This window comes from Sinorhizobium garamanticum (assembly GCF_029892065.1).
Lineage (GTDB): Bacteria > Pseudomonadota > Alphaproteobacteria > Rhizobiales > Rhizobiaceae > Sinorhizobium > Sinorhizobium garamanticum.
Genome location: NZ_CP120373.1, coordinates 1237501 through 1295171, shown reverse-complemented (window position 1 = coordinate 1295171; position 57671 = coordinate 1237501). Strand labels below are relative to the sequence as shown.

Below are 57671 nucleotides of genomic sequence, written 5' to 3'. Positions count from 1 at the left end.
GGCCCTTGCCGATCAGGTGCCAGATCTTGCGATCGTCGTCGACCATGGCGCCAAGCCCTTTATCGCCACGGGAAAGCTGGAGCCGTGGCAGTCGGACATGGCCGCGCTCGCCCATCGCCCGAACGTCCACGTCAAGCTCTCGGGGCTTGTGACCGAGGCGGGCAGCGGCTGGTCAGTCGAGAGGCTCAAGCCCTATGCCGCGCATATCCTCGATGTCTTTGGAACAGATCGGGTGATGTTCGGCAGCGACTGGCCGGTGGTGCTGCTCGACGCGGACTATGGCGCATGGTTTGCTGCGGCACAGGAGCTGACGGCGCATCTCACACCCTCCGAGCGGGAGAATGTCTTTTCGCGCACGGCGGCCCGCTTTTACGGAATTTCCGGCTAAGGATTTGCTTTGCCCGGATGAGGACAGCCTTGCGCAAGGGAACAGGCGCAGCGTTGGGAATCCAGTAACATTTTACTGAGAGAGCTTGTACCGGGGTTGAAAAGGCATAATTGTTGCACCGCACAAGAAACGTGGTAGTCTGCCAGCGATTGCGGACACCAAGACAAACAATCGCAAGCTTGCGTCCGACTGGGAGCGGCGTTGTCATTGATTTGAAACAAGGGGTACGCGTCCCATGTTCTACCAGCTTTACGAATTGAACCACGCCATGATGGCGCCGTGGCGCACCGCCGCGGATGCCTTGCGCCTCGCCTTCAACAATCCGATGAATCCCGTCTCGCACACCTATTTCGGTCGTGCCGCTGCCGCGGGTTTGGAGGTTTTCGAGCGCGCCACACGCCGTTATGGCAAGCCGGAATTCGGCCTTCCCGAAACGATCGTCGACGGCGAGACGGTGCCGGTGCACGAAAAGATCGTCTGGCGCGCGCCTTTCTGCAATCTCATCCACTTTGAGCGCTCCCTTCCCAAGGGAAGAGCGTCGGATCACAAGGTGCTGATGGTTGCTCCGATGTCCGGGCACTACGCCACGCTGCTGCGCGGCACCGTCGAAGCGCTGCTGCCGCATGCCGACGTCTACATCACCGATTGGATCGACGCGCGGATGGTGCCTCTCGCCGAAGGTACGTTCGATCTCGACGACTATATCGACTATGTCGTCCAGATGCTGCACTTCCTCGGGCCCGATACCCATGTGATTGGCGTCTGTCAGCCGGCGGTGCCGGTTTTGGCTGCGGTCTCGCTGATGGAAGCGGCGGAAGATCCGTTGGCGCCGGCCTCGATGACGTTGATGGGCGGGCCGATCGACACCCGCATCAATCCGACGGCCGTCAATCAGCTGGCGAAAGAGCGGTCGATCGAATGGTTCCGCGACAATGTCATCATGGCTGTGCCGTGGCCGCAGCCGGGTTTCATGCGCATGGTCTATCCGGGTTTCCTCCAGCTCTCCGGCTTCATGTCGATGAATCTCGATCGGCACCTGATCGCTCACAAGGAATTCTTCGCGCATCTCGTCAAGAACGACGGTGACGCGGCCGACAAGCACCGCGACTTCTATGACGAATACCTGGCGGTCATGGATCTGACGGCGGAGTTCTACCTCCAGACCGTCCAGGTCGTCTTCATGCAGCATGCCTTGCCGAAGGGCGAGATGACGCATCGCGGGCGGTCCGTTGATCCATCGGCGATTCGAAAGGTGGCGCTGCTGACCGTCGAGGGCGAAAACGACGACATTTCCGGTGTGGGCCAGACGAAGGCCGCGCAGACGATCTGCACCAATGTCCCGGAACATATGCGTCAGCATTACATGCAGCCGGATGTCGGCCACTACGGCGTTTTCAACGGATCGCGTTTCCGCCGCGAGATCGCGCCGCGCATCGTCGCTTTCCAGCGCGAGCATTCGCGTCGTGCACCGCCGGTCAAGCAGCTCATCAAAGGCGGAAAGTCGGCCTGACAGGAAAGGCTTCCGCTTTCGGCAATCGAAGGCGGCGGTTTTGCCTCTGCAGAGTCAAGATCTTGTCCGAATCCGACACCGAAAGTCTTGCAGACGCGGCGGGCCTTTCCCACATCGTTTTCATCGGGTCGCGATTGTCGCGGCCCGCTGATTGCGAGGAATCGTGAAGATGAACCAATCTGCATTGATCCGTCCGGACTGGACGCCCGCGACCATTGCATTGATGGTGCTCGGCTTCGTTGTGTTCTGGCCGCTTGGCCTGGCAATGCTCGCTTATATCCTCTTCGGCGAAAAGCTGAGGGCGTTCAAGAAGGACGCCAACGGCAGTGTGGATCGCATGTGCGCCGGCTTCCGGCGCAACCACCGTCAGCACTGGGCGCATCATCGTACCGGCAACGTCGCTTTTGACGACTGGCGCGAAGCGGAACTTGCCCGCCTTGACGAAGAGCGCCGCAAACTGGACAAAATGCGCGAGGAATTCGACGCCTATGTGCGCGAACTTCGCCGCGCCAAGGATCAGGAAGAGTTCGACCGCTTCATGCGCGAACGCAAGAACGGCGGCCCGTCGCCGTCCACCGGTTCTGAGACCATCTGAGCCGGAAGCACCTATCCGGCGTTTCATGTGAAACGCCGGATATCCATGCCTGTGCTGCGAATGATCCGCGAATCGGATAGAAAGGCGCCATGTTTTCCTCTCTCAAGCGGCGCCGCCACAATGGAACCCCTGCCGATATCACGCGCGACATCGAGGTCGCCGGCAAGCTCCTGCCGCTGACCATCCGCCAGAATGCCCGCGCCACGCGCATGACGCTTCGTATCGAGCCGGGCGGTCGGGCACTGAAACTGACTGTTCCCGAGGGCCTGCCGGAGCGCGAAGTCCACGCGTTCCTGAACCGTCATCAGGGCTGGCTGATGACAAAGCTCGCGCGGTTTTCCGGTGAAAGCGAACTTGCCGAAGGGGGATCTATCCTGATCCGCGGCGTTGCCCACCGCATCGAGCGAACGGGCAGGATCCGCGGCCTAACCGAGACCATAGTGCTCGGCGACGAGAGTGTCTTGCGGGTGAGCGGTGGCGAAGAACATTTGCGCCGACGGGTTGCCGACTTTTTGAAGAAGGAAGCGCGCAACGATCTCGAACGTCTTGTGGCCGTCTATACCGGCAGGATCGGGCGCCGGGCGCGCTCCTTGAGCCTCAAGGACACGCGCAGCCGTTGGGGCTCCTGTTCGGTCGACGGCGACTTGAGCTTTTCCTGGCGGATCGCCATGGCGCCGCCAAAAGTCATCGCCTATCTCGCGGCGCACGAGGTTGCCCATCTTCAGGAGATGAACCACGGCCCGGATTTCTGGGCGCTCTGCGAAAAGCTGTGCCCCGACACCCGCGACGCCAAGCACTGGCTGAAGCGCAACGGCACCATGCTGCATGCCATAGATTTTGGCTAAAGCAATTTCAGGAAAGCCGTTTTGCCTTCCGGCGGGGAGTCAGGTGTGAGATCGGGCCTCAAGCGCCGCCTTGATCTTCTGGTCCGTCTTGTATTGGCTGAGCGCGTAGACCGACCAGATCGCCGCCGGAATCCAACCGATCAGCGTGATCTGCAGAATGAGGCAGATGATGCCCGCAAAGGGCCGACCGATCGTGAAAAACTGGAGCCCCTGCATGTTTCCTTAAATCGTAGCCGATTTAAGGACAAAACATGCAGTAGTTCAAAAAGTGCTACAGCGTCCTTTGCGCGTCTGATGACGCGCGGCGCTGTAGGGCAGAATGAGGGCGATCAGCAGACGCATGGTTCCTTCTCCGTTTGTGGTATAATCCATATGGTGAGAAGCTGGCCGTGCCGCAACGTTGCGCCGGTCGTGCTTGCTGCGTAATTCCTTAAATCGGAATCGACTTAGGGCCAAAATTATGCAGCGAGTTTAAGATGCTGCAGCGTCTTTTGCCCGTCATATTTTGACGCGCGGCGCTGTAGGCGGCGCAACGTTTTGGCTCGACTCGGGCGACATTTCGTGCAAGGTCGCTTCCCATGAAAACTGACGTGAAAATATGCGGGTTGAAGACCGCCGAGGCTGTGGAGCGCGCGGTGGCGCTTGGCGCATCGCACACCGGCTTCATCTTCTTTCCGAAAAGCCCGCGCAATATCGAACCGGACGACGCCGGCCGTCTTGCCGAGCGCATTCGCGGTCGGGCAAAGATCGTGGCGGTGACCGTCGACGCGGACAATGATGAACTCGACGAGATCGTTTCGGCTCTCAAGCCGGATATCTTACAGCTTCACGGTTCGGAAAGCCCAGACAGCGTGCTGACGGTCAAGGCCGTCTACGGCCTTCCTGTCATGAAAGCCCTGTCGATCCGCGAGGCATCCGACCTCGACCGGATCCACCCCTATGTTGGCATTGCGGATCGTTTCCTTTTCGACGCCAAGCCGCCGGCGGGTTCCGAGCTGCCGGGCGGCAATGGTGTTTCGTTCGACTGGCGGCTGCTTGGCGCGCTTGACGGCAGCGTCGATTACATGCTTTCCGGTGGATTGAATGCAAGCAACATCGGCGAAGCCCTTGCGCTGACCGGCGCGCGGGCCATCGACACATCCTCCGGCGTCGAGAGCGCGCCGGGTGTCAAGGATTTGGAGCTCATGGAAGCATTTTTCGATGCCGTTCGCCGGGCGGACGACGAACGCGCACGAGCAAGGAGCAAGACGTGAACGAGGCGCCTAAACTGAACTCCTTCAGAGCCGGACCCGACGAGGAAGGCCGCTTCGGTATCTTTGGTGGTCGTTTCGTCGCCGAAACGTTGATGCCGCTGATCCTCGACCTTCAGGATGAATGGAACAAGGCAAAGACTGATCCGAGCTTCAAGGCCGAGCTGGAGAAGCTTGGGGCGCATTACATCGGCCGCCCGAGCCCGCTCTATTTCGCCGAGCGCCTGACGGCCGAACTCGGCGGCGCAAAGATCTATTTCAAGCGCGAGGAGCTGAACCACACGGGCTCGCACAAGATCAACAATTGCATCGGCCAGATCCTGCTCGCCAAGCGCATGGGCAAGACCCGCATCATCGCTGAAACCGGCGCGGGCCAGCATGGCGTTGCTTCCGCAACCGTCGCTGCCCGCTTCGGCCTGCCGTGCGTGGTCTATATGGGCGCGACCGACGTCGAGCGTCAGGCGCCGAATGTCTTCCGCATGAAGCTCCTCGGTGCCGAGGTGAAGCCGGTGACGGCCGGCCACGGCACCCTCAAGGATGCGATGAACGAGGCGCTGCGCGACTGGGTGACGAACGTCGACAGCACCTATTACCTGATCGGCACCGCCGCCGGTCCGCATCCCTATCCGGAAATGGTCCGCGACTTCCAGTCGGTCATCGGCCAGGAGGCCAAGGAGCAGATTCTCGCGGCGGAGGGCCGGCTTCCCGATCTCGTCATCGCGGCAGTCGGCGGTGGCTCCAACGCAATCGGTATCTTCCATCCGTTCCTCGATGACGAAGGCGTCAAGATTGTCGGCGTTGAGGCGGGCGGCAAGGGTCTTGAAGGCGACGAGCATTGCGCCTCGATCACGGCCGGCTCGCCGGGCGTCTTGCACGGCAACCGCACCTATCTGCTTCAGGACGGCGACGGCCAGATCAAGGAAGGGCATTCCATCTCGGCCGGTCTCGACTACCCGGGCATCGGGCCGGAGCACGCGTGGCTGAACGACGTCGGCCGCGTCGAATATGTCCCGATCATGGACCATGAGGCGCTCGAAGCCTTCCAGACGTTGACGCGGCTCGAAGGCATCATTCCGGCGCTCGAACCGTCGCACGCGTTGGCCGAGGTCATCAAGCGGGCGCCGAAGATGGGCAAGGACGAGATCATCCTGATGAACCTCTCCGGTCGCGGCGACAAGGACATTTTCACGGTCGGCAAAATTCTGGGTATGGGGCAATAACGATCATGACCGCACGCATGGAGAAAAGGTTTGCCGACGTGGCGGTGGAGGGTCGTCCGGTCCTCGTCACCTATTTCATGGGCGGCGACCCGGATTTCGATACGTCGCTCGCGATCATGAAGGCGCTGCCCAAGGCAGGTGCCGACGTGATCGAGCTTGGCATGCCCTTTTCCGACCCGATGGCCGACGGGCCGGCGATCCAGCTCGCGGGGCAACGTTCGTTGAAGGGCGGTCAGACGCTTGCCAAGACGCTTGAACTTGCACGCCTCTTCCGTACCGAGAACCAGCACACGCCCATCGTGCTGATGGGCTACTACAATCCGATCTACGTCTATGGCGTCGATCGGTTCCTGACGGACGCTCTGGAAGCGGGGATCGATGGCCTGATCGTCGTCGACCTGCCCCCGGAGATGGATGACGAGCTCTGCATCCCCGCGCTGAAGAGGGATATCAACTTCATTCGCCTGGCGACGCCGACGACCGATGACCGCCGCTTGCCAAAGGTGCTCGAAAATACGTCGGGTTTCGTATATTACGTCTCGATGACCGGCATCACCGGTTCGGCTCTGCCGGATCCGTCGCTGATTGCGGGCGCCGTTCAGCGGATCAAGTCGCACACTGAGCTACCCGTCTGCGTCGGCTTCGGCGTCAAGACGGCCGAACACGCGCGTGCGATCGGGGCATCAGCCGATGGTGTCGTCGTCGGCACCGCGATCGTCAATCAGATCGCCTCCAGTCTCACGGAAGAGGGACGTGCGACCGACGCGACGGTGCCGGGTGTCGAAGCGCTGGTCAAGGGCCTCTCGGCTGGTGTGCGGGCGGCAAGGCTCGCTGCAGCCGAATAATCGCCCAGATTAACGCGCACAACCCGAAGGAATTCTTCAGGAGTCTACAAGTGAACTGGATCACAAACTACGTTCGGCCGAAGATCAATTCGATGCTGGGCCGCAGGGAAGTTCCGGAAAATCTCTGGATCAAGTGCCCTGAAACCGGTGAGATGGTGTTTCATCGCGATCTCGAAGAGAACAAGTGGGTTATTCCGCAGTCGGGATACCATATGAAGATGCCGGCGAAGGCTCGGCTAAAGGATCTCTTCGACGGCGGGATCTATGACGCGCTGCCGCAGCCGAAGGTCGTGCAGGACCCGCTCAAGTTCCGCGATTCGAAGAAATACACCGATCGCCTGCGCGACAGCCGCGCGAAGACCGAGCTTGAGGATACCATCGTCGCAGGTGTTGGCCTCGTTCAGGGCGTCAAGCTTGTTGCCGTCGTCCACGAGTTCAACTTCATCGGCGGCTCGCTCGGCATGGCCGCAGGCGAGGCGATCGTGAAGGCCTTCGAGAGGGCCATTGCCGAAAAATGCCCGCTCGTCATCTTTCCCGCCTCCGGTGGCGCCCGCATGCAGGAAGGTATCCTGTCGCTGATGCAGCTTCCGCGCACGACCGTAGCGGTAAACATGCTCAAGGAAGCGGGACTTCCCTACATCGTCGTCTTGACCAACCCGACGACGGGTGGCGTGACTGCGTCCTACGCGATGCTGGGTGATATCCACATGGCTGAGCCCGGCGCGGAAATCGGCTTTGCCGGAAAGCGGGTGATCGAACAGACCCTGCGCGAGAAACTGCCGGAAGGCTTCCAGACGTCCGAATACCTGCTGGAGCACGGCATGGTCGACATGGTGGTCAAGCGGCATGACATCCCGGCGACTCTTGCACGTGTGCTGAGGATCCTGACGAAGAAGCCGGTTGAAGCTGCCAAGCGCGAGGGTGAATCGCAAGTGACGGCCGCACCGGTCGCGGCGCGGGCCTAGACGTCGCGCCTGCTCGGTTTCGGTGGACTTGGTGTGGCATCATCCGGGCTGGAACCGCTTCACACTCTACAGCGGGTGCGTTCCGGCGGACGATTTTCGAGGCGATTGACATGACGGCGACGCAGGTCAGCGAAGCGGCACAGGAGATCGAGAAGCTTCTCGCTCTGCATCCAAAGGGGTTCGACCTGTCGCTCGACAGGGTCACCCGGCTTTTGGCGGCACTCGGAAACCCGCAAGAGCGGTTGCCGCCAGTCATCCATGTCGCTGGCACCAACGGCAAAGGCTCCGTCACCGCCTTTTCCCGGGCGATCCTCGAGGCCGCGGGTCTGAGTGTCCACGTCCACACGTCGCCGCATCTCGTGAATTGGCATGAGCGCTATCGCCTCGGGGTGAAGGGCGGCAAGGGCACTTTGGTTGGCGATCGCGTGCTTGCCGATGCGGTGCGGCGCGTGGCGGAAGCCAATGCCGGCCAACACATCACGGTCTTCGAAATCCTGACCGCGGTCACCTTCCTGCTCTTTGCCGAGCACACTGCTGACGTCGCAATCATCGAGGTCGGTCTTGGCGGCCGGTTCGACGCGACCAACGTGATTGCCCGGCCGGCGGTTTCCGTCATCATGCCGATTTCGCTCGATCACCAGTCCTATCTCGGCGATCGGGTGGAACTGATCGCTGCCGAAAAGGCCGGGATCATGAAGCGCGGCTGCCCGGTGGTGATCGGCCATCAGGAGGAAGACGGCGTGCGCGATGTGCTCGTCTCCACCGCCGAGCGCCTTGGTTGCCCGATGTCCGTCTACGGTCAGGATTACATGGCGCATGAGGAGTTTGGCCGGCTCGTCTTCCAGGACGAACGCGGATTGGCGGACCTGCCGCTGCCGCGCCTACCCGGTCGGCACCAATATGCCAACGCCGCCGCGGCGATCCGCGCCGTCAGGGCGGCCGGTTTCGATGTTCCGGAGGCGGCCATCGAGAAGGGGCTGGCCAGCGTCGAATGGCCCGGGCGCCTGCAGCGCCTTGCCGGCGGCAAGCTTTCGCATCACGGTCCGCCGGGTGCCGAGATCTGGGTCGACGGTGGACACAACCCGGGCGCGGGTCAGGTCATCGCCGAGGCGATGGCGAGTTTCGAGGAGCGCGAGCCGCGGCCTCTGTTTCTAATCATCGGCATGATCAACACCAAGGATCCGGTCGGCTATTTCAAGGCCTTTCTCGGTCTTGCGGAGCAGGTCTTTACTGTGCCGATCCACGGGTCTGATTCCAGCCTGGACCCTGTGGCCTTGGCCGAGGATGCCGGCTTCGTCGGTTTCGAGACCACCGCGACCTCGTCCGTCGCGGAAGCGCTCGGGATCATTGCCGAGCTTGTCGACGAGGATCCCGTTCCGCCGCGCATCCTGATCGGCGGATCGCTCTATCTCGTCGGCGAGGTGCTCGCCGAAAACGGCACGCCGCCGCGATAGAGCAATTCCTGGAAAAGTGTGTAACGGTTTTCTGTCCGGAATTACGTGAGCGGTCAGGGTTTGCGCGCGCCATGCGCTCGGCGTCGACGGCAAGAAAAAAGCCCGGCAAGCCGGGCTCTTCAAGTTCTGGGACTTGGGCAGTTCAAGCTGCGGCAGTCGAAATCCAAGAAGTCAACGCGGTCTTCGGGGCGGCGCCAACCTTGATGTCCGCCACTTCGCCGGCCTTGAACATGGCGAGCGTCGGGATCGAGCGTACGCCGTACTGAGCGGCAAGCTCGGGGTTTTCGTCGATGTTGAGCTTGGCAACCTTGACCTTGCCGGCGAGCTCGGTTGCGATTTCCTCAAGGCTCGGCGCGATCATTTTGCACGGACCGCACCATTCCGCCCAGAAATCGACGACGACCGGCTCGGCCGAGTTCAGGACTTCCTGCTGAAAATTGGAGGTATCGACTTTCACAGTGGCCATCTGCTGCTCCTTGCTTTCGGAAATGGCGACCGTACGACCTTGATCGTGCGGTACTTCAAAAATGTTGCCGCGCCTTTGCGGTTTGAACCGGGGCGGCGCGGCATGTCCAGATGTTGTGCCTCATGTGAGGCGTCGCCACCGGATTTTCAATATCGTGTATCTCACTTTGTCGCGAGCTCTTCAAGGCTCCTGTCCAGCATCGCTTCGGGAAGCACCTGGATTGCCGGTCCCTCGGTGTAGATCAGCGCGCAACGGAACCGTCGCCCGGGATAGAGCGGCTTGAGCAGTTCCCGGTAAATGGCAAGCTGCGTCCTGTAGACAGGTGGGACCTCAGCCAGAGACGTTGGCACCTGGCGATTCGTTTTGAAGTCCGCAATCGTCACCGTATCGCCGGAAACGGTCAGCCGATCGACACGGCCCGACACCGCGAACTCACGCCCGCCGAGCACGAGCGTTCCCATGACGGAAACTTCCGCCCGGCTGTGCGCGGTATAGAGCGTATTGAGGTCCGGGTGGTCCAGCACATTCATTACGGCATCGGCAAGCGCCCGACGCTCCGGCTCGGACCAGCGTGGGACTGACCGCAGTAGATAGCGGTCTGCCGCCGCCCGGCGTTCCGCAGGATCGATCGACGGGAGAACCTGCAGCAGCCGATGAAGGATGGCGCCGCGCAGCAGCGACCGATTGGGTGCTGCCTTTTCGGTGAAGAGCGCCGATCCGACGATCGATTCGCTGTCCGGATCATCGATGACAATGTTGGTGCCGGATGGGGTGAGCGGCCGCGGCAGCCGACGCAGCGGCGGCAACGGGGCGGACAGCGTGGCGGGCAGGCCCGGCGTCGTGTGCTCTCCCCCGGCTTGCATGCCATCGGCAATGGTGGCGTCGATATGGGCGTGCGCCTCGCGCCACACGTGGCCCGTCCATTCTTCGCCGCCCGCGCGGAACACCATCGGCGTCCCGCGTCCCTTGATATCCTGCGCCAACGTCCCCTGGACCATGGCGTGCCAGGTATCGGTATTCTCTCTCTGTCCGCGATAGCCGCATATGACGAGCCGGTCTGCGGCGCGGGTCATGCCGACATAGAGGAGGCGCCGGTATTCCTCCTCCGCCAGTGCCTTCAGGCGGGCATTGTCGGCGTTGAGCAGGGAATTCGTTCCAGAGCCGGGCGCCCGCCAGACAGGCACGGTGACGATGGAACCGTCCGGCCGCTGCTTTTCGAAAAGGCGGAGATCAGGAACATGCTGGCTGTTGAAGGCCTTGCCGCCGCCGTCGACGAGGAAGACAACCGGCGCCTCCAGGCCCTTTGCCGCGTGCACGGTCATGACGCGCACTTCGTCACGCTCCTTGTCCTGCTCGCGCTTGACTGTCGGCGCTTCGATCTCGAGCGTCGAGATGAAGGCCTGCAGGCCGGGCAAGCCGGTTCTTTCGTGATCGAGCGCGAACGTCAGGAATTCATCGAGAATGTCGCTGACCTCGCTGCCCAGCCGGGCAAGGAAAGCCGCCCTGCCGCCCAGAACGCCCAGGATGCGGGCGTAGAAATCGTGCGGCAGCATGTGGCGGGCGAGATCCGCATATTGCGAAAGCGTGCGCGCGACCGGGTGGTATCGGCTCGTCTCGTCGACTCCGAGACTCTGCAGGCGTTGCCAGAGGCTCTCGGTTTCCGCCCTTCCCGCCGCAAGTTCGAAAAGATCGCTCTCGCCAAGATTGATGAGCGGGCTTTTCAAGAGCGCGGCGAGAGAAAGGTCGTCGTCCGGCAGCAGCGCAAAGCGGCCGAGCGCCATCAGGTCCTGAATCGCAATGTGACTGGTTAGCACGAGGCGGTCGGCGCCGGCGACCGGGATGTTATTTCTGCGCTTCAAGGCCCGCGTCAACGCATTGACGAAAGCGTCGCGCTTGCGAACGAGGACAATAATGTCGCCCGGCCGCATCGGTCGGCGAACCCCCTTCTCGATGATGGTCTCCTTGCCGATCCAGTCATCGAGAACCGCGGCGATGCGTCGGGCCAGAATGTTGGCCGGCGCGCGCTCGGGCGTCGCATCGAACGCAGCTGTCCACTCTTCTTCGGCGAGCACCGGTTCGGGCGCGATCACGTCCCATACGTCGACCGCGCCGGCATGGCCGATCCGGTTCGAGGCATGGACGATCGCATCTTCCTTCGCGCTGAGTCCCTTGGCGTTCGCTTTGTTGGCAAAGACGGTGTCGACCGCCGAAAGGACGTCGATGGTCGACCGGAAGGAAAGCTGCAGGCGGATCGGGCTGAAGTATTTTCCGCCTGCGCGCACCCGCCGCTCCGTCACGATGCTCTCGCGGGAGAAGCGCTCCGGCCGTGCACCCTGGAACGAATAGATCGATTGCTTCTCGTCGCCGACGGCGAAGATCGTCCGCTCGTCCGCTCTCGCCGTCTCTCCGGCGAAGAAATCGGCGGCAAGCGACTGGATGATCGTCCATTGCGCGGGGCTCGTGTCCTGTGCCTCGTCGACGAGAATGTGGTCGATGCCCTGGTCGAGCTTGTAGTGAACCCACGCACCGACATCGCCGCGCGCGAGAAGCGCGGCCGTGCGATTGATCAGATCCTCGAAATCGAGTTGGCTGCGCGCCTTCTTGATTTCCTCGTAATCGCGGTTGAGCCTTTCGGCGAGGGTGAGAGCGGCACGTGTCGCCTCGTACATCCTGACGACGCTGAGCCGATCCACGCAGGCCACGACATGATCGCGCGCTTGCTCCACCAGGGGTGCGAGGTCAGGCGCCTCGCGCCGCATCGCCGCGTTGAGAAAGGTCGAGCCAGCCCTCGGCTTGCCGCCGCCGTTGAAGAAGAGCCCAACCAGCGTGCGGTAGCGCTCCTCGGGATCGGCGAGCCTTCCAACCGCCTTCAATCCTTCCGCAAACTCTGAGGGCTTGGCGCCGCCCTTGCGTGCTGCCAGGTCGAGATATTGCTCAAGAGCCGCCCCGTTCAGGCCAGCCAGCGGCCAGACCTTCGCCAGCACGCTTTCGGCGGTTTCGCCGGGCGCAATCGTGAGCGATGCGCGCAGATGCGCTTCCAATCCACCCCGCTTCGAGGCGCGATCAAGAAAGGCTTGAATGGGCGTACGGTTGGCGACGATCGTCGCGAGCAATCGTTCAAGACCGGTATCGTCGGCGAGATCGAGAACCGTGGCGAAGGCGCCAGCGAGCTCTGCGTCGTTCGCCGCGGTAGCCGCCAGCAACGCTCGCCGTGCATCCGCGAGCAGGACGGCGGCGGCGCTGTCGTCGAGCACGGAAAAATGCCCGGCGACATTGGCCTCGAGCGGAAACTGATGCAGGAGCGCTTCGCAGAAGGCGTGGATCGTCTGGATCTTCAGGCCACCGGGCGTCTCAAGCGCGGCGGCGAACAACCGCCGCGCCTCTTGAATTTTCACGGCCGATGGCCGGGCGCCTTCGATCGCTTCGATACGCTTCTCAAGCGAGGCGTCGTCAAGCGTCGCCCATTCGGCCAAGCGCTCGAACACCCGGTTCGACATTTCCGAAGCGGCGGCCTTCGTATAGGTGAGGCAGAGAATCGCAGAAGGGCGGCAGCCGGCGAGCAGCAGGCGGATGACGCGCTGGGTCAGGACGTGCGTCTTGCCGGATCCGGCATTGGCGGAAACCCAGGCCGAGCGCACCGGATCGGAGGCAAGCGATTGCCGCTCCGTTGTCCAGTCGAGCCAGGCCCGGGGTGTCGTTTCCCGAGGCCCGAAAGCGTCATCCCTCATCGGCATCATCCTCGCCTTCGGCGGTCGCCCATTCGGCGACCCGCGCCAGATGATCATATTCGCCCCCGTAGTCGCGCTCCTTCTGGACGATCAGGCGCGAGGCGAAACCGTGCCTGCCGCTCATCAGCGCCGCGAGCAGCTTCCTCAGCTCGACAAGCGATTCTTCCGCCAGTTGGTCTGCGGATTTTGTCTCCTTCGATTTGCCACCCTCGTTGTTGACGGCATCGACGCTGAAGCGGGTGCCGGGTTTCAGGCGGACGTAGAGAAGCGCATTCGGCTCGGCGCGTCCCGTCGCGCCGAAGGCGCCGGCCTTGAGTGCGGCGGCCTCGAGCGAAAGCTGCGGATCGAGCAGACTGCGCGCTTCCTTAGGCGAGGGGCTGGAGCCGGTTTTGTAGTCGATGATGTCGATGGTGCCGTCCGGGCGCCGATCAAGGCGATCGGCGATGCCGGTCAGCCGGATATCCGCAAGGCCGATATCCATGGATGCCGGAACCTCGGTGAAAGATTTCGTGATGCTCTTCCGGCGTTCGCGCTCCCATTTAAGGAACGCCCTTCCGACGGCGGCAAAACGTGGGCGCCAGATCGTGTCGATATGCGGGGGAAGCCCTTCCTCGTCGAAAGCCTCGTTGAGCAACCTGGTCATCACCGCTTCCGCTTCGGGCGAGGCTGGATCGAAACCGCCCCTGACGAAGCGATCGACGATTCGATGGTAGAGCGTTCCACGCTCGGCGGCCCCCGGATCACGATTGAAGGGGTCGATCGGCTGCAGCCGCAGGATCCGCCGCGCGTAGACGGCATAGGGATCACGACGAAGGCGAGTCACTTCGCTGAAGGAATATTTGCGTGGCTGCAGTTCGGCGGGCGGCTTTGGTTCCGGTCGCGTGGCGAGCGGCTGGGTTTCGCCTTCATCGAGAATGCGCGCCCAGTGCAGATAGTCCGCACCGTTGGACTTGATGAGTTGCGTCAGTCTTTCGCCGCCGAGTGCCTGCAGGCGCTGCAGCCACCTTGACGCGACAGTTGGTGCCGAACCTTGGCGCATGGAGCGCGACAGAATCAGCCGGCGCGTGCCGCAGGCCATCTGGAAATCGTGCGCGAGCTGGCCGATACGCCGTTCGGGCGGCTCGAGGCCGATTCCGGATTTCATTGTCCGCGACAGGAAGGGGTCGTTTGACGTCTGTCCCGGCCATGTGCCCTCGTTCATGCCGCCGAGCACAACGAGGTCCATGCTTTGCAGGCGCGATTCCAGCGCCCCGAAGATGAATACGCGGGGATGCCGCATCGAACGGGGCTTGACCGCCTCGCTTGCCGCGAGCGCTTCGACGATGTCGCACCATTGCGGCCCGTCGGCGGTCATCTGGCCTTCCGTCTCGATGATGCCCTTGAGAAGCGTTGCCAATGCTTCGCCAGCTTCCGTGGACCAGAGGTCACCAAGGCTGCCGCGCTCGTCGACGCAAACGGCCTCCAATGCGCGGCCCGTTCGCTCCGCCCAGTCGGCAAGGGTGAGCACCTTGGTCCGAGGCTGGCCGTCCGTGTGAAGCACGGACGCGCTCGCCAAGGGTTCGGCGGCCAACGCAACGCGTTCGGCAAGATTCCGCGCGGCGGCTGTATCCTCCTCGTTGAGGCGACTCTGCCACGGGGGCGGATGACGGTCGTGCTTTCGCTTTTCGAGCGCCTGATCGACGAGGGTGACAAGCGCCGAAATGTCGGCATTGCTCGTACCGCCGCGCAACGCCAGGAGTTCCAGCGCATCGGCGGCGCGCCGGACAGACTCGGTTGTCTCGCCGAAGCGGACGAGCGGGTGCTTCAGAAGAGCGACCAGTGGCACGGGATCGCCCGGCCGCAACGCCGCCTCCAGCAACAAACGGACGACGGCGCCGGCGGCTGTGGCGGCGAGCGGCGTGCCGGCGGAATCGTCGGCCTCGATGCCGAAGCGGGCAAGCTCCGCCCCGACGCGGCGCGCCAGGCCGCGATCCGGGGTGATCAAGGCCGCCTGACTTTCATCGCTGTCGGCAAGCGCGAGCCGGAGCGCGATGGCGATGGCCGTTGCCTCTTCCCGCTCATTGGCCGTCTCGATCAGCGCGACGTCCGCGAAGGCCGAGAGGAGCCTTGCCTGATCGAAATCTCCACGCGCCCGGGTCCAGCTGTCAGTCGCCTTTGCCGGAAGCAGGGCGCGCGAGAGAACCATGCTGCGATAGTCGAGCGAACTATCGGCCGGCTCAAGCGTCTGGACATCGCGCCGACCGAGGCCCATGCGTTTCAGCAGGCGGTAGAAGCCGTATTGCGGGTGGCTGCGGCTTGCCGGATCTCTCGTGACGCCGCTCGAAGCATCGCCGACGATCAGCTCCCATTCCGTATCGCTCATCGTCTGATCGAGCCCCGGCAGAACGATGGTGCCGTTCGGCAGCCTGCTCACGGCTGCGATCAGCGCGGCCGTCACCGGGATCGAACCGGTCGAACCGGCGATGATGATCGGCCCGCTCACCTTTCCTGCGGCGATACGCTGTGTCTCCGCCTGCAGAATGGCGTTGCGGTGGCGGGAAGGCGAGGACTGCTTCAGCTCGTCCAGCCGCTCCGGCCAGTAGGTGCGGGCGATCTTGAGGAAGGCAAGCGTCAATTGCCACCAGAGCGCATGTTCGCCGGCGTCGAGTCCATCGAGCGCCTCCCAGTCGAGTTCCTCGGTTTCCACGGCGTCGATCAGATCGGCGAGATTGCGCGCGAGCCAGATGGCATCGGCGGGGCTCGCCGGCGCGATCAGCGGACTTTCGCCATGGATATCGAGAACCGCCTGAGGCAGCTGGTTGCGCCAGGCGAGGATGAGGCGACCGAGCTCGATCAGGCGCGCGGTGCCGGAAAGAGGCGGGGCAAGATCGAGGATCGCGGGCACCTCGGCGTCGAAAAAGCCACTGTCGTCGTCCGTCTCGCCGAGAGCGCGGATCGTCGGCAGGATGGCCGAGCGGCCGCCGAGCAGATCGACGAACTCCGAGCGAAGCACACGCGCGGACCGTCGCGTAGGAACGAAGATCGTCACACCGGCGAGCATCAGCGGATCCGCGGGATCGTACTTGAAACCCGGAACCAGCCCGCCGTCGCAGAGCTTTTGCGCCAACGTTCTGAGGAACGGCAGGCCGGCGGGGATCGTGAAGACGTTCGAGGCGTGGCCGGGCACCCTATCCTCCCGGCTGGAAGCGCCGTACGGCCGCCTCGGCTTCGCCGATCGCTTCCGGTGTGCCGACGGTCATCCAGTGGCCGTCGAGCATCAGCCCGAAGAGGCGTCCCCTGGCGATCGCGCGGTCGAAATAGATGTTGAGATTAAAGGCATCGCTCGGCGCATCGGCGAAGAGGCGCGACTCCATGGCGATCGCGCCGGCATAGACGACGGGATTTTCCATGCCTTCCTCGTAGCGGACGAGCCGGCCGTCCTCAGCGAGCGAAAAATCCTTCTTGCCGTTGTGTCCGGTCGTGTCCTCGAGCCGCACGCAGAGCAGCGCCATGTCCATCTTCTCTGGATCGAAGAAGTGGGCCAGCCTTTGAAGATTGCTCGGCTTTCCGGCCTCTTCGCCGATCCAGAAGAGATCGGCATTCATGACCAGCAACGGTCCGTCGTCGAGCAGCTTCAGTCCCTTGGCGAGTCCGCCACCGGAATTCATCAAGGCGTCGCGTTCATCCGAAATCAGAACATGCGGCGTGTCGCGGCGACGGAGATGCTCTTCCATCTGGTCGGCGAAGTGATGGACGTTCACCGCCGCCTTGGTCACGCCGGCAGCCGCCAGGATGTCCAGCACGTAGTCGATCATCGGCTTGCCGGCGATCTCGACCAGGGGTTTCGGCAGTGTGTCGGTGATTGGCCGGAGGCGGGTGCCCAGTCCGGCGGCAAGCACCATGGCATTGGTGATGGGCATAATTTCCTGTCAGTTGGCTGATTCGCTAGCCAGGATTCCAGCCTTAATGCACCAATTGCGCAAGGGTGTCAGCACCTCATGGCCGAGCGCACGGCTTAGATAGCCGAAGGTGCGCGGCATGTGCTTCATGTAGCCGGGTTTGCCGTCGCGCTGCATCAGCCGCACCCAGATGCCGGCGAGCTTGCAGTTGCGCTGCGCCGACATCAGGTGCCAGTCGCGAAGAAAGTTTGCCTCGTCGAAGGGGCCGGAGGCCTTGCGTTCGGCCAGATAGGCGCCCACCAGCCGGTCGGCCAGATCCTGGTCTATGGTAACGCGCGCATCCTGCGTGAGCGACGCGACATCATAGGCGGTCGGACCGATCATTGCGTCCTGAAAATCGATGATGCCGATGCGGTCGAGCCCTTCACGGTCCGGGCGCCAAAGAATATTCGGCGAGTGGAAATCGCGCAGCAGCAGGTTCTTCTCGGCCGATGCGAGAACGTCGATGAGTTGATCCCAGATGGCGAAGTACTCTTTACGCTCGCTGTCGGAGGCCGCTTCGCCGCGCTTCCATGGCAGGTACCAGTCGATCAACAGGCTCGTCTCGATCTTGATCGCCGTGCGGTCGAAATCGGGAATGCGATGGACGAGGCCGTCTCCAATGGCAATCTCGCGTGTCGGCGGTTCGCCGTGAAGGCGGGCGAGCAGGCGCACGCTTTCTAGATAGCGCTCGGCGATCGGCTTTCCGGCCGCGTCGACAATACCCTCGGAGCCCAGATCCTCGATCAGCAGGATGCCCTTGTCGAGATCGCGGGCATAGATCGCCGGTGCGGCGAAGCCGCGCCCGCGCAGCAGTTCGGAGATCGCGACGAACGGAACGACGTCCTCGGCAAGATGCGCAAGCTGCTGGTAGTATTTTCCGTCCTGGAGTATGGGTCCGGGCTTGTGCCTTGGCGCATCCATCAGAACCTTCGCCGGATCAGCATTGCCGCGGATTCGCTCGTAGGCCCTCACCGAAGCGTCACCGCTCAAATGGCGGCGACGCGCGGCCGCAAGACCGTTTTGAGAGAGGAAACTGCGGATCGCCAGCGAGCGGGAGATCCGCTCGAACGAAGCATCGGGCGCGGAAATGGCAAGCCGGCGCCCTTCGCCTTCGTGCGTGAAGGTGAGCGTGATGCGTTCGGAAGGGAGCGCCTCCTCCGCCTTTTCCGGCCATTCGACGAGGCAGATCCCCTCGGAAAGGGCCTCGTCGAAGCCGAGTTCGTCGAGTTCCGAAGCGTCGGCGAGACGATAGAGATCAAAATGGGCGACGGGGATGCGCAGGTCGTAGTTTTGCACGAGCGTGAAGGTGGGGCTCGGCACTTCGAGCGTCTCGTCGTCGGCGATGGCGCGGAGCAGCGCGCGCGCGAAGGTCGATTTTCCCGCGCCGAGATCGCCTGACAAGGCGACGCAATCGCCGGCCTTCAGCGCCAGCGCCAGGTCTTCGCCCAGCCCGATGGTGGCTGCCTCGTCCTTCAGGAACCGTTGCAGATGCTTCATTATTCGGCCGCGATGATCTTCGGCATTTCGGACGACGGAATGCGGCAGGCGACCTCGGTGCCTTCGCCCTCCTTGCTGCGGATCGAAACGGTGCCGTGATGCAGGCTGACGAAGCTCTCGACGATCGACAGTCCGAGGCCGGCGCCGCCGTGCTGGCCATAGCTTTCGAAGCGGTTGAAGACTGTGTTCAGGACATCCTGCGGAATGCCGGGGCCGGAATCGCTGACGGAGAAGACGAAATCGCTGCCTTCACGCCGGCACTTGAGATCGATGGTGCTGCCATCGGGTGCGAAATTGGCGGCGTTGGTGAGAAGCTTTATGAAAATCTGCTTCAACCGCTGCTGGTCCGCGACCATGCGGCCAAGGTTGTCGGGTGCATCCAGCCGCAAGGTCACACCGCTTTCGACAAGCCTGTCGGCCATCTGATGCGCGACGTCGTCGAGGAAATCGGCGAGGTTCACCTCGGACATGTCAAGCTCGATAATGCCGGCGTCGACGGTGGCCAGGTCGAGGATATCGTTGACGATTGTCAGCAACAGCGACGAGGACGTCGCGATATGGTCGACATATTCCGCCTGGCGCTCGTTGAGCTCGCCGAATGCGGGCGTCTTCAGGAGATCGGCGAAGCCGATGATGTTCGTGAGCGGCGAGCGCAATTCATAGGAGACGTGATGAACGAAATCGTTTTTCAGCGCGTCGGCCTTGCGCAGTGCCTCGTTCTTCTCGGTCAGGGCGCGTTCGACCCTGACGCTGTCGGTGATGTTGACGAAAGTCAGCATCGTCTGGGCGTTCGGAAGCGGGATCACGGCATAATCGAGGATCAGGCCGGTCCGCAATTCCAGAATGCCGCGGCTCGAGGGTCGCTCGTCGTCGAAACTGGTGATGATATGGGCAAACCGCTTCCAGCCATCCGGCTGGTCGTAGGAGGGGAGGCAGGCCTGCTCGATGGCGCGAATGTGCGTGCCGGGCTTGGCCTCCGCCTCGCTGATGCCCCAGATCGCGCGGAATGCCGGGTTGGAAAGCCGCATGCGGCCATCTGGGCCGAACACCGCGACGCCTTCGGCAAGATGGTCGATCGTTTCGCCCTGGACCTGGACGAGCGTGTTGTAACGGGTCTCGAGGTCGACCTTCTCGGTCAGGTTCTCGAAGACCCAGGTAGCGCCGCCCTGCGGCCGCGCGGTGGCGAAGACGCGAAGCGTCTGGCCGTTCGGCAGGTGCCAGAGGTCGGATTGCGTGTCGAGCGCCTGATAGACGGACAGCGCATTGGCCTTCCATTGTTTCCAGTTGAGCTGCTCGGGCAGCTTCCCGCCGGCCCGCAACCGGTCGAGCACCTCGCCATTGTCGGGCTTGCGCTCGAGGAAGCCCATGTCGAGGTTCCAGAGTCGCTGGAACGCCTGATTGTAGAACTGCAGGCGCTGGTTGCCGTCGAAGATCGCCACGGGCGTGGCCAGATGGTCCAGCGTTTCGGCATGGCTTTTCAAGGTCCGAGCAAGCTCTTCGCGCACGGCCTCGATGCCGGAGATGTCGATGGCGATGCCGGCGGAGCCGGCCGGGCTGCGGGCGTCGACGACATCGAAGAAGGTGCGATTGCCTTTCACCACCGTCGAGACTTTGTCGCTGAAGGGCGTTTCAAGGGTTGAAACGGCGCGGATTTTTTCGCGCGCTACAGTCGAAAGCAATTCGCGCCCTTCGGCGACGGCGAGGCTCGCGCTCTGCGTCTCGACCGCCTCGGCATAAGCTTCGTTGACCCATTCCAGCTTGCCGTCCGCGGTGCGTTGCCAGACAGGCAGGTCGATCGCATCGAGCAGCGTGCGGAAGGTCGAAAGCGATGCGTCCAGACGATCGCGTTCCAGTTTCAACTCGGCAAGTTCGGCCCTGAGATTGTTGAGCGCGATGAAGCGCACGAATGCCCGTCCGCCGGAAACGCGGCCCTGGGCTTCCAGGACCTCGTTGCGCTGTGTCTCGAGCACGAGATCGAAGCTTTGCGCCTGCGCGCGCAATGTCTCGATCGCCTTTTCGAGCTGGCTGGCGGACGGCGCCTTGAGCCAGCGTCCGAAGGCGAGAAATGTGCGGTCGTCCTGCGGAGCGCCGGTTTCGACGGGAAGCTGTCCGAGGAACTCGGGACGTTCGGCCAGACCATCCCAGATAACGATGCGTCGGTTCTTGTCGGCGATGAGGGCCTGGAAACGGGAAATCCGCTGGTTTGCATCGGAAAGACCGGATCTCAGTTCGCGGTTCTCGGCCTCGATATTGCCGCGTTGGCGGATGAGCCAGATGGCGGAAATCATGGCGGCGGAAATTACGCCGATCAGGACGGAAAAAGTGACGACCTCGGAGGAGCCGAAAATGGCCTTGGCCACCGGCGTCGATGCCTGCGCCGCTGCGTCGGTCGCCGCGAAGAACACGGTGGTGGCGAGCAGCCGCCGCATCAGTGTGGTGGGTGCCCTAAGGTCCCCGCCGAAAAGCGTCGATCGTTCCGTTCTCATGGCGCCGCTGTCCCCGTTTGTCCGGAAATTGCCGCCGACCTTGCGCCGCCATGCACCGAAACCCCTGGAAGGGGCTCGCGTCAGTTCCGATTGCATCCCCGGTCTGTCTCCGTCTGTTTGCCGCATGTCCGACAAGACATCCCCATCCGCGCCGCTCGAACGTCCGCACTACAGCGCCGCGCGCCTTATTCGGACGCGCATAGGACGCTGTAGCATTTTGAGTTGCTGCATGTTTTCTTCCTTAAACCGGCTACGGTTTAGGGGAACATGCAGTAGCGTCACGAATCAATGACTTAAGCATACTTGTTTGACGAATCGCCGGAAAGTGCGCGGCTCAAAAAAGAGGCCGCGATCTCTTGTCAAGATCGCGGCCACAACATCTTGTGGATTGTCCGGCTAACGATTAGTACCGGTAGTGTTCGGCCTTGAACGGACCCTGCGGCTTCACACCGATGTAGGCGGCCTGTTCTTCCGAAAGCTCGGTCAGCTTGGCGCCGAGCTTTGCGAGATGCAGGCGGGCGACCTTCTCGTCGAGCTGCTTCGGCAGCACGTAGACCTCGTTCTTGTAGTTCTCGCCCTTGCTGAAGAGCTCGATCTGCGCCAGCACCTGGTTGGAGAAGGAGGCCGACATCACGAAGGACGGGTGGCCGGTGGCGTTGCCGAGATTGAGCAGACGGCCTTCCGAAAGCAGGATCATGCGGTTGCCCTTCGGGAACTCGATCATGTCGACCTGCGGCTTGATGTTGGTCCATTTCAGGTTGCGCAGCGCCGAGACCTGGATTTCGTTATCGAAGTGGCCGATGTTGCCGACAATCGCCATATCCTTCATCTCGCGCATGTGGTCCATGCGGATGACATCCTTGTTGCCGGTCGTCGTGATGAAGATGTCGGCGGTCGAAACGACGTCCTCGAGCTGAACCACTTCGTAGCCGTCCATTGCGGCCTGCAGCGCGCAGATCGGATCGACTTCGGTGACCTTCACGCGTGCACCTGCGCCCTTCAGCGAGGCAGCCGAACCCTTGCCGACGTCGCCATAGCCGCAAACGACGGCGACTTTGCCTGCCATCATCACGTCGGTGCCGCGACGGATGCCGTCGACGAGCGATTCCTTGCAGCCGTACTTGTTGTCGAACTTCGACTTCGTGACGCTGTCGTTGACGTTGATCGCCGGGAAGGGAAGCAGGCCCTTGGCCTGGAGCTGATAGAGGCGGTTGACACCGGTGGTCGTTTCTTCGGTAACGCCCTTGATGGCGTCGCGCTGCTTGGTGAACCAGCCGGGGCTTGCGGCGAGGCGCTTCTTGATCTGGGCAAAGAGGATTTCCTCCTCTTCCGAACCCGGGTTCGAAAGCACGTTCTCGCCCGCCTCGGCGCGCGCGCCGAGCAGGATGTACATGGTGGCGTCGCCGCCATCATCGAGAATCATGTTCGAGAAGCCGCCGTCGGCCCACTGGAAGATCTTGTCGGTGTAGGTCCAGTATTCCTCAAGCGTTTCGCCCTTGACGGCAAAGACCGGAACGCCGCTTGCCGCGATGGCGGCAGCCGCGTGGTCCTGGGTGGAGAAGATGTTGCACGACGCCCAGCGAACCTCGGCGCCGAGCGCAACCAGTGTCTCGATCAACACGGCCGTCTGGATGGTCATGTGCAGCGAGCCGGTGATGCGCGCGCCCTTCAGCGGCTTCGATGCGCCGAATTCCTCGCGGCAGGCCATCAGGCCCGGCATTTCCGTTTCGGCGATGGCAATTTCCTTGCGGCCGAAGTCGGCGAGGCCGATATCGGCGACAATATAGTCCTGAGTTGCGGTCATGGAGTTCTCCAGGGCTGATCTTTTCGGCCGCGCCGGCCCCTTGGCCTTCTGGCGGCATGACAATGCCTCCCGCGCAGGATCACGGGGAGAGTGGGCACGGTCTATCAGGAATCAACGGGTAGGGCAACCACGATATAAAGAAGTCTTTATATGTTTATATCGCGCGAAACACAGGAGACGGCCTTCGGTTTGATCCGGAAACGAGCCGCGTCAAATTTCCTCGCCGAACTTGTCGCGCACCAAGGCGTCGAGGGCGTTGAGCGCCTCTTCCGCCTGGACGCCGCTGGCTGTCACGAAAACGGTACAGCCGGTGCTGGCGGCAAGCATCATCAGGCCCATGATCGACGTGCCGCCGACTGTCATGCCGTCCTTGGAGACGGTGATCTCGGCATCATAGGCTTCGACGGTCTGGACGAATTTCGCCGAAGCGCGCGCGTGCAGGCCGCGTTTGTTGATGATCAGCAACTCCCGAGTCAACGACATGTCCGGGCGATGGTCCATCATTTTCCACTCAGCACGCGGCTGGCGACATTGATGTATTTGCGCCCTGCCTCGGAGGCCTCGACGAGCGCCTTGTCCATGTCGCTTTCGCCACGAACGCCGGCAAGCTTGATCAGCATCGGCAGATTGACACCCGCGATCACCTCGACGCTGCCGCTGCGCATCACCGAGATGGCAAGGTTGGAAGGCGTCCCGCCGAACATGTCCGTCAGGATGATGACGCCATTGCCCTCGTCCGCGCCCGCAACCGCATCGAGGATATCCTGACGCCGCTGGTCCATGTCGTCCTCGGGCCCGATGGAGACGGTCTCGATAGCTTTTTGCGGACCGACCACATGCTCCAACGCATGCCGAAACTCTTCCGCCAGCTTGCCATGGGTGACAAGCACAAGTCCGATCATGGGTATCTTTGCTCCAACTGCATAGCAACTCGTTGATGGTCAGATATCGCAATGCAGCAATTTCGTCCACCTGTTGGGGCGGCCATCTTGGCAAGGAAAAGGCGAAGTGCAAGCCAAAAATGCCGAAAAAGCAGCCCTTGTGCCCTCGGATAAGGCTAAAGTGCTAGATTTTTGGGTAGCAGCGCGTGCAGTGCATCGAGCGGCGAAACGGTGTTTTCAACGGGAACGCGCAGCAGCGGCAGACTTCGCCCAATTTCTAGCTGCAGCTCTTCGTTCTCGGGCGGCAGACGCAGGTCGCGGGAAGACCGGACCGGCATGATCGCCCAGTCGAGAACACAGGCGGAAACCGTTTCGACGGCGACGATACCGCTGCCACGGATCTCGATCAGGCCACGAATGGAAGGCGGGCACCGGGCGATGATCCGGTCGTTCTCAAGGCTGAGGTCGACCCGGTCATCTGCGACGAGCACCGCGAAACGTCCGCGGCGCCGCGCCTCGGAAATACAGGAAAGCGCCAGGGCCGACTTGCCCGAGCCGGACGGGCCGGTAATCAGAAATCCGGTCGTGCCGAGAACGATCGCCGTTGCGTGGATATTGCAGACCGGCGCGGTCACTGGCTCGGCTCGGCGGGCAGCGAGAGGATGAAGCGGGCGCCGGTCACGTGCCCGCCCTGTCCGACGATGTTTTCCGCCTTCAGCGTGCCGCCATGTGCTTCGGCGATCTGGCGCGAAATCGAAAGGCCGAGGCCGGAATTCTGGCCGAAGTCCTCTCCCTCCGGCCGGTCGGTATAGAAGCGTTCGAAAATGCGATCGATGTCTTCGGCCTGGATGCCTGGCCCGTTGTCTTCAACATAGACGAGGCAGCGGGACCGCGACCGGGTCAGGCGGATGATGATGCGGCCATTCTGCTCGGGAACGAAGGAGCGGGCGTTCTCGATGAGGTTCGTGACGATCTGGCCGATGCGCAACTCGTAGCCGTTGACGACAAAGCTTGCGCGCGGATTGTCCTTGCGGTCGATGACGAAGTCGAGGAGCACCGGCTTCTTCTTGCTGCGTATCTGTCGGGAAATATCGATGAGATCGCCGAGCAGCTTCTCCAGGTCGATTTTCTTGGCGTCGCTGCGCGCCAGTTCAGCATCGAGTCGTGAGGCGTCCGAGATATCGCTGATCAAGCGGTCGAGGCGGCGCACGTCATGCTGGATGACGTCGAGCAGCCGCTTCTTCGAGTCCTCGTTGCGTGCGAGCGGCAGCGTCTCGACGGCGCTGCGCAGCGACGTAAGCGGGTTCTTGAGCTCATGGCTGACATCGGCGGCAAAATTTTCGATCGCCGCGATGCGGTCATAGAGCGCCGTCGTCATTTCCCGGAGCGCCACGGAGAGGTTGCCGATTTCGTCCTGGCGCGAGGAGAAATCCGGAATTTCCTCCCGTTCCTTCGCGCCGCCGCGGCGCACACGGATCGCGGCCGCCGACAACCTTCTCAGCGGATTGGCGATCGTCGACGACAAGAGCAGCGACAGAATGACGTTGACGAGGGCGGCGACCCCGAAGACGCGGATGATGGCAAGGCGCTCTGCGTGGACGATCTTGTCGATGTCGCCCGCCTGCGTCGAAAGCAGGAGCACGCCAAGCACGGCGCGGAAACGCTGCACGGGCACCGCGACCGAAACGATCAGTTCGCCCTTCTCCGTCACCCGCACGACGGCCCCGCGCACACCGGTCAGCGCATTCATGACCTCCGGGTAGATCGAGCCGTTGCCGCCCGGCGGCTCCTTGTAGAGCGGCAGGTCGCCCGGCTGCAGCAGCCGGTTGAGCCACATGCTGAGCTTGTCGGCGATGCCGGTCGTCTCCGGGTCGACCGGCGGAAGGTCGAAGCGCAGCACTTGGCCGCCGCTATAGAGGTGTCGGGAGTCGAGCAGGAGATCGGCATCGGCGTCGAAGAGGCGAGCACGCGTCCGCGTTGGTGAAATCAGACGTCTCAGGACAGGCGCTACACGCTCCTGGATGATCGGGAATTCGAGGTCTTCGTCATTCGGCAGCGGTGTGATGCTTTCACCGGCCTGGAGTTCGAGCAGTTTTTCCGGATCGATGGTAATCGAGTTGGTATCGACCGAGGCGGAGGCGGAAATGGCTCCGGCGATGATCTCGCCCTGGGTGAGCAGGCTTTCCACCCGTGCGTCGATCAGGCCCTCGCGGAACTGGTTCAAATACATGATGCCGCCGACGAGCACCACGAGCGCGACCAAGTTGAAGAAGACGATGCGGCGGGTGAGGCTCGAAAAGACGGCATTGCCGAACAGGCGGCGGATCAGGGTGAAGGGATGCGCCCATCGGCGCTGGCTGCGCGCCGATGCCCGCCCTTCGATATCCTCGATATCGCCCTGCAAGACTTCTACCAAGTCTCCCGCTCCCACGACGAAAATTTCGTCGCCTTCTCTTCCAACAGCGCCGCGCGTCTAATCAGACGCGCAAAAGGACGCTGTAGCACTTTGAATGCTGCATGTTTTTGTCCTTAAATCTGTTACGATTTAAGGAACATGCAGTGCGCCGGCATATTGCATCTGCCTGATCCCGGGCATCTGCCTAGTCTCGGCTCATCCGCCGGCGCGGCTTGTGTCCCGTGGACGCGGCCTCTCCGACGCGGGCTGCCACTCCCGCGTTGCGGTTACGCCATTTCCGCATGATCCACAACCGCCGCGATGGTAAGTGCGCAGCAGCCGTCAGGCCGACTCGCGAAATCGGTAGCCGACGCCGTAGAGCGTTTCGATCATGTCGAAGTCGTTGTCGACCATCTTGAACTTCTTGCGCAGCCGCTTGATGTGGCTGTCGATCGTGCGGTCATCCACATAGACCTGCTCATCATAGGCGGCATCCATCAATGCGTCACGGCTCTTCACCACGCCCGGACGCTGCGCCAGCGAGTGCAGGATGAGGAACTCGGTGACCGTCAGCGTGACCGATTCGTTCTTCCAGGTGCAGGTGTGGCGCTCCTGGTCCATCACGAGCTGGCCGCGCTCCAGCGAACGGGACGGTGCGTCGGAAGCCTTCGCCGTGCCGATGGCGCCGACCGCGGCGAGGTCGCGGTTCGGGGCACGGCGCAGGATCGCCTTGACGCGCTCGACCAGCAGGCGTTGCGAGAAGGGCTTGGTGATGAAATCGTCGGCACCCATCTTGAGACCGAAGAGCTCGTCGATTTCCTCGTCCTTGGACGTCAGGAAAATCACCGGCAGGTCGGATTTCTGCCGCAGGCGGCGCAACAGCTCCATGCCGTCCATGCGCGGCATCTTGATGTCGAAGATCGCGAGCTGCGGCGGACGCGCCAGCAGGCCTTCGAGTGCCGATGCACCGTCGGTGTAAGTTTCGACCTTGTAGCCCTCGGCTTCCAGCGCGATGGACACGGATGTCAGGATATTGCGGTCGTCATCGACAAGCGCGATGGTCTGCATCGTATTCAACTCCGTCTTTATTTTGGTCCGTTGGCCAGACCCGCTGCAGGAATCGCGGCAATCGCGAGTCACCGGCGTTACTTGAGTATAAAGGTGGAACAAATTGTGGCGAAGCATAAAAGCGCCGCCTGCCAATCGTCTCGGGACTGGCCGACAAATGTGTCTTGTTGAAGCATAATTCAACCGATTAAAAAATGCACATTTTTCTTTAAATCGATTAATATACTGATATCATTATTGTTTTAGGAGTCGATGTCTTGTCTTCGATCAGCCTTGTCGGTATGTTCCGACGAAATCCCCCACCAATGGCCAACGACAAAGGAAGCTTGACCATGGAGCAACTCGGCACCCGCAATCCCTCGAACGGACTGGAAACAATCGGCTTTTCGGACTTGGCTTTCGTCCGCTACAACTTCGAGGCAGCGGAGCTTTACGAGGACGCCCTTCGCCGCGGCGAGGCCCAATTGACGGCGCACGGCGCGCTCTGTGCACGGACCGGGCAGCACACGGGCCGCTCCCCCAAGGACAAGTTCGTCGTCCGCGACGCGGTGACCGCTGACCAGATCTGGTGGGACAACAACAACGCGATCTCGCCCGAAAACTTCGAGCGCCTGCGCCAGGACATGCTTGCTCATGCCAAGGGCAAGTCGCTTTACGTGCAGGATCTCATCGGCGGCGCCGATCCGGCGCATGCTCTGCCGGCGCGCGTCGTCACCGAGTTCGCCTGGCACTCGTTGTTCATCCGCAATCTCCTGATCCGTCCGCCGCGCGAAGCGCTTGCAAGCTTCGAGCCGAAGCTGACGATCATCGACCTGCCGAGCTTCAGGGCGGATCCGGCGCGCCACGGTTGCCGCAGCGAGACGGTGATCGCCTGCGACCTGACGAACGGGCTCGTCCTGATCGGCGGCACCTCCTATGCCGGCGAAATGAAGAAGTCGGTCTTCACGGTGCTCAACTATCTCCTGCCGAAAAAGGACGTCATGCCGATGCATTGCTCGGCCAATGTCGGTCCCGCGGGAGACACTGCCATCTTCTTCGGCCTGTCCGGCACTGGCAAGACCACGCTTTCGGCCGACCCCGCCCGCACGCTCATCGGTGACGACGAGCACGGATGGGGCGAGCACGGCGTCTTCAATTTCGAGGGCGGCTGCTATGCCAAGGCGATCAAGCTTTCGGCCTCCGCCGAGCCGGAGATCTACGCCACCACCCGGCGCTTCGGCACCGTTATGGAGAACGTCGTGCTCGATAAACGTCGCGTGCCCGACTTCGACGATGGCTCTTTGACGGAAAACACCCGTATCGCCTATCCACTGGAATTTATTCCGAACGCCAGCGAAACCGGAACGGCGCCGCAGCCGCGCACCGTCATCATGCTGACGGCGGATGCCTTTGGCGTCATGCCGCCGATCGCCAGGCTGACACCGGAACAGGCGATGTATCACTTCCTGTCCGGCTATACCGCGAAGGTGGCCGGAACGGAAAAGGGCGTGACCGAACCGGAGGCGACCTTCTCGACCTGCTTCGGCGCTCCGTTCATGCCGCGCCATCCGTCCGTATACGGCAATCTGCTGAAGGACCTGATTGCCAAGAACGGCGTCACCTGCTGGCTGGTCAACACCGGCTGGACCGGCGGCGCCTACGGCACCGGAAACCGCATGCCGATCAAGGTGACGCGTGCGCTGCTGTCGGCAGCCCTCGACGGCTCGCTCAACGACGCGTCGTTCCGCACCGATGCAAACTTCGGCTTTGCCGTGCCGGTTTCGGTACCGGGCGTGGACGACCGCATTCTCGACCCGCGGTCGACATGGGCGGACGGCGTTGCCTATGACGCGCAGGCGCGCCGCCTGGTCGACATGTTCATCTCCAACTTCGCCAAGTTCGAAAGCCATGTCGACGGCAGCGTGCGCGACGCGGCTCCGGGAGCGATGGTCGCGGCCGAATAAAGTTCACCGGCTCTGATTCACGTGAAACCCGGCCCGTTTGGGCCGGGTTTTCGCGTTTTATCCCGATTGTTTTCAAATGCTTCGCTGTAGCTATTTTTGTGTACGCAATTCCGGGCGGAAAACCGTTACACACTCTTCCTGGCATTGCTCTGGACCACGGTGATTTTCGGATCGATTCGATCGAAAATCATGAACGGGATCGATTCTGATGAGTTAGAGAGGAAGAAGGGGCAGCCGCTTGCCCGCTGCATCAGCGCGATTGAAACGGAACAAACATGGCCAGCGAGCCGCTTTACATCAACGACGCCATCGTCATTGCCGGCTGGGAATTGACGGAGCAGTTCGTGCTGGCTGGCGGACCGGGCGGACAGAACGTCAACAAGGTGTCGACGGCTGTCCAGCTCTTCTTCGACATTCAGGCCTCGCCGTCACTGCCGGAACGGGTCAAGGCGAATGCATTGAGGCTTGCAGGCCGCCGTGCCTCCAAAGACGGCGTGTTGATGATCGAGGCCAGTCGTTTTCGCAGCCAGGAGCGCAATCGCGAGGATGCCCGCGAGCGGCTTAAGGAACTGATTCTGAAGGCGGCCGAGCCACCACCGCCGCCGCGCAAGAAAACCAAGCCGACCCGCAGTTCGATCGAGCGGCGGCTGAAGGAGAAATCTGGTCGTGCCGAAGTCAAGAAGCTTCGCGGTCGGCCGGGCGGTGAGTAAGGGACCGTCGGACTGCGAGGGATGCGAGGGGTCACACTGATCTTTGTGTCAGGCGAATCTTTCGGCCCGCTCCCTTGAACTTTCGCCGGTTCCGCCCTCTTTTATCGAGGGGCATCTGCGAAAGAGGAGGCAACCATGGGGTTGTTCAGCTTTATCAAGAACGCTGGCAAGAAGCTTGGGATCGGCGGCGACGACACGCCACCGGATGCCGACAGTGTCCAGAAGGAACTCGCCTCGCATGACCTCGGCACCAAGGACGTTCAGGTCGAAGTCGTGGACGACAAGGTTGTCCTCAAGGGCGTCGTCAAGGATCAGTCGACATTCGAAAAGGCCGTCGTGGCCGTCGGCAACACGCTCGGTGTTTCGGCGGTTGAAGCGTCCGATCTCAAGGTCGCAGACGCTGGAGCCGCGCCCGCACCGGCCAAGGCGCCCGTCTTCTACACGGTGAAGAAGGGTGACAATCTCTGGAAGATTGCCGAGGCACAGTACGGCAAGGGCAAGGGCGCCAAACACACGCTGATCTTCGAAGCGAACAAGCCCATGCTGAAAGACCCCGACAAGATATATCCGGGGCAGGTCCTGCGCATTCCGGATCTGGACGCCGGCTGAGCGGCGGCATTTTTCGGGTGGCGACCGAGTCCCGCGGCAACTATAGAGCTACAGCGCCGCGCGTCTTAGCAGACGCGTAAATGACGCTGTAACACTTTGAATTCTGCATGTTTCTATCCTCAAATCGACTACGATTTGAGGAAACATGCAGTGGGACTTCGGGTTTGACGAACTGAGGCCCGTCCGATCGATGCCGCAGGGACAGACGCGATGCAGGTGCTGCCGAAAGGAATAAGACACATTCCGGGATTCCTCGACCGCTCCCGTCAGCAGGAGCTGGTCGAGGCTATCCGTCTGGTCGTAGCGGAGGCGCCTCTCTTCGTGCCTGAAATGCCGAAGACCGGCAAGCCGATGTCGGTGCGCATGACCAATTGCGGTCCTCTCGGCTGGGTTACCGATCGGGAAGGGGGCTATCGCTATCAGGCGGAGCATCCGGTGACGGGCAAGCCCTGGCCAGCAATGCCGGCGGCGCTCAACGACATCTGGCATGCGGTTTCGGCGAGCGACAAGGAGCCGGAGGCCTGCCTCGTCAACTTCTATTCCGCAGACGCGCGCATGGGTCTGCATCAGGACAGGGACGAGCGTGATCTGGAGACGGCTGTCGTTTCGATATCGCTCGGAGACAGTTGCCTCTTTCGTGTCGGTGGCCGGGAGCGCGGCGGACAGACGATCTCGTTCAAGCTTGCGAGCGGCGACGTCGTCGTGCTTGGCGGCGAAGGCAGGCTGGCATTCCACGGCGTCGACCGCATCTATCCGAACACCTCGACGCTTCTGAAGAACGGCGGCCGCCTGAATCTCACCTTGCGTCGGGTCAATCCTTAGGGACCGGATGAGGGATAGGGGCGCGGACGTACGCGAGCGCCGTGCCTCGCTTCAAAGCTTCCTGAGTGCCACCGTCTGCGTCAGGTGGTTCTGGCCCTTCTGCAGGATCAGATCGGCGCGCGGCCGCGTCGGCAGGATGTTCTGGTGCAGGTTTTTCAGGTTGATGTTGTGCCAGAGGCCCTCGGCGATGGCGCGTGCCGCATCCTCGCTGATCGTCGCGTAGCGATGGAAGAAGGACTGCGGGTCCTTGAAGGCCGTTTCGCGCAGCCGCATGAAGCGGCTCACGTACCAGTTGTGAATGAGATTTTCCTCGGCATCGATATAGATCGAGAAATCGAAGAAATCCGATACCATCGGCACGATCTTGCCGTCGGCCGGCAGATTGCGCGACTGCAATACATTGATTCCCTCGAAGATCAGGATGTCCGGCCGGTCGATAGTCTGGAACCGGTCCGGGATGACGTCATAGGTCAGGTGCGAATAGGTCGGCGCCTTGACGTTCGGCTGGCCCGCCTTGATCGCCGAGAGAAAGCGCAAGAGCGCGCCGATATCGTAGCTCTCCGGAAAACCCTTGCGATCCATCATGTTTTCCCGCTGCAGGATCGCGTTCGGGTAGAGAAAGCCGTCGGTGGTGATCAGGTCGACCTTCGGGCTCGAGGGCCAGCGCGCCAAGAGTTCGGCGAGAATGCGCGCCGTCGTGGACTTGCCGACGGCGACCGAACCGGCGATGCCGATGACGAAGGGCGTCTTCGTTTCATCCGACATGCTGAGGAACCGCTTGCGCTGCTGGAACAGGATCTGCGACGCCTCGACATGCGCGGAAAGCAGCCGCGACAGCGACAGGTAGATCCGGCGCACCTCGCGGAGATCGACAGGGTCGTTGAGCGAGCGCAGGCGCTGCACCTCATCGGCCGTTAGCGTCAAAGGCGTGTCGGCGCGAAAGCGCGACCATTCCGCGGCCGAGAACACGTGATAGGGCGAATAGTCTCCGCCCTGCAGGTTGCCCGGAAGATCCGCGGCGGCGTCGATGTCTTTCGCTGCGATAGTCATGGAGTTTTCCGGTTTGCCTTCTCCTCCAGGCCGGACTGGCTGGTCCGCCTGGCAAGTTCGTCCATCACATCCTGCAACGGGACGGCTGCGATGTTCAATACGACCATAAGATGATAGAGGAGGTCGGCACTCTCATCGACGAGATTCTTGCGGTCCTCGCTGATCGCCGCGATGACGGTTTCGACTGCCTCCTCGCCGAGCTTCTTGGCCGCCTTGCGCTGGCCGGCTGCGACGAGCTTGGCGGTCCAGGACTCTTCCGGCGCTGCCTTTGCGCGCACGGCCACGATGTTTTCGAGATCGGAAAGATTGAATCCGGTCATGCTGAAATCCTTTAGGTCACGACGATTTTAGGTCGGGTCGACCTAAAATCATGAAACGTGATCGATTCTACTAAGTTAGAGCGGGATACGGCGGAAAACCGCGTACACTTTTCCTCGTCCCGCTCTACAGCGCCGTGCGTCTTTTCAGACGGATCAAGGTCGCTGTAGCACTTTAGAATCGCTGCATGTTTTTATCCTTAAATCGAAAACGCTTTAAGGAAACATACAGTAAGCGTCAGTCGAGCCGCATCGCGATGCCGTGCTCGGCCATGTAGCGCTTCGCCTCGCCGATGCTGTAAGTGCCGAAATGGAAGATCGACGCGGCGAGCACCGCGGTCGCATGGCCGTCGCGCACACCTTCCACCATGTGGTCGAGCGTCCCGACGCCGCCCGACGCGATGACGGGCGCCCGCACCGCATCGGCGATCGCTCGCGTCAGGGCAATGTCATAGCCGCTTTTCGTGCCGTCGCGGTCCATGGACGTCAGCAGTATTTCGCCGGCGCCGAGATCGACGACCTTCCGGGCGAATTCGACCGCGTCGATGCCGGTTCGCTCGCGTCCGCCATGGGTAAAGATCTCCCAGCGCTTCGCCTCGCCCTCGGCCGACACTTTCTTGGCGTCGATCGCGACGACGATGCATTGGTTACCGAACTTGTCGGCGGCTTCCGCGACGAAATCCGGATTCTTCACTGCCGCGGTGTTGATCGACACCTTGTCGGCGCCGGCGAGCAACAGCTTGCGAATATCGGACACATGCCGCACGCCGCCGCCGACGGTGAGCGGCATGAAGCATTGTTCGGCCGTGCGGGCGACGACGTCGAAGATTGTCTCACGGTTGTCCGAGGACGCGGTGATGTCGAGGAAACAGAGTTCGTCGGCACCGGCCGCGTCATAGGCGCGCGCGGCCTCCACCGGATCGCCGGCATCAATGAGGTCGACGAAATTGACGCCCTTGACGACGCGTCCATCCTTGACGTCGAGGCAGGGGATTACGCGGGCTTTCAAGGTCATCGGGTCACCCCTTTCTCGCTGCGCGGATCAATGCCAACGCTTCCTGCGGGTCGATGCGGCCGTCGTAGAGCGCGCGACCGGAGATCGCGCCCTCGAGTTTTTGCGCATCCGGCTGGGTCATGCGGCGAATGTCGTCCATCGAGGCGAGGCCGCCCGACGCAATCACCGGGATCGACACCGCTTCGGCAAGCTCCAGCGTCGATGCCCAGTTGATGCCGGTCAGAATGCCGTCGCGGTCGATATCCGTATAGATGATCGCCGCAACGCCCGCCCCCTCGAATTTCTTCGCAAGTTCGATGACGCCGAGCTCGGAGGCCTCGGCCCAGCCCTCGACCGCCACCTTGCCGCCCTTGGCGTCGATGCCGACGGCGACCCTGCCGGGGAATTTGCGGCAGGCTTCGATGACGAGATCAGGATCGCGCACGGCCACGGTGCCGAGAATGACGCGCGCAAGGCCGCGCGAAAGCCAGTTCTCGATATGCGCCAGCGTGCGGATGCCGCCGCCAAGCTGCACGGGATTCCGGGTCGCCTTGAGGATGGCGTCGACCGCCGCCCCGTTTACCGTCTCACCGGCAAAAGCGCCGTTCAAGTCGACGACATGCAGCCATTCGAAGCCCTGTTCCTCGAAGGCGCGCGCCTGGGCGGCCGGATCGGGATTGTAGACGGTTGCCTGTTCCATGTCGCCGAGCTTCAGGCGAACGCATTGTCCGTCCTTGAGGTCGATCGCGGGGAAGAGAATCATGTGTTGATCCGATCAAGAAATTGCCGGCAGCCTCAAGGCTTCCAACGCAGGAAATTCGAAATGAGGGCGAGGCCGAGCGTCTGGCTCTTTTCCGGGTGGAACTGCGAGCCGGCCTTGTTGTTGCGCGCGACGAACGCCGTCACCGGCCCGCCGTAGTCTGCTTCCGCGATCACGTCCTCGGGGTTCTCGGCGGCGAGGTGGTAGGAGTGCACGAAATAGGCGTGCAGACCGTTTTCGCCGGTCGGGATTCCCGTAAAGAGGGCGTGCGGCCGGTTGAGCCTGAGCGTGTTCCAGCCGATCTGAGGAATCTTCAGCGACGGATCGGCCGGTGTCATCTCGACGACATCGCCGGGGATCCAGCCGAAGCCCTTTGTGATCGTCTTTTCGAGCCCGCGGGACGACATGAGCTGCATGCCGACGCAGATCCCGAGAAAGGGACGTCCGTCCCTTTCTACGGCCTGTTTCAGGGCATCTTCCATTCCGGCAACTGCGGCGAGGCCGCGGCGGCAATCGGCATAGGCGCCGACGCCCGGTAGGACGACGCGGTCGGCGGACGCCACCCGTTCCGGCTTGTCGGTCAGGTCGATCTCGGCAGCGATGCCGGCTTCCCGCGCCGCCCGTTCGAAGGCTTTCGTGGCCGAGCGCAGATTGCCCGACCCGTAGTCAATGATGGCGACCCGCATCAACGTTCTCCATAGGGTTGAAAGAGGCCAAGGCCGGCGCTGCTATCGGCCTGTTTCGTCGTCGACCTCTCGATTGACGGCAACGGAGTTGCCGTCCTGCGATCCGCCGTTGCCGGTATGTTGGAAAAGTAGATCTCTTCCGCCGTTTCCAGGTCGCGCGCCGGGACGATGGAGCGAAGCGTCCAGTCCCGTTTCTTGAGATTTCGCGCGACCACAAGCGGGCCTTCGAGCGAAACCAGCAGGCTGAGCGCGAGTTGCATGAAAAGCGAGGCGGCAAAAGCCCCGGGAACGGCGGACAAGAAAATTAACAGAATTTGCAGAACGGCAACTAAGATTCCAAGAAGCCATGCGCGCTTGCTCATCAGCCAGAGCGCGGGAAAGAAGAAGGCGGTCCAGGAAAAGCCGTCCGCGATGAACCGCGCCCTTTCGTCGTCGGCCGGTGCGCCGGGCGGTGTCATGATCAGATAAGAAGCCATGGGTCTCAGCCGGGGTATTGGCCGGCTCAGGCGAGCGTTCCCTTGGTCGAGGGCACGCGTCCAGCCTGGCGCGGATCGATTTCGGTTGCGGTGCGAAGCACGCGGGCGACGGACTTGAAACAGGTCTCGGCGATATGATGGTTGTTAGCGCCGTAGATGTTCTGAATATGCAGGGTGATGCCAGCATGTTGGGCCAGCGCCTGGAAGAATTCACGCACCAGCTCCGTGTCGAAGCTGCCGATCTTTGGCGAGGTGAAAGTCACGTTCCAGACGAGGAAGGGCCGGCCGGAGACATCGACGGCGGCGCGCGTCATCGTTTCGTCCATGGCAAGGTCGATCGAGGCATAGCGCGTGATGCCGCGGCGATCGCCGAGCGCCTTGGCGAGCGCCTGGCCGAGTGCAATGCCGGTGTCCTCGACCGTGTGATGGTCGTCGATGTGCAGGTCACCGTCCGCCTTAATCTCCATGTCGATCAGTGAATGGCGCGAAAGCTGGTCCAGCATATGGTCGAAGAAGCCGATGCCGGTGGCAATCTTCGACGTCCCCGTTCCATCGATGTTGACGGAGACCGATACGGCGGTTTCATTTGTCTTTCTGGAAACTTGGCCGCTGCGGCTGGGCATGCTTTCTGCCATCAGGCTCTCCTGTACGCGCTCGATCCGGATGATTTCGCACGGAAACGACCCAAAATCAGCAGGACCGACACCAAAACTACAGCGCCGCGCGTCTTAACCAGACGCGCAAAGGACGCTGTAGCACTTTGAATTGCTGCATGTTTTTATCCTCAAATCGGCTACGATTTAAGGAAACATGCAGAGCTGGATGCGGGAGGAAAATCGCGTCACACTTTTTCCCTTACCGTTCCAGAGCCGCTCCATATCAGGGGAGGCGCGAAATATCCAGAACTGTCACGGAAATTCGACCGTTCGCGGACAACGGAAAGGAAGATCGCCGGGAGTCCGCAGCACCAATTGCATTCGCGCGGCGTGCACTTACATAGGCGTCAAGCAACCAGGCTCGCCTGCAGCGACATGCGTCCAGCTGGACGCGCAAAGGGCGCTGTAGCACTCTAGAGTCGCTGCATGATCTTGCCCTTGAATTATTCCGATTTGGGCAGTCGTGCAGTGGAGCCGCAACGCCCGAGGGCCGATAGGTATCTTCATGAGTGAACACAATCCCTATGGAACGATGCATGCGACCACCATCATCACGGTGCGCAAGGATGGCAAGGTGGTGATGGCGGGCGACGGTCAGGTCAGTCTCGGCCAGACCGTCATGAAGAGCAACGCCCGCAAGGTCCGGCGCCTGTCGAAGGGCGACGTGATCGCCGGCTTCGCCGGTGCGACGGCGGATGCCTTCACACTGCTCGAACGGCTCGAGGCCAAGCTCGAGCAATATCCTGACCAGCTCATGCGTGCCGCCGTCGAGCTTGCCAAGGATTGGCGCACGAACAAATACCTGCGCAATCTCGAGGCGATGATGCTCGTTGCCGACAGATCCATCACGCTGGCCATCACTGGCAATGGCGACGTACTCGAACCCGAACACGGCACGATCGCGATCGGCTCTGGCGGAAACTATGCCTTGGCCGCCGCCCGTGCGCTGATGGACAGCGACAAGTCGGCGGAAGAGATCGCTCGGCGCGCGCTCGAAATCGCAGGCGATATCTGCGTCTACACCAACCACAATTTCGTGGTGGAGACGCTGGATGCCGAATGACGGGGTCGATGTCAGTTTCCTGTCCGTAGCCGACAGCCACCTGTCGATGCTGCATGGCTGGCTTTCCGAGCCGCATGTACGCCAGTGGTGGGGCGACCCGGACAAGGAGCTGGAATCGATCCGCGATGGCTGCGCGAGCGGCGAAGTGGAGGGCTTCATTTTCCATATCGATGGAAAGCCTGCCGGATACATTCAGTCCTGGACGCCGTCGCAATATGACGAGCCCTGGGCGAAGGACCTGCCGTCCGACACGCCCGGGGTGGACATCTTCGTGGGCCCGCCCGAAATGACTGGAAAAGGCATCGCCGCCCTGGCGCTCAAGGCCTTTGCCGAAAGACTGTTCGAAAATGGCGCCGCCCGTATCGTGATCGACCCCGACGCCGGCAACCGCCGCGCGATCCGGGCCTATTCGAAGGCAGGCTTCGTGCCCTTTGGCGAATGGATAGATGAGTCCGGCCGGACACTCCTGATGGAGCTGACGCGGACGGAGTTTGAGAGGAATTCATGACCAACTTTTCACCCAGAGAAATCGTTTCGGAGCTCGACCGCTACATCATCGGCCAGAAGGACGCGAAACGCGCCGTGGCTATTGCCTTGCGCAACCGCTGGCGGCGCCAGCAGCTTGACGACGATCTGCGCGACGAGGTGATGCCGAAGAATATCCTGATGATCGGCCCGACCGGCGTCGGCAAGACGGAAATCTCCCGGCGGCTGGCGAAGCTCGCCGGCGCGCCCTTCGTCAAGGTCGAAGCCACCAAGTTCACCGAAGTCGGCTATGTCGGCCGTGACGTGGAGCAGATCGTTCGCGATCTCGTCGAGGTCGGGATCACGTTGGTGCGGGAGAAGAAGCGTGCCGAAGTCAAGGCGAAGGCCCATCAGAACGCCGAAGAGCGTGTGCTCGACGCCCTGGTCGGCGCGACCGCCTCGCCCGCGACGCGCGATTCCTTCCGCAAGAAACTGAGGGCCAACGAACTCGACGACAAGGAAATCGAGGTCGACATTGCCGAGACCGGCGCACCAGGCGCCTTCGAGATCCCGGGCATGCCGGGTGCCAATATCGGCGTCCTCAACCTTTCCGAAATGTTCGGCAAGGCGCTTGGCGGCAGGACCAAGAAGGTCAAGACGACGGTCAAGGCCTCCTATGAACTTCTGATCAACGACGAGTCCGACAAACTGCTCGACAACGAGCAGATCCAGCGCGAAGCCATGTCGGCAGCCGAGAACGACGGCATCGTCTTCCTCGATGAGATCGACAAGATCGCCGCCCGCGACGGCGGCATGGGTGCCGGCGTATCGCGCGAAGGCGTCCAGAGAGACCTGCTGCCGCTGGTCGAGGGCACGACGGTCGCGACGAAATACGGGCCGGTGAAGACGGATCACATCCTCTTCATCGCCTCCGGCGCGTTCCACGTCTCCAAGCCGTCGGATCTGCTGCCGGAGCTGCAGGGTCGCCTGCCGATCCGCGTCGAGCTGCGCGCGCTGACCAAGGAGGATTTCCGCCGTATCCTGACGGAGACCGAGGCGAGCCTCATCCGCCAGTACAAGGCGCTACTCGATACGGAGGAAGTGAAGCTCGATTTTACCGAGGATGCGATCGACGCACTCGCCGAGGTCGCTGTCCAGCTCAACGCCAATGTCGAGAATATCGGCGCACGTCGCCTGCAGACGGTGATGGAGCGTGTTCTCGACGACGTTTCCTTCAATGCGCCGGACCGTGGCGGTCAGACGGTGATGATCGATGCGGAATATGTCCGCAAGCACGTCGGCGATCTCGCCGCCAACACGGACCTGTCACGCTATATTCTGTAACCTCCGGCATGCCGGAGCAACGCAAATTCCGGCACTCGCTGAATTGTGAGGCGCCCGTCCCTCGACAGGCGCCTTCATTTTTTCTACAGCCATCGGCAATCGATCGAAGGCCGGGCATTATTCCGACATGATCTTGCCGTAGGGGCCGCGCGCTCGAATGACCGGGGTTCCGGAGTTTCATAGGAAGAACAGATCGTGCGTCTCACCGCCTGCTTGCTCGTCATCGCCACGCTTTGCCTCTCTGCCGGCCCGGGAACAGCGACGGGAATCACCATGGTTCCGGAGGGAAACCGTCACGTCGAGCAGCCGAAGATACCGGGCGCTTCGGTTCGCCGCACGAAAGCGGGCCGAACCTCCTTCGATGCGAAATATGAGAAAGTGCGTGATCTGCTCGCAAGCGACCGGCAACTCGTCGGCAAGATCAAATCGGTCGCAGGTGCCTATGGCATCGCGCCGATCCACATGATCGGCGCCATCGTTGGCGAGCACACCTACAATGTCGATGCCTACGACCGGCTGCAATCCTACTATGTCAAGGCGGCCGCCTATGCCGGCAACAGCTTCCAGTTCGGCCATGACGGTGAGAGCGTCGCCGAGTTCGTCACCCGTCCGCAATTTGCCGCCTGTGCCGGCAAGAACGGCTCCTATGCGCTGTGGAGCTGCCGTGAGCGCGTGTGGGACAGCGAGTTCCGCGGCCGTTCGGTCGGGGGGCAATCCTTCCCCGACAACCGCTTCAGCGCCGTCTTCTTCCAGCCTTTTTTCGCCGGCCAGACATTCGGTCTCGGCCAGATCAATCCGTTGACCGCGCTGATGCTGACGGACATGGTTTCGCGCGTTTCGGGCTATGAGCGCCTGGATGAGAACAACGCCGCCTCTGTCTACGAGGCGATCATGGATCCGGACGTCTCGCTCGCCTATATGGCAGCCTCGATCCGCCACTCGATCGACGCCTATCGCTCGATCGCCGGCATGGACATCGCCAACAATCCGGGTCTGACGGCGACGCTCTACAATGTCGGCAATCCGGACCAGCGCGCCGCGGCGCTCGCAGCGAAAAATCAGGGCGGCGAAGTTCATTGGCCGGAGGAGAATTATTACGGCTGGCTCGTCAACGACAAGCTCGCCGAACTGGAGAGCCTGCTCTAAGCGTGGCGGCGCGCCGCTCGTCCGCGCCGCTCAGTTCATCGTGATTCACGTGAAGCATCTTCCTCGATTGCGCCGTATATTGTTGCATTGGTAGACGATCGAGAAAGGCCCTCCATGGACACGCGACCGGAACCCTTCGAGCCGCCCGCGCCCGAACCCCGCGTCGGCATCCCCTCGCGGCTGCAAATCATCCGCACGGTCTTTCGCAATCCGCTGGAACTCTGGGGCGAGCCCTCCTACACGCTGCCCTGGATCGAGACGAAGTTCATCAATCAGCGCACCCTGATCGTCAATGATCCTGGCCTCATCCGCCACGTTCTCGTGGAGAATGCCGGCAACTACGAGATGGCGAGCGTGCGGCAGCTGATCCTGCGCCCGATCCTTCGCGACGGCCTGCTGACGGCGGAAGGGGATGTCTGGAAGCGGTGCCGCAAGGCGATGGCGCCCGTTTTCACGCCGCGGCACGCCAAGGGTTTTGCCGGCCAGATGCACCGCGTCTGTGAAGAGTTCGTTCAGCGATACGAGCGCGCCGGTACAGAGCCGTTGGTGACGAATGTCGCCGTCGACATGACCGAGCTTACCTTTGAGATCCTCGCCGAAACCCTCTTTTCCGGCGAGATCGCCGTCGAAAAGCAGGGCTTTGCGGGCAATGTCGAGGAGTTGCTGCACCGGATGGGTCGCGTCGATCCCATGGACCTCTTGGTTGCGCCGCCGTGGGTGCCGCGCCTCACTCGCATCGGCGGCAAGAAGGTCCTGAACCGCTTCCGTTCCATCGTTTCCGACACGATGGCGCAGCGTCGGCGGCGCATGGCGGAGGAACCCGATCGCGTTCCGAATGATTTCCTGACGCTGCTGCTGCAGCTAGAAGGACCCGAGGGTCTTGCGACGTCCGAGATCGAAGACAATATCCTGACCTTCATCGGCGCCGGGCATGAAACGACGGCGCGGGCGCTCGCCTGGACGCTTTACTGCATCGCCAATACGCCGGCCTATCGCGAGGTGATGGAACGGGAAGTCGACGAGGTGGTGACAAGCGGCGCTGACCCGGTCGAATGGCTTGATCGCATGCCACATGTGCTTGCGGCCTTTGAGGAGGCGCTGCGGCTCTATCCGCCCGCGCCGTCGATCAACCGCGCGGCGATCGAGGAAGATGAGTGGACATCGCCGGCAGGCGAATACGTCCGCATCGAAAAAGGCATAACGGTGCTGATCATGCCTTGGACGCTCCATCGGCATTTGCTCCATTGGCAGAAACCCCGCGCGTTCATGCCGGAGCGCTTCCTCCCCGAAAACCGAGAGAAGATCAACCGGTTCCAATATCTGCCCTTCGGCGCGGGCCCGCGCGTCTGCATCGGCGCGACCTTCGCCCTGCAGGAGGCGGTCATTGCGCTCGGCGTGATGATGCACCGTTTCCGCTTCGATCTGACCGAGGCGACCCACCCTTGGCCCGTGCAACGGCTGACGACGCAGCCGAGGGGCGGCCTGCCGATGAGGGTGTCGGTGCGGGCGAGATAGTGTCTTCGGGCTGGCGAGCCTGCACCCCCCGCCGGGCATCTCCCCCACAAGGGGGGAGATCGGCGAGCGGTGATGTCCCGCGCGACCAATCACGCTGAGTGCTTAGCGAAGAGCTTGCGACTTCGGCCCTTGCGCGCTCACTGTCGGGCAGGGGGCCGCTCCGGGCCAATCTCCCCCCTTGTGGGGGAGATGCCCGGCAGGTGTCCGAACCGGATAGATGGGTGACAGAACGGACCGTTTACATAGGTGACAGTTTTCTTTGCGCCGGGAGGTCCCGGCGATGGTTTGGAGAGAGACTGGCATCATGGACGAGCGGCTGAAGTTTGTCGGGGAATGTCTGGAGGGCGAAGAGACGATGACGGCGCTGTGTGCGGCCTACGGGATTTCGCGCAAGACCGGCTACAAATGGCTGGGCCGCTATCGCGCGCTTGGGCCGCAGGGTCTGCTCGATCTGCCGCGGGCACCGCTGGCGCATGGGCGGGCAACGCCTGAGGAGCTGGTGGCTCGGATCGTGGCGGAGAAGGAGGCGCGTCCGTTGTGGGGTCCGAAGAAGGTGCTGGCGCGGCTGCAGCGCACCGAACCGCAGCTGAGCTGGCCGGCGGCCTCGACGGTTGGCGAGATCCTGAAGCGGCATGGTCTTGTCGGGCGCCGGCGGGGGCGCTGGCGGGCGGCCGGCACCGGCGCGTTGGCGCCCGTCAGCCACCCCAATGCGGTGTGGAGCGGCGACTACAAGGGCTGGTTCCGGACCCGCGACGGGCGGCGCTGCGAACCGCTGACGGTGATGGACGCAGCCAGCCGGTACGTGCTGGCACTTGAAGCCTGCGCAACGCCGTCGGAGGCGGAGGCCTGGCCGGTGTTCGAGCGGCTGTTCAAGGAGCACGGCCTGCCGGACCGCTTCCGCAGCGACAACGGCTCGCCCTTCGCGGCGACCGGCGTCACCGGACTGACGCCGCTTGCCGTGCGCTTCATCAAGCTCGGCATCGGACTTGAGCGCATCACCCCGGGCAGACCGCAGCAGAACGGCCGCCACGAACGCTTCCACCTGACGATGCTGCCGCTGGCGGCGACGCCGGAGGCCGACCAGGCGGCGCAGCAGGCCGCCTTCGACGCGTTTCGCAAGAGCTACAACGACGAGCGCCCGCACGAGGCGCTCGCCATGGCGGTGCCGGCCACCCAGTACCGGCCGTCGCCGCGGCGCCTGCCCGATCACCTGCCCGAGCCCGACTATCCGGCCGCGGCGGCGGTGCGGCGGGTGCGTTCCAATGGCGAGATCAAGTGGAATGGCGACCTCGTCTATGTCGCCGGCGCGCTGGCCGGCGAGGCCGTCGCCATCGAGGAGAACCAAGAGGGGACCTGGACGCTACGCTTCCACACCCACCCGCTCGGCATTATCGATCGAAAGACCAGGCGACTTGTCCGCCCCAGCGCCGTGCAACCCCGACCAGCCGGCGCCGGGGCGGACACCGCTATGCAGGGGGGAGAAGTGTAACCCATGTATCCGGTTCAAAGTGTTACCCATCTATCGGCTGGACACAGGGCAGAGGGGGTATCAACACCCGCACCCTTGCAGTCTGATTGGACGCTGCACCGACCAGACGCGCAAACGTCGCTCTCACGCGATGGTTTTTCCCGGAAATATGCCCTATCACCGGACGATCCTTCCACGTTCGGGGCTCCTCCCGATCCTCAACACTGGACTGAGCAGAAATTGACCTCGCATCTTCTTCTCGGCATCGACACCGGCGGAACTTATACCGACGCTGTTCTCTTCAGCGAAGCAGCGGGCGTCATCGCCAAGGCCAAGGCGCTGACGACGCGCCATGATCTGGCGGTCGGCATCGCCGGAGCGGTGGAATCCGTTCTCGAAAAGGCGAGGGTTCCGGTCACCGCGATCAGCCTTGTTTCGCTCTCCACAACGCTCGCCACCAACGCGCTGGTCGAAGGGCAGGGCGGCAGGGCGGGCCTGGTGATGATCGGCTTCGGTCCGGAGGATTTGAAGCGCGACGGCCTGCTCGAGGCATTGGGCTCCGATCCCGTGCTTTTCCTGCCCGGCGGGCACAATGTCCATGGTGGCGAGACGCCGCTCGACATGAGCGCGCTCGACCAGGCCCTGCCGAAACTTGCGAACCAGGTCTCGTCCTTCGCGATCGCCGGCTATTTCGCGGTGCGCAATCCGGCGCACGAGAAGCGCGTGCGCGAACGCATCCGGGAGGTTTCGCACCTGCCGGTGACATGCAGCCATGAGCTTTCGTCGAAGCTCGGCGGCCCGCGCCGCGCGCTGACGACACTTCTCAACGCCCGGCTGGTGTCGATGATCGATCGGCTGATCGGCTCCTGCGAGGATTTCCTCAAGCTCCGCGGCATTCACGTGCCGATGATGGTGGTGCGCGGCGATGGCGCGTTGATCTCGGCAGCGGAAGCGCGACTGCGGCCGATCGAGACGATCCTTTCCGGGCCGGCTGCAAGCCTCGTCGGCGCGCGGCATCTGACCGGCCTTGAAAACGCCGTCGTCTCGGATATCGGCGGCACGACCACGGACGTCGCCGTTCTTGAAAAGGGCCGTCCGAGGCTCGACGCCGATGGCGCCGTCGTCGGCGGGTTCCGCACCATGGTCGAGGCCGTCGCCATGCGCACGTATGGGCTCGGTGGCGATTCGGAAGTGCGCATCAACGATCGCGGCCTCAAGGCGAAGATCGATCTCGGTCCGCGCCGGTTCCTGCCGTTGAGCCTCGCGGCGGCTTTGCACGGCGATGCCGTGATCTCCGTGCTCGAAAAGCAGTTGCGCGCGACACATGCGGGACGCCACGACGGCCGCCTCGCGGTGCGGACCGGTCTGCCTGATCACCTCGCAAGCGGCCTTCAGCCGCAGGAACAGGCACTTTACGATCGGATCGGCACGGTGCCGGTGGCGCTCGCGGACGTACTACTCAGCACGCCGCAGAAGGCGACGCTCGACCGCCTCGTGGCGCGCGGGCTGGTGCATATCTCAGGCATCACACCGTCGGATGCGATGCATGTGCTTGGCAGGCAGGCGCAGTGGAACGCGGCGGCGGCCCACCTCGGCCTCGAGATTGCGGCACGCATGAAAGATGGTTCCGGCCAGCCGATCGCCCGGTCCGCCGAATGGCTGGCGCAGATGATCGTCGAGCGGCTGACGCGGCAATCCTCGGAAGTCATCCTGCAGGCCTGCCTCGGCGAGGATGGCGCCGGCGCCATCGACCCCGCGACGTCGCTTGCTGTCGACCGCGCCCTGAAGCGCGAGCCCGGCATTGTCCGCTTTTCGATCGGGCTCGATCGGCCCCTCGTCGGTCTCGGCGCCTCGGCGCCCGTTTATTATCCTGATATTGCCGAGATGCTCGGTACGGATGCAGCGATACCCGCGGAGGCGGACGTGGCGAATGCCGTCGGCGCGGTGGTCGGGCAGGTCAGGGCCTCCGTCACCGTGTTCGTGACGACGCCTGAAGAGGGCATCTACATCGTCAACGGCGCCGGCGCGAGCGAACGCTTTGTCGATCAGGAGCAGGCTTTCGGCGTCGCCCGGCACCGCGCACAGACCATGGCGCTCGAAACCGCCCGCGCGAACGGTGCCGAGGAGCCGGCGGCGACGATGTGGGAAGAGATCGACGCGCCGGAGATCGAGGGCGGCCGCAAGCTGATCGAGGCGCGGTTCATCGCCTCCGCCAGCGGCCGGCCACGCATCGCGCATCACTAGATCACGGTGATTTGGGTTCGAATCGACCCAAAATCATGGGCGTGATCGATTCCAAAAAGTTTGCGCGGGATGCGGGCGGAAACCGCGCATATTTCCTCATCTCGCCTGATCTTTTCCAGTTTGGAAATAATTCTTCGCATCCTTGCGGAATTGACAGTGAATGATTTGATGGGAAACTGCCTTGTCACGAGCGGGATGAGGGAAAGCAAGAATGCTTCCCAGAAACATCCCGCTCTTGTTATTCGAGCAATTGCAGGAAGGGCTAACGGTTTTCCGCCCGGAGTTGCGTCAAATCAAGGAGATGGATCACCGCTTCAATGAAGCAGTGATCCAAATAATCGAATCGATGGGCTTGGATCGACCTGATCCCGGCGTATCGTTGTCCAAAGTCGAGATATTGCAGGAGTTGCCGCATGGGCCGCGTTGAAAAGTATGGTTTGAAGATCGATGCCGGTCTCCATGATTTCCTGGTCGACGAGGCAATGCCCGGTACCGGTGTCGAGGCGGAACGGTTCTTTTCGGCACTATCGGACCTTGTTCACGAGTTTGCCCCGAAGAATCGCGCGCTCCTCGCCAAACGCGACGATATGCAGGCGCAACTTGACGCCTGGTATCGCGATAACGGCGCGCCCGTCGATCTCGACGCCTACGAGGCCTTTCTGAGGCAGATCGGTTACCTTCTGCCGGAAGGCCCGGCCTTTTCGGTCTCGACCGCGAATATCGATCCCGAGATCGCGACGATCGCCGGACCGCAGCTCGTCGTACCGGTGATGAATGCGCGCTATGCGCTGAACGCCGCCAACGCCCGCTGGGGCTCGCTCTATGACGCGCTCTACGGCACCGACGCAATTCCCGACACCGACGGCGCGGAGCGTGGCAAGGGCTACAATCCGAAGCGCGGCGCCAAGGTTATCGCCTGGGCTCGGGACTTTCTGGATGCGAGCACTCCGCTCGCCAAGGGCCGCTGGAGCGACGCGGCCGGTTTGACCGTTGCAGGTTCTGCGCTTGCGATCGCGCTTGCGGACGGCACGAATACCACGCTCGCTGATCCGTCTCGCTTCGCCGGTTATTCCGGCTCAGCCGAAGCGCCGTCGGAAATCGTTCTGCGCCAAAACAATCTTCATATCGTCGTCGTTCTCGATGCGACGACGCCGATCGGCAAGGAGGATCCGGCTAACGTTTCCGACATCATCCTCGAATCGGCGATCACCACGATCATGGATTGCGAGGACTCCGTTGCCGCCGTCGATGCCGAAGACAAGGTTGTCGTCTATCGCAACTGGCTGGGTCTGATGAAGGGCGATCTCGAGGAAGAGGTTTCCAAGGGCGGCAGGACATTCACCCGCAAGCTCAATGCCGATCGTCTCTACACAAGCCCGAACGGAGCGGCGCTGACGCTGCCCGGACGCTCACTGATGCTGGTGCGCAATGTCGGCCACCTGATGACCAATCCGGCGATCCTCGACCGCGACGACCGCGAGGTCCCGGAAGGCATCATGGACGCGATGGTCACGGCCCTGATCGCGCTTCACGACATCGGACCGAATGGCCGCCGGGCGAATTCGCGCGCGGGTTCGATGTATGTCGTCAAGCCGAAGATGCACGGGCCGGAAGAGGTTGCCTTCGCCTGCGAAATTTTCGCGCGCGTCGAGGCGGCGCTGGGAATGCCGGCAAACACCATGAAGATGGGCATCATGGATGAGGAGCGGCGCACCACCGTCAACCTGAAGGAATGCATCCGCGCCGCCCGCGAGCGCGTCGTCTTCATCAACACCGGCTTCCTCGACCGCACCGGCGATGAGATCCACACCTCGATGGAAGCCGGCCCGATGATTCGCAAGGGCGACATGAAGCAAGCGGCGTGGATCGCGGCTTATGAGAACTGGAACGTCGACATCGGCCTCGAGTGCGGGCTTTCCGGTCACGCGCAGATCGGCAAGGGAATGTGGGCGATGCCGGACCTTATGGCGGCGATGCTCGAACAGAAGATTGCCCATCCGCAGGCGGGCGCGAACACCGCCTGGGTGCCATCGCCCACGGCGGCGACGCTGCATGCGACGCACTACCACCGCATCAACGTCGCAGAAGTTCAGGAGGGCCTGAAGAACCGGCCGCGCGCCAAGCTCGGGGACATTCTTTCGGTGCCGGTGGCGGCGCGGCCGAATTGGACCGAGACCGAAATCCAGCGTGAGCTCGACAACAATGCCCAAGGGATTCTCGGCTATGTCGTGCGCTGGGTCGACCAAGGCGTCGGCTGCTCCAAGGTGCCGGACATCAACAATATCGGCCTGATGGAAGATCGCGCGACCCTGCGCATTTCCGCGCAGCACATGGCGAACTGGCTGCATCACGGCATTGTCAGCGAGATGCAGATCGTCGACACGATGAAGAGAATGGCGGCCGTCGTCGACCAGCAGAACGCGGAAGATCCGAATTATACGCCGATGGCCGGCCGCTTCGACGAATCGATCGCTTTCCAGGCCGCGTTGGACCTCGTGCTCAAGGGACGCGCGCAGCCGAACGGCTACACCGAACCGGTCCTGCATCGCCGTCGTCTGGAACTGAAGGCGAAGCTAGGAGCATAAGCGGGCCCCTCATCCGGCCTGCCGGCCACCTTCCCCGCAGGCGGGGAGAAGGTACGATTCCGCACCTTGCTGCCTCGTGGATGACAACAGCGCCGCAAGGGCGTCCCCTCTCCCCGCACGCGGTCCGCACGTGGAGGGAAAGGGCTAGTCCTCGGGGTTAAACCCGAGGAGAGGGGCAAATCTGCGCGAGCATACGCCGAAAAACAAAAAGGCCGCCGGCATCGACCGACGGCCCTCTCAACATCAAATTGCTACAGCGTTACTGCTGAACAACGACTCTTGCGCCCTTGCCCGGCCGGACACGCGAATAGAGATCGATGATGTCCTGGTTCATCAGCCGGATGCAACCCGACGATGCGGCCGTGCCGATCGACGCCCATTCCGGCGTTCCGTGCAGGCGGAAGAGCGTATCCCGGCCCTCGTCGTTGAAGAGATAGAGGGCGCGTGCGCCGAGCGGATTGCTGATGCCAGGGCCCATGCCGTCTTCGACATATTTGGCGACTTCCGGCTTGCGCTCGGCCATTTCCTTCGGCGGATGCCAGGTCGGCCATTCCTGTTTCCAGGCGACATAGGCCTCACCTTCCCAGGCGAACCCGGCCTTGCCGACGCCGATGCCGTAGCGCACCGCCTTGCCGCCGGGCAGGACGTAGTAGAGGAAGCGATTCGGCGTGTTGACGATGATCGTGCCCGGTCGTTCTTTGGTCGCGTAGTCGACGATCTGGCGATGGAAACGCTGATCGACGCGGTTGATCGGAACAGCAGGCAGCGCGTAACCGTGGTCCTCGACGGCGCCATAATTGCCGGTAAAGATTTGATTCGTCGCAATCTTCTGGCCCTCGGGAGCAGGGCCGGTTGTGGACGTCGTTTGCGAGCAGCCGGCGAGGGCAACGGTGGCGGCCAGGCTGCACAAAAGGATAGCGTTGCGGAAGCGCATGGGGGTCTCGTGAAAGGAAGTAAGGAAATACGGGAGGGAGGGTGCCCGGCCGTCAGCGCCATCAGCTTATTTTCGATTGCATCGCGCCGCGCAAGGGACTGCGTCGCCGCAATTTGGCCGAAAAGTGTAAATTCCGTGACGATTGCTTTTTTGCAACAAAACGGCGGCGTGGAGGCGTCGAAACGACGAGAGTGAAACGATGACGATCCTATCGATCCATGGAGACAATCCGCTGGCCGACGGGCGCCAGTCCGAACGGGCGATGAAGGTGCGGCGCGGCGTTCAGCGGCTGCTTGCGGAACTGCGGCATTCCGTCTTGCCCGAGCTGACGCTCGCAAGCGGCAGACGCGCCGACCTCATTTCGCTTTCCACAAAGGGCGAGATCTGGATCATCGAGATCAAGACGTCGATCGAGGATTTTCGCGTAGATCGCAAGTGGCCCGAGTATCGGCTGCATTGTGACCGGCTGTTTTTTGCGACGCATGGCGAGGTGCCGCTGGACATCTTTCCGGAAGAATGCGGCCTTCTCCTTTCCGACGGCTACGGAGCGCATATGCTGCGCGAGGCCCCGGAACACCGCCTGGCGCCGGCGACGCGCAAGTCTGTCGTCCAATCATTCGCCCGGACTGCTGCCCAGCGACTGATGCTCGCCGAATGGGCGGCGGAGCGAAACGGGGAACTCGGCGATTCCATTCGCGACATCATCGGCGGTTCGCGCGACGGTTAGGCAGGTGCGTGCACCTACACTCCAAGAATCGCCGACAGATGATTATTTCGGGGCACGCTTCGCCAGAATACGCTGCAGCGTTCTGCGGTGCATGTTGAGCCGGCGGGCCGTTTCCGAGACGTTGCGTTCGCACATCTCGTAGACACGCTGGATGTGTTCCCAACGGACCCGGTCGGCTGACATCGGATTTTCCGGCGGCTCCACCCTCTCGCCCTGGCGCTGGACGAGCGCGGCGAAGATGTCGTCGGCGTCGGCCGGTTTTGCGAGATAGTCGACCGCGCCGAGTTTGACCGCATTCACGGCGGTGGCGATATTGCCATAGCCTGTGAGCATGATCATTCGCGTGTCGTCACGGCGCCCGCGGATGGCTTCGATCACATCGAGGCCGCTGCCGTCGCCGAGCCGGAGATCGATGACGGCGTGCTTCGGCGGGTTGCTCTTGGCCTTGGCTATGCCTTCGGCGACCGACTCGGCAATATCGACCGTGAAGCCCCGCGCTTCCATCGCCCGCGCAAGACGGCGCAGGAACGGGCCGTCGTCATCAACGATCAGCAGCGTCCTGTCCGGGCCGATCAGCTCGGCATCCGGAGACTGTGCACTCGGCGCGGTTGTCGATTTCTCCGTCATTTCTTCCAATCCCTGAGCAAAAACATGGCCTGAACAATACCGTTTTCGCTGAAATTATGTGGGTTTTCCCGTGACCGTCTTCAATAAACTGCCAAAAGTCATTTCGCCAGTTTCGTATCCATCAGGGCGCGCGGCCATTCGACGCTGACGCGCGCACCGGGGCTGCCGTTCTCGAAGCGCAGTCGGGCCCCCGAGCGCTCCAGCAAGGTCTTGGCAATGAAGAGGCCGAGACCAAGGCCGCCGGCGCTGTCGTCTTTCTGCCGTTTGGTGACATAAGGCTCGCCGATGCGCATGAGGATGTCCGGCGAGAAGCCATCGCCATCATCCTCGATCGTCACCCTGACGCGCTCGGCCGTATGCTCCGCCGTGACGGTCACCTTCTTGCGCGCGTAATCGACTGCGTTTTCGAGCAGATTGCCGAGCCCGTAGAGAATGCCCGCATTGCGGATGCCGACCGGCTCCGAGGCGCGATCGCCTTTTTCCTTGAGCTCGATCTCGATCCCGAATTCGCGGTGAGGGGCCATCACCTCCTCGATCAGCGAGGAAAGCGGCAAGAGCCGCATGTGCTCCTCGCTCTCGGATGAAAGCGTCGTGAGCCGCTTCAGGATATCGCGGCAGCGTTCGCTCTGGCTGCGCAAGAGGTGCACGTCCTCGCCGAAGCGGGGGTCGTCGCCGAGCTCGCGCTCCATCTCCTTGGCAACGACGCTGATGGTGGCGAGCGGCGTTCCGAGTTCGTGCGCGGCGGCGGCGGCCAGACCGTCGAGCTGCGACAGGTGTTTTTCGCGCTGGAGCACAAGCTCGGTTGCGGTCAGCGCTTCTGAAAGCTCGCTCGCCTCCAGCGAGACCCGGTAGGTGTAGAAGGCGGCAAACGCCGTCATCGAGACGATCGCAAACCAGATGCCCGCCGTCAGCACCCGCGGGATCAGGAGAACGGTTCCGGGATACCAGGGCAGCGGGAAGGGCGAGAAGGCAAGCGCGGTAACGCCGATGACGGCAAAGCCCGCCAATACGATACTGTGTGGCTTCGGCTGGGAAGCGGAGGAAATGATGACCGGCACGCAAAGCAGCGGCGCGAAGGGATTGGCGAGGCCTCCGGTGATGAAGAGCAGTGCCGTCAATTGGGCGAGATCGAGACCGAGCAGCGCGAAGGCGGCCGGCGGCGTCAACCGGTGCGTCGGCGGAAAGCGGATCGTCAGGAAGGTGTTCAACAGTGCCAGGGTCGCGATCAGCGCCAAAGATGGAACGAGCGGCAAGGGAAACTGCAGCCACAGCGCGGTAATGATGACCGCGAGCGACTGGCCGCCGACGGCCAGCCAGCGCAGGCGGACGAGCGTCTGTAGTCTGAGGCTGCGATTGCTGTTCATGTCATTGTAGTCGAGTGCCATTGCCGCTGCCGCCATGCTGCCGCTTTCCGCTTCACCGCTGCGTCCGCCGGATGGGGATCGCAGCTTTCATATTATGCCTCAAAGCTATCCGATCCCGGAACTATACCGTGGTTTCATGTACCACGCGGCTTGGCGCGTGTCGTCGGCATCGCGTTCGCCGGGTCCTCCGGCCAGGGATGCTTCGGATAGCGCCCGCGCATGTCGGCTCTTACGTCCCGCCACGAACCGCTCCAGAAGCCCGGCAGGTCACGTGTCGTCTGGATCGGGCGGTGGCCGGGGGAGATGAGTTCCAAGAGTAGCGGCAGCCGGCCATTGCCGATCGTCGGATGCGCTTTCAGGCCGAAAAGTTCCTGTACGCGGATCGAAAGCAAGGGCTCGTCGCCGTCGTAATGGATGGGATGGCGGTGCCCGGTCGGCGCTTCGAAATGCGTCGGCGCGAGCTTACCGAGGTCGCGCTGAAGATCGTAGGGAACGAGCGACAGCAGACCTTCTGCCAAATCATGGGCCTTGATCCCGTCGATGCTGCCGGCGCCGTGCTGAAACGGCACGAACCAGTCGTCGAGGCGCGCAAGTAATGCCTCATCCGAGACGCCCGGCCAGGGTTCGCCGATCGACCTATGGAGAAAGCCGATACGGTCGCGCAGCTGTGCCGTTTCCTTCGAGAAAGGCAGCACTGCAAGCCCCATTTGACGAACGCCGTCGGCGAGCGCGCGTGCGGCCGCTTCGCCGCTCGGGCGTGAAAGCGGCGTTTCCTCGAAGATGATGGCGCCGAGCCGGGTGACGCGGCGCGCGCGCACCTGGCGGCTCGTTCGATCGAAGAAGATCTGCTCCTCGCGCCGGATCGCCTCCGGCATATGCGCCTCGACGTCCGCCCTGGTGATTTCTGCGGCTGCCAGCACGCGCTGCGCTCCCGCCCTTCCGGTCAGATCGGCGATGACCAGCATTCCCGCCGCGGCAAGTCGTTCGGTTTCCGGTACTTCGGCGCCCCGTCCGTTCGCCATGACAAAGCGTCCGCGGCCGCCGCGCTGGAGCGCGATCCGGTCGGGAAAGGCGTGCATCAGCAACGGCCCGGGCAGCGCGCTTTGGCCATTGCTCTTCTGTGCCTTGAGGTCGGCCGCCATGCGTCTCGCCAGGCCCCGTGCGGCATCGGCGCGATCGCCGCGGTCCGCGCGGAACCGGCGCAGCCGCTCCTCGAGGTCGAGACTGTCGCCGCCGAGGCCCTGCTCGGTCAGCATCACCGCCAGCAGGCAGGCCTCCTGCGCCTCGCCCTCTTCGGCCGCCGAGACCGCCATTGCCGCCAGCCGGACGGGCAGCGCGAGGTCGCGTATCCTACGGCCGTGCGGGGTCAGCGCACCGTTGGCGTCGAGCGCTCCAAGCTCGATGAGCAGGCTGCGCGCCTCGCGCAACGTCGTCTCTGGCGGCGGATCGATGAAGGCGAGCGCGGATGGGTCGGCAACGCCCCAATGGGCGAGGTCGAGCAGAAGGCCCGAAAGATCGCTCGCAAGGATCTGCGGCGGCGTGAAGGCCACAAGGGCTGCGGTCTGGCCCGGGTGCCACAAGCGTATCGCGATTCCAGGCTCGGTTCGCCCGGCGCGCCCGGCGCGCTGATCGGCGGATGCCCGCGATACGCGCACGGTCTCGAGCCGCGTTATCCCTGTCGAGGGTTCGAACACCGGCAGCCGCTGCAGGCCACTGTCGACAACGATGCGCACGCCGTCGATGGTGATCGAGGTCTCTGCGATCGACGTCGCAAGCACGATCTTGCGCGTGCCGGCCGGTGCCGGGCGGATCGCCGCATCCTGCTCTTTCTGGCTCAAGTTGCCATAAAGCGGCACGATAGCGGTCTTCTCGTCGAAACGTCCGGCGAGACGCTCGGCGGTGCGGGTGATTTCCCCCTGGCCCGGAAGGAAGGCGAGGATCGACCCCGCCTCGGATCGGTGTGCTTCTACGATCGCCCGCGCGACCGCGTCCTCGGCGCTCTCGCCGGCGTTCCTGTCCTCGTAGCGAATATCGATCGGAAAGCTGCGGCCCTGGCTTTCGATGACGGGAGCATCACCAAGCAGCTTGGCGACCCGCGCGACGTCGAGTGTTGCCGACATGACGACGATCTTCAGGTCGTCGCGCAAAGCGGATTGCACGTCGAGCGCCAACGCCAGGCCGAAATCGGCGTCGAGCGAGCGCTCGTGGAATTCATCGAAGAGCACGGCGGAAACGCCGGAGAGTTCAGGGTCGTCGAGGATCATCCGGCTGAAGACGCCTTCGGTCACCACCTCGATCCGGGTCCGGGCCGATATTCTGTTGTCGAGCCGCATGCGATAGCCGACTGTCTCGCCGACCTTTTCTCCGAGCAACTCGGCCATCCGTCCTGCGGCTGCACGAGCGGCGAGCCTGCGCGGCTCCAGAAGGATCACCTTGCCGCCTTTGAGCCAGGGCTGGTCCAGAAGAAAGAGCGGCACAAGCGTCGTCTTGCCGGCACCCGGCGGCGCCGAGAGCACCACGGACGGCGCCGCTTTGAGCGCTTCGCCTATTCGGGGAAGAATGTCACGAACCGGCAGCGGCGGGAGATCGCGCATCAGGCCTCTGCCTCGCTGCCGATGGCGATCACCCTGCCGCCGGCCGCCTCCGCATCCGCGCCGTCATGGGTCACGAGAATGATTGGCACGCCGGCCGCTTTCGCCTTGGAGAAGACCAGCGCGCGGGTCTGCTGCCTGAGTGCCGCGTCGAGTTTCGAAAAAGGTTCGTCGAGCAGGAGGTAACGCGGCGCCGAAATGAGCGTTCGCTGCAGCGCCACCCGTGCCTTCTGGCCGCCCGAGAGCGTTTCCGGATCGCGATCGAAGAAGCCGGCGAGCCCGACCTGTTCGAGTGCCTGCTCGGCGAGCTGCCGTCTCATTTTATGTCCTTTCACCGCCTGCGGTATTGCGAACAGGATGTTGCCGCCGACGGAGAGATGCGGAAAAAGCAGGGGATCTTGAAACAGGACGCCGGCGCGGCGTTCGTTTGCCGAGACGTCGGTCAGGTCGCTGTCTCCGATCAGAATTCGACCGCTCACACGGAAGGCCGGATCGAGAAACCCGCCGGCAAAGGCAAGCAGGGTCGATTTGCCGGAGCCGGAAGGGCCCATGACGGTCAAAACCTCACCGGGCATCACCGTCGCCGATACGGACAGCAACGTCCGTTCCGCAAGGCGGATCGTCACGTCCGCCAGCGTGAGCGGCATCGGGTCGTCAACTGCCTGCATTCACATCCTCATTGCGCGACGGTTGCGGAATAGCAACTGGGGGCCAAGCGACGCAACGAGAAATGCGAGAAACGGGAGAGCCGCCTGGACGAGCGCATAGACGCCGATTACACGCCGGTCGCCGCCGGCCGAAAGAGCAACCGCCTCGGTGGTGATCGTTGTCAGGCGTCCTGCTCCGATCAGCAGCGTTGGAAGGTAAAGGCTGACCGACACCGAAAACCCGACGGCAAAGGCGGTGAGGCAGGCTCGAAACAGGAGAGGCAGCCTGATCGTCATAAGAACCCGCAGGGGCGATTTCCCGAGCCCGGCGGCTATCTGCTCGAAGCGTGGATCGAGTTCGCGCCAGGGTGCCGACAGCGACAGAAGGACATAGGGCAGGACGAACAGCAAATGCACCGCGAGAACACTTGGAAAAGCGGGAGTGAAGCCGATCGAGATCGCCAGGATCTGCAGACCGAAGACAAAGCTGATCTCGGGTACGACGAGCGGCAGATAAAGAAGCTTGTAGCTTGCACCGTTGCCGCCCCGGCCAGCGCCATTTCGATGAAGCAATGAAATCGCGATAACCAATGCCAGCGCCGAGGCGGTGAGGGCGAGGGCGACTGTCGCAAGGAGCGGCTCAAAGATCTGTGGCAGCGTGCGCAGCCAGATCTTGGCCGTGATCGCCCCGGGCAGTGCTTTTGGAAACGGCCAGAGACCGGCGACGGACCAGATGAAGAGGGCGCCCAGTCCCGAAAATATGATGCCGGCGCAGCCGGCCATGGCCAATCCTGATATTGCCCGGGGCAGCATGTCCTGCCGCAGCCGCGTACCCGCAAGCGTCAGCAAGGTTAGCGCGAACTTTCCGAGCCGTTCGAGCGCGAGCCAAATTCCGATCGCCGCAAAGACGATGAAGAGTTGCAGCAATGCGCCGGCGGAGGCAAGGAATCGCATCTTGAGATCGTGGTCGGCCGCCCAATGGGCGATGCGCACAGGCAGCGTCGCCGGCAGCTGCGGGCCAAGGATCATCGCGACGTCGACCACCGAGACCGAATAGACGAGCACGGCGAAGACCGGCAGCCGGATCTGCCTATAGAGCATCGGCCAGACGCTGATCAGAAAGCCGGACAAGCGTCCGTAGCAAAGCGCCGCCATCAGCTGCCTTGCCCTGCGAAGGGGAAGTTGCGGCAAGCCAGCGAGCGTCACCAGGAAGAGGAAGGGAACTTCCTTGGTGACGAGCCCCGCGATCATCGAGAGCGCCATGGGGTCGTTCGGCAGAAGCCAGTCCGGCGGCCGCGTGAAGCCGGTCAGTTCCGGCGAGATCAGTCGGAGAAGCAGCCCGGAAGGCGCGATGAGGAACGCAAGAGCAAAGGCTGCCGCGGCGTGTGGAACGGCAAGCAGCGGCGAAACCAGATGGTGGACGCGGGCAAAAATCGGCGTGCCGGCAAAGCCCGCAATGAAGGTTCCGACAATTGCGAGCGCCGCAAAGGTGGTGATCAGGCCCGCCGCCAGGGCGACGAGGACGGAACGATGGATGTGCGGCTGGCCGGCAAGCTCGGCGAGATGCGCCGTCGTCGGACGAAATCCGCCGAGAGCCGGCAGGTAGCCGAATGCCGGCAGGATCGTTCCAGCGACCCCCGCCAAGACCGGCAGTCCAAGGATGATGACGAGAAGGCCGTTGCCGGCGGTCAGGTACGTGACCCCTCGGTCTTGATCCGGCCGCCTAGTTCGCTGCCCCATATCGCCGGATCCACTCTGCCTCGATTCGCGTCATCCAGTCCGGGTGCGGCTCGTCGAGCGCAGGTCCAAGTTGGTCGGGGCCGAGCGTCGCGGCGCCGAGATCAAGCGCTTCGAAGGCCTGCCGCTCGGCGGCCGGCAGCTTCGCCAGCGACAGGACGGTCGGGTCGCCCCAGATTTTCGGGTCCTGCTTGCGCAGCTGCGCCTCGGGTGAGAGCAGGAAATTGGCGAAGAGCAGCGCGCCCGCTTTCGCCGAGGCATTGTACGGGATCGCAACGAAATGCGTGTTGCCGAGCGTGCCGCTCGAGAAGACGAAAGAGCGGACGCTGTCAGGCAGCTCTCCATTGGCAATCGCCGCCGAGGCCTCCGCCGGGTTGAAGGCGAAAATGATGTCGAGCTCGCCGTCGGCGAACTTCTGTTTCATGTCGGGGTAGTTCTGCGGATAGGCCTTGCCCTTGCGCCAGAGCAGCGGCGTGACCTCATCGAGATAGGCAAAGAGCGGAGCGACGTCCGCGGCAAAGGTCGCTTCGTCGACGGGCCTTTGCAGCGTGGCTTTGTCGTGGATCAGCTCGGTCAATACCTGTTTTAGGAACGACGTGCCGACGAAATCCGGAGGCTGCGGATAGGAGAAACGGCCGGGATTGGCCTTCGCCCATTTGAGCAGATCTGCGGCCGAATCGGGGAGCTCGCCGCTCGGGGTCCGCGCCGAATCGTAGAAGAAAACGAGCTTGGCGCCGCCCCACGGACTTTCCAATCCCTCGGTCGCTATCGTGAAATCGGTGAGAACTGTCGGCTTGGCCTCATGATCGACATAGGCCCAGTTCGGCAGTTTCGTCGCCCAATCGGGAGAAAGGAGCAGGCCTTCGCGCCTCAT

General features: G+C 62.7%; 50 protein-coding genes (2 of these 50 only partly in view). 23 read left to right on the top strand and 27 right to left on the bottom strand.

The features are described from left to right. From PZN02_RS06130 to PZN02_RS06115, 4 genes are all read left to right on the top strand, one after another. Positions 1-388, top strand: the end of a protein-coding gene (locus PZN02_RS06130) for an amidohydrolase family protein (protein WP_280660710.1). Its footprint begins 446 nt before the window's first position; 388 of the gene's 834 nt are visible here — the last part of the coding sequence; its start codon lies beyond the left edge, outside the window; its stop codon occupies positions 386-388. A gap of 235 nt (positions 389-623) precedes the next feature. After that, entirely contained in the window at positions 624-1898 is a 1275-nt protein-coding gene (gene phaZ, locus PZN02_RS06125) for a polyhydroxyalkanoate depolymerase (protein WP_280660709.1), read from the top strand. A 169-nt stretch (positions 1899-2067) separates the two neighbouring features. After that, a complete protein-coding gene (locus PZN02_RS06120) occupies positions 2068-2493 on the top strand; it encodes a DUF2852 domain-containing protein (protein WP_280660708.1) in 426 nt (141 codons plus the stop codon). A gap of 89 nt (positions 2494-2582) precedes the next feature. Further along, on the top strand, positions 2583-3338 hold the full coding sequence (locus tag PZN02_RS06115; protein WP_280660707.1) for a M48 family metallopeptidase: 756 nt from the start codon (positions 2583-2585) through the stop codon (positions 3336-3338). 39 nt (positions 3339-3377) lie between these two features. Here the strand turns inward: PZN02_RS06115 and PZN02_RS06110 are convergent, their stop codons facing one another. Next, positions 3378-3554, bottom strand: a complete 177-nt coding sequence (locus PZN02_RS06110) for a YqaE/Pmp3 family membrane protein (protein ID WP_280660706.1) — start codon at positions 3552-3554, stop codon at positions 3378-3380. Between the two features lie 362 nt (positions 3555-3916). Between PZN02_RS06110 and PZN02_RS06105 the strand changes: the two genes are divergently transcribed. The 5 genes from PZN02_RS06105 to PZN02_RS06085 all read left to right on the top strand — a co-directional run bounded on the left by PZN02_RS06105 (position 3917) and on the right by PZN02_RS06085 (position 9072). Beyond that, complete coding sequence (locus PZN02_RS06105) at positions 3917-4591, top strand: phosphoribosylanthranilate isomerase (RefSeq protein WP_280660704.1); 675 nt, start codon at positions 3917-3919, stop codon at positions 4589-4591. Then, positions 4588-5808, top strand: coding sequence for a tryptophan synthase subunit beta (trpB, locus tag PZN02_RS06100; protein ID WP_280660703.1), 1221 nt, complete (start codon positions 4588-4590; stop codon positions 5806-5808). Before PZN02_RS06105 ends, trpB begins: the two co-directional genes overlap by 4 nt. 5 nt (positions 5809-5813) lie before the next feature. Beyond that, on the top strand, positions 5814-6653 hold the full coding sequence (gene trpA / locus PZN02_RS06095; protein WP_280660702.1) for a tryptophan synthase subunit alpha: 840 nt from the start codon (positions 5814-5816) through the stop codon (positions 6651-6653). Between the two features lie 50 nt (positions 6654-6703). Next, on the top strand, positions 6704-7618 hold the full coding sequence (gene accD / locus PZN02_RS06090; protein ID WP_280660701.1) for an acetyl-CoA carboxylase, carboxyltransferase subunit beta: 915 nt from the start codon (positions 6704-6706) through the stop codon (positions 7616-7618). Positions 7619-7728: 110 nt separating this feature from the next. Then, a complete protein-coding gene (locus tag PZN02_RS06085; protein WP_280660699.1) occupies positions 7729-9072 on the top strand; it encodes a bifunctional folylpolyglutamate synthase/dihydrofolate synthase in 1344 nt (447 codons plus the stop codon). Positions 9073-9214: 142 nt separating this feature from the next. Here PZN02_RS06085 and trxA read toward each other — a convergent pair whose 3' ends face one another. The 12 genes from trxA to chvI form a co-directional block, all read right to left on the bottom strand. After that, positions 9215-9538 carry a thioredoxin gene (trxA, locus tag PZN02_RS06080; RefSeq protein WP_153440576.1) on the bottom strand — a complete coding sequence of 108 codons (324 nt, stop codon included), beginning with the start codon at positions 9536-9538 and terminating at the stop codon, positions 9215-9217. 161 nt (positions 9539-9699) lie between these two features. After that, on the bottom strand, positions 9700-13266 hold the full coding sequence (gene addA / locus PZN02_RS06075; protein ID WP_280660698.1) for a double-strand break repair helicase AddA: 3567 nt from the start codon (positions 13264-13266) through the stop codon (positions 9700-9702). Then, entirely contained in the window at positions 13256-16432 is a 3177-nt protein-coding gene (gene addB, locus PZN02_RS06070) for a double-strand break repair protein AddB (RefSeq protein WP_280660697.1), read from the bottom strand. Before addB ends, addA begins: the two co-directional genes overlap by 11 nt. A 1-nt stretch (position 16433) precedes the next feature. Continuing rightward, on the bottom strand, positions 16434-17165 hold the full coding sequence (locus PZN02_RS06065) for a nucleotidyltransferase family protein (RefSeq protein WP_280660696.1): 732 nt from the start codon (positions 17163-17165) through the stop codon (positions 16434-16436). 9 nt (positions 17166-17174) lie between these two features. Beyond that, a complete protein-coding gene (gene tsaE, locus PZN02_RS06060; protein ID WP_280660695.1) occupies positions 17175-18683 on the bottom strand; it encodes a tRNA (adenosine(37)-N6)-threonylcarbamoyltransferase complex ATPase subunit type 1 TsaE in 1509 nt (502 codons plus the stop codon). Next, a complete protein-coding gene (locus tag PZN02_RS06055; RefSeq protein WP_280660694.1) occupies positions 18683-21169 on the bottom strand; it encodes a PAS domain-containing sensor histidine kinase in 2487 nt (828 codons plus the stop codon). The genes tsaE and PZN02_RS06055 overlap by 1 nt, the downstream gene beginning before the upstream one ends. A gap of 403 nt (positions 21170-21572) precedes the next feature. Beyond that, on the bottom strand, positions 21573-22973 hold the full coding sequence (gene ahcY / locus PZN02_RS06050) for an adenosylhomocysteinase (RefSeq protein ID WP_280660693.1): 1401 nt from the start codon (positions 22971-22973) through the stop codon (positions 21573-21575). Between the two features lie 210 nt (positions 22974-23183). Then, on the bottom strand, positions 23184-23477 hold the full coding sequence (locus tag PZN02_RS06045) for an HPr family phosphocarrier protein (protein ID WP_167528290.1): 294 nt from the start codon (positions 23475-23477) through the stop codon (positions 23184-23186). After that, positions 23474-23875 carry a PTS sugar transporter subunit IIA gene (locus PZN02_RS06040; RefSeq protein WP_280660692.1) on the bottom strand — a complete coding sequence of 134 codons (402 nt, stop codon included), beginning with the start codon at positions 23873-23875 and terminating at the stop codon, positions 23474-23476. The genes PZN02_RS06045 and PZN02_RS06040 overlap by 4 nt, the downstream gene beginning before the upstream one ends. A gap of 155 nt (positions 23876-24030) precedes the next feature. After that, positions 24031-24489 (bottom strand): HPr kinase/phosphorylase, encoded by a 459-nt coding sequence (locus tag PZN02_RS06035; protein WP_280660691.1) that lies wholly within the window; start codon positions 24487-24489, stop codon positions 24031-24033. After that, on the bottom strand, positions 24486-26270 hold the full coding sequence (locus PZN02_RS06030) for a sensor histidine kinase (protein ID WP_280660690.1): 1785 nt from the start codon (positions 26268-26270) through the stop codon (positions 24486-24488). The genes PZN02_RS06035 and PZN02_RS06030 overlap by 4 nt, the downstream gene beginning before the upstream one ends. A 321-nt stretch (positions 26271-26591) precedes the next feature. After that, positions 26592-27317 (bottom strand): two-component system response regulator ChvI, encoded by a 726-nt coding sequence (gene chvI / locus PZN02_RS06025; protein ID WP_280660689.1) that lies wholly within the window; start codon positions 27315-27317, stop codon positions 26592-26594. A 332-nt stretch (positions 27318-27649) separates the two neighbouring features. Here chvI and PZN02_RS06020 point away from each other — a divergent pair, with 332 nt between their 5' ends. The 4 genes from PZN02_RS06020 to PZN02_RS06005 all read left to right on the top strand — a co-directional run bounded on the left by PZN02_RS06020 (position 27650) and on the right by PZN02_RS06005 (position 31401). After that, the gene (locus tag PZN02_RS06020) at positions 27650-29260 is read left to right on the top strand and encodes a phosphoenolpyruvate carboxykinase (RefSeq protein ID WP_280660688.1); all 1611 of its coding nucleotides are present in this window, start codon (positions 27650-27652) and stop codon (positions 29258-29260) included. 275 nt (positions 29261-29535) lie between these two features. Next, positions 29536-29970: an alternative ribosome rescue aminoacyl-tRNA hydrolase ArfB gene (gene arfB, locus PZN02_RS06015; RefSeq protein ID WP_280660687.1), complete on the top strand. Its 435-nt coding sequence runs from the start codon at positions 29536-29538 to the stop codon at positions 29968-29970. A gap of 135 nt (positions 29971-30105) precedes the next feature. Then, the gene (gene lysM, locus PZN02_RS06010; protein ID WP_280660685.1) at positions 30106-30579 is read left to right on the top strand and encodes a peptidoglycan-binding protein LysM; all 474 of its coding nucleotides are present in this window, start codon (positions 30106-30108) and stop codon (positions 30577-30579) included. Positions 30580-30789: 210 nt separating this feature from the next. After that, entirely contained in the window at positions 30790-31401 is a 612-nt protein-coding gene (locus PZN02_RS06005) for an alpha-ketoglutarate-dependent dioxygenase AlkB (protein WP_280660684.1), read from the top strand. A gap of 51 nt (positions 31402-31452) precedes the next feature. Here PZN02_RS06005 and coaA read toward each other — a convergent pair whose 3' ends face one another. From coaA to hisB, 7 genes are all read right to left on the bottom strand, one after another. Beyond that, positions 31453-32451: a type I pantothenate kinase gene (coaA, locus tag PZN02_RS06000; RefSeq protein WP_280660683.1), complete on the bottom strand. Its 999-nt coding sequence runs from the start codon at positions 32449-32451 to the stop codon at positions 31453-31455. Further along, complete coding sequence (locus tag PZN02_RS05995; protein WP_280660682.1) at positions 32448-32771, bottom strand: phosphoribosyl-ATP diphosphatase; 324 nt, start codon at positions 32769-32771, stop codon at positions 32448-32450. Before PZN02_RS05995 ends, coaA begins: the two co-directional genes overlap by 4 nt. Before the next feature lie 235 nt (positions 32772-33006). Then, positions 33007-33783, bottom strand: coding sequence for an imidazole glycerol phosphate synthase subunit HisF (hisF, locus tag PZN02_RS05990; protein WP_280660681.1), 777 nt, complete (start codon positions 33781-33783; stop codon positions 33007-33009). A gap of 4 nt (positions 33784-33787) precedes the next feature. Continuing rightward, entirely contained in the window at positions 33788-34525 is a 738-nt protein-coding gene (hisA, locus tag PZN02_RS05985; RefSeq protein WP_280660680.1) for a 1-(5-phosphoribosyl)-5-[(5-phosphoribosylamino)methylideneamino]imidazole-4-carboxamide isomerase, read from the bottom strand. Between the two features lie 32 nt (positions 34526-34557). Then, on the bottom strand, positions 34558-35208 hold the full coding sequence (gene hisH, locus PZN02_RS05980; RefSeq protein ID WP_280660679.1) for an imidazole glycerol phosphate synthase subunit HisH: 651 nt from the start codon (positions 35206-35208) through the stop codon (positions 34558-34560). After that, positions 35208-35684, bottom strand: coding sequence for a DUF2628 domain-containing protein (locus PZN02_RS05975; RefSeq protein WP_280660678.1), 477 nt, complete (start codon positions 35682-35684; stop codon positions 35208-35210). Before PZN02_RS05975 ends, hisH begins: the two co-directional genes overlap by 1 nt. A 26-nt stretch (positions 35685-35710) precedes the next feature. After that, positions 35711-36319, bottom strand: a complete 609-nt coding sequence (hisB, locus tag PZN02_RS05970) for an imidazoleglycerol-phosphate dehydratase HisB (protein WP_280660677.1) — start codon at positions 36317-36319, stop codon at positions 35711-35713. Between the two features lie 526 nt (positions 36320-36845). Between hisB and hslV the strand changes: the two genes are divergently transcribed. The 9 genes from hslV to PZN02_RS05925 all read left to right on the top strand — a co-directional run bounded on the left by hslV (position 36846) and on the right by PZN02_RS05925 (position 48170). After that, positions 36846-37403 (top strand): ATP-dependent protease subunit HslV, encoded by a 558-nt coding sequence (gene hslV, locus PZN02_RS05965; protein WP_280660676.1) that lies wholly within the window; start codon positions 36846-36848, stop codon positions 37401-37403. Then, a complete protein-coding gene (locus tag PZN02_RS05960; RefSeq protein ID WP_280660675.1) occupies positions 37393-37911 on the top strand; it encodes a GNAT family N-acetyltransferase in 519 nt (172 codons plus the stop codon). Before hslV ends, PZN02_RS05960 begins: the two co-directional genes overlap by 11 nt. Further along, entirely contained in the window at positions 37908-39212 is a 1305-nt protein-coding gene (gene hslU / locus PZN02_RS05955; protein ID WP_280660674.1) for an ATP-dependent protease ATPase subunit HslU, read from the top strand. Before PZN02_RS05960 ends, hslU begins: the two co-directional genes overlap by 4 nt. A 195-nt stretch (positions 39213-39407) precedes the next feature. Further along, entirely contained in the window at positions 39408-40358 is a 951-nt protein-coding gene (locus tag PZN02_RS05950) for a DUF1402 family protein (protein ID WP_280660673.1), read from the top strand. Between the two features lie 114 nt (positions 40359-40472). Next, on the top strand, positions 40473-41873 hold the full coding sequence (locus PZN02_RS05945) for a cytochrome P450 (protein ID WP_280660672.1): 1401 nt from the start codon (positions 40473-40475) through the stop codon (positions 41871-41873). A 280-nt stretch (positions 41874-42153) separates the two neighbouring features. Continuing rightward, a complete protein-coding gene (locus tag PZN02_RS05940) occupies positions 42154-43362 on the top strand; it encodes a helix-turn-helix domain-containing protein (protein WP_280658725.1) in 1209 nt (402 codons plus the stop codon). A gap of 219 nt (positions 43363-43581) precedes the next feature. Continuing rightward, entirely contained in the window at positions 43582-45585 is a 2004-nt protein-coding gene (locus PZN02_RS05935; protein ID WP_280660671.1) for a hydantoinase/oxoprolinase N-terminal domain-containing protein, read from the top strand. Between the two features lie 211 nt (positions 45586-45796). After that, the gene (locus PZN02_RS05930) at positions 45797-46012 is read left to right on the top strand and encodes a hypothetical protein (RefSeq protein WP_280660670.1); all 216 of its coding nucleotides are present in this window, start codon (positions 45797-45799) and stop codon (positions 46010-46012) included. After that, positions 45999-48170, top strand: a complete 2172-nt coding sequence (locus tag PZN02_RS05925) for a malate synthase G (protein ID WP_280660669.1) — start codon at positions 45999-46001, stop codon at positions 48168-48170. Before PZN02_RS05930 ends, PZN02_RS05925 begins: the two co-directional genes overlap by 14 nt. A gap of 259 nt (positions 48171-48429) precedes the next feature. Here PZN02_RS05925 and PZN02_RS05920 read toward each other — a convergent pair whose 3' ends face one another. Then, a complete protein-coding gene (locus tag PZN02_RS05920; protein ID WP_280660668.1) occupies positions 48430-49104 on the bottom strand; it encodes a L,D-transpeptidase in 675 nt (224 codons plus the stop codon). A 199-nt stretch (positions 49105-49303) separates the two neighbouring features. Between PZN02_RS05920 and PZN02_RS05915 the strand changes: the two genes are divergently transcribed. Then, complete coding sequence (locus tag PZN02_RS05915) at positions 49304-49831, top strand: MmcB family DNA repair protein (protein ID WP_280660667.1); 528 nt, start codon at positions 49304-49306, stop codon at positions 49829-49831. Between the two features lie 42 nt (positions 49832-49873). Here PZN02_RS05915 and PZN02_RS05910 read toward each other — a convergent pair whose 3' ends face one another. The 6 genes from PZN02_RS05910 to PZN02_RS05885 form a co-directional block, all read right to left on the bottom strand. Then, a complete protein-coding gene (locus PZN02_RS05910; protein ID WP_280660665.1) occupies positions 49874-50458 on the bottom strand; it encodes an ActR/PrrA/RegA family redox response regulator transcription factor in 585 nt (194 codons plus the stop codon). 98 nt (positions 50459-50556) lie between these two features. After that, a complete protein-coding gene (locus PZN02_RS05905) occupies positions 50557-51858 on the bottom strand; it encodes an ActS/PrrB/RegB family redox-sensitive histidine kinase (protein WP_280660664.1) in 1302 nt (433 codons plus the stop codon). Positions 51859-51956: 98 nt separating this feature from the next. After that, positions 51957-54416 (bottom strand): ATP-dependent helicase HrpB, encoded by a 2460-nt coding sequence (gene hrpB / locus PZN02_RS05900; protein WP_280660663.1) that lies wholly within the window; start codon positions 54414-54416, stop codon positions 51957-51959. Further along, positions 54416-55081: an ATP-binding cassette domain-containing protein gene (locus tag PZN02_RS05895; protein ID WP_280660662.1), complete on the bottom strand. Its 666-nt coding sequence runs from the start codon at positions 55079-55081 to the stop codon at positions 54416-54418. The genes hrpB and PZN02_RS05895 overlap by 1 nt, the downstream gene beginning before the upstream one ends. Continuing rightward, the gene (locus PZN02_RS05890; protein ID WP_280660661.1) at positions 55082-56800 is read right to left on the bottom strand and encodes an ABC transporter permease; all 1719 of its coding nucleotides are present in this window, start codon (positions 56798-56800) and stop codon (positions 55082-55084) included. Then, positions 56784-57671, bottom strand: partial view of an ABC transporter substrate-binding protein gene (locus PZN02_RS05885; protein WP_280660660.1) — the 3' portion only. The gene runs 339 nt beyond the window's last position; only the last 888 of its 1227 coding nucleotides appear in the window; the start codon falls outside the window, past its right edge; the stop codon is at positions 56784-56786. Before PZN02_RS05885 ends, PZN02_RS05890 begins: the two co-directional genes overlap by 17 nt.

Excerpts from the sequence above, each read along its gene's own strand:
- PZN02_RS05995 (WP_280660682.1), bottom strand. The coding sequence starts at position 32,771 with ATGACCGGATTCAATCTTTCCGATCTCGAAAACATCGTGGCCGTGCGC.
- PZN02_RS05940 (WP_280658725.1), top strand. The coding sequence starts at position 42,154 with ATGGTTTGGAGAGAGACTGGCATCATGGACGAGCGGCTGAAGTTTGTC.
- PZN02_RS05975 (WP_280660678.1), bottom strand. The coding sequence starts at position 35,684 with ATGGCTTCTTATCTGATCATGACACCGCCCGGCGCACCGGCCGACGAC.
- PZN02_RS05930 (WP_280660670.1), top strand. The coding sequence starts at position 45,797 with ATGCTTCCCAGAAACATCCCGCTCTTGTTATTCGAGCAATTGCAGGAA.
- tsaE (WP_280660695.1), bottom strand. The coding sequence starts at position 18,683 with ATGAAGCATCTGCAACGGTTCCTGAAGGACGAGGCAGCCACCATCGGG.
- PZN02_RS06085 (WP_280660699.1), top strand. The coding sequence starts at position 7,729 with ATGACGGCGACGCAGGTCAGCGAAGCGGCACAGGAGATCGAGAAGCTT.
- PZN02_RS06005 (WP_280660684.1), top strand. The coding sequence starts at position 30,790 with ATGCAGGTGCTGCCGAAAGGAATAAGACACATTCCGGGATTCCTCGAC.
- lysM (WP_280660685.1), top strand. The coding sequence starts at position 30,106 with ATGGGGTTGTTCAGCTTTATCAAGAACGCTGGCAAGAAGCTTGGGATC.
- PZN02_RS05890 (WP_280660661.1), bottom strand. The coding sequence starts at position 56,800 with ATGGGGCAGCGAACTAGGCGGCCGGATCAAGACCGAGGGGTCACGTAC.
- PZN02_RS06065 (WP_280660696.1), bottom strand. The coding sequence starts at position 17,165 with ATGCCCATCACCAATGCCATGGTGCTTGCCGCCGGACTGGGCACCCGC.
- PZN02_RS06115 (WP_280660707.1), top strand. The coding sequence starts at position 2,583 with ATGTTTTCCTCTCTCAAGCGGCGCCGCCACAATGGAACCCCTGCCGAT.
- PZN02_RS05920 (WP_280660668.1), bottom strand. The coding sequence starts at position 49,104 with ATGCGCTTCCGCAACGCTATCCTTTTGTGCAGCCTGGCCGCCACCGTT.
- coaA (WP_280660683.1), bottom strand. The coding sequence starts at position 32,451 with ATGACTATCGCAGCGAAAGACATCGACGCCGCCGCGGATCTTCCGGGC.
- hrpB (WP_280660663.1), bottom strand. The coding sequence starts at position 54,416 with ATGCGCGATCTCCCGCCGCTGCCGGTTCGTGACATTCTTCCCCGAATA.
- PZN02_RS05925 (WP_280660669.1), top strand. The coding sequence starts at position 45,999 with ATGGGCCGCGTTGAAAAGTATGGTTTGAAGATCGATGCCGGTCTCCAT.
- PZN02_RS06120 (WP_280660708.1), top strand. The coding sequence starts at position 2,068 with ATGAACCAATCTGCATTGATCCGTCCGGACTGGACGCCCGCGACCATT.
- chvI (WP_280660689.1), bottom strand. The coding sequence starts at position 27,317 with ATGCAGACCATCGCGCTTGTCGATGACGACCGCAATATCCTGACATCC.
- arfB (WP_280660687.1), top strand. The coding sequence starts at position 29,536 with ATGGCCAGCGAGCCGCTTTACATCAACGACGCCATCGTCATTGCCGGC.
- PZN02_RS06105 (WP_280660704.1), top strand. The coding sequence starts at position 3,917 with ATGAAAACTGACGTGAAAATATGCGGGTTGAAGACCGCCGAGGCTGTG.
- trpA (WP_280660702.1), top strand. The coding sequence starts at position 5,814 with ATGACCGCACGCATGGAGAAAAGGTTTGCCGACGTGGCGGTGGAGGGT.
- PZN02_RS05910 (WP_280660665.1), bottom strand. The coding sequence starts at position 50,458 with ATGACGGAGAAATCGACAACCGCGCCGAGTGCACAGTCTCCGGATGCC.
- PZN02_RS06040 (WP_280660692.1), bottom strand. The coding sequence starts at position 23,875 with ATGATCGGACTTGTGCTTGTCACCCATGGCAAGCTGGCGGAAGAGTTT.
- PZN02_RS06110 (WP_280660706.1), bottom strand. The coding sequence starts at position 3,554 with ATGCAGGGGCTCCAGTTTTTCACGATCGGTCGGCCCTTTGCGGGCATC.
- PZN02_RS06020 (WP_280660688.1), top strand. The coding sequence starts at position 27,650 with ATGGAGCAACTCGGCACCCGCAATCCCTCGAACGGACTGGAAACAATC.
- hisA (WP_280660680.1), bottom strand. The coding sequence starts at position 34,525 with ATGATTCTCTTCCCCGCGATCGACCTCAAGGACGGACAATGCGTTCGC.
- PZN02_RS05905 (WP_280660664.1), bottom strand. The coding sequence starts at position 51,858 with ATGGCGGCAGCGGCAATGGCACTCGACTACAATGACATGAACAGCAAT.
- hisB (WP_280660677.1), bottom strand. The coding sequence starts at position 36,319 with ATGGCAGAAAGCATGCCCAGCCGCAGCGGCCAAGTTTCCAGAAAGACA.
- phaZ (WP_280660709.1), top strand. The coding sequence starts at position 624 with ATGTTCTACCAGCTTTACGAATTGAACCACGCCATGATGGCGCCGTGG.
- hisH (WP_280660679.1), bottom strand. The coding sequence starts at position 35,208 with ATGCGGGTCGCCATCATTGACTACGGGTCGGGCAATCTGCGCTCGGCC.
- hisF (WP_280660681.1), bottom strand. The coding sequence starts at position 33,783 with ATGACCTTGAAAGCCCGCGTAATCCCCTGCCTCGACGTCAAGGATGGA.
- hslU (WP_280660674.1), top strand. The coding sequence starts at position 37,908 with ATGACCAACTTTTCACCCAGAGAAATCGTTTCGGAGCTCGACCGCTAC.
- PZN02_RS05895 (WP_280660662.1), bottom strand. The coding sequence starts at position 55,081 with ATGCAGGCAGTTGACGACCCGATGCCGCTCACGCTGGCGGACGTGACG.
- PZN02_RS06045 (WP_167528290.1), bottom strand. The coding sequence starts at position 23,477 with ATGATGGACCATCGCCCGGACATGTCGTTGACTCGGGAGTTGCTGATC.
- PZN02_RS05915 (WP_280660667.1), top strand. The coding sequence starts at position 49,304 with ATGACGATCCTATCGATCCATGGAGACAATCCGCTGGCCGACGGGCGC.
- PZN02_RS05960 (WP_280660675.1), top strand. The coding sequence starts at position 37,393 with ATGCCGAATGACGGGGTCGATGTCAGTTTCCTGTCCGTAGCCGACAGC.
- addA (WP_280660698.1), bottom strand. The coding sequence starts at position 13,266 with ATGAGGGATGACGCTTTCGGGCCTCGGGAAACGACACCCCGGGCCTGG.
- hslV (WP_280660676.1), top strand. The coding sequence starts at position 36,846 with ATGAGTGAACACAATCCCTATGGAACGATGCATGCGACCACCATCATC.
- ahcY (WP_280660693.1), bottom strand. The coding sequence starts at position 22,973 with ATGACCGCAACTCAGGACTATATTGTCGCCGATATCGGCCTCGCCGAC.
- trxA (WP_153440576.1), bottom strand. The coding sequence starts at position 9,538 with ATGGCCACTGTGAAAGTCGATACCTCCAATTTTCAGCAGGAAGTCCTG.
- PZN02_RS05945 (WP_280660672.1), top strand. The coding sequence starts at position 40,473 with ATGGACACGCGACCGGAACCCTTCGAGCCGCCCGCGCCCGAACCCCGC.
- PZN02_RS06055 (WP_280660694.1), bottom strand. The coding sequence starts at position 21,169 with ATGAGAACGGAACGATCGACGCTTTTCGGCGGGGACCTTAGGGCACCC.